Genomic DNA, 56,227 nt, shown 5'->3' with positions numbered 1-56,227 from the left:
AAGAGGTAGGGGAACCACGTGTGGTCGATCCGGCGGTGCAGGAACTCCTGCACGGCCTCGTCGATCTCACTGCAGATCCGCGACACCGTCGACCGGCTGATACCGGTGTCGTTGCCCAGCGCCCGGATCAGCTGGTCGACCTTGCGAGTGCTCACCCCGTCGATCCAGGCCTGGCAGATCACGGCGTAGAGCGCCTTGTCGACCCGGCGGCGCGGGTGCAGCAACGACGGGAAGAACGATCCCTCCCGCAGCTTCGGGATCGCCAAGTCCACCTCCCCGGCCGGGGTCGCGAGCGTCTTGGGGCGGGTGCCGTTCCGCCGAGTGGTGCGCTCCGGGGTGCGTTCGTGCGGCGCCGCGCCGATCTTCACCGTCGCTTCCGCGTCGATCAGGTCCTGCAAGCCGGCCTGCAGCATCCGGCGGAACACGTCCGAATGAGCGAGCTCCGGCTCGGCGAGGACTTCGGCAATCAGGGTCGTCAAGGCAGACTGGTTCTGGGTCATCGTGGGATCACTTCTTTGCTTCTTGGCGGAAACAACTGGTCTCCCACGATGGCCCTCCTACGTCAACGACGACGAGGACCCCGTGGGAAGTGACACCACGCTATGAGACGCACCCCAGGTCCAAAATGCCCGGAATTCCGCGGTTTTCGGCGAGCGGGATGCGGCTCACGCGGCCCGAATGAGGTTTCCGGTACCAAAGGTCGCAGGTTCGATTCCTGTCGGGGGCACCACCACTGGTAAGAGGGATCGTGGGTCATCAAGGCCCGCGGTCCTTCTGCTTTTCTGTGCAGCGCGGCTCCCCCGACCGGAACCGGACACTGCAGAACCGGCAACCCGCCCTCGCATCCGCACCGGATCCTGTCAAGACCTAGGTGACCGGTCCCGCGCGGAGGATCATCAGAGGTGGAGCTGATCGACGACCCCCCTCTTGCGCCCCCAGCGCTGGGTTTCGCCGGCATCTCCTCACGGAGGCCCACGATGGGCAAGCTGATCTACGAAGGGACCATCAAGGTCGACTTCGACGACCGGACACTCGCTCACCTGCAGCTCGTGATCGGCACGAAGCTGCGGCGGGGCGAGCCGTTCCACTTCACGTGGCGCGACGACGCCAGCATCGGCGATGGACGCACCACCATCTGGGTGCACCCGCGGTGTTCCCTCGTCTACAAGTTCTACGGCAGCCGCAAGCCTCAGCTGAACCCCGCCTGGATCGACGCGCTCGCGTACACGGCGAACTCATCGACCGGGCTGTACCTGGTGCCTGAGCCGGCGATGCCGGTCTCGCACGACCATGAGGAGCACGAAGTCGCCGAGTAGCAGCATGGCCGGATCCGCCACCGCGCTAGACCGATGCCGTGCGGTTGTCAAGCCGATGGGCCTGACACGGTCGACAGGGCTGGGATGGGGCAGACGACGACGGGAGTGGCGATGAAAAGGATCGACATCTACTACGGCGGAGACCACTACAGCGTGGGCGGGCGTCGCCTGGAAGACCTGCGCCAGGAGGTCGAGTCCGGTCTCGCCGGTGGCGTGCACTGGCTCGAGGTGAACGACGGCGAGGGCATGATGCGCACGGCTCACCTGCTCGTGACGCCGGGGGTTCCGCTGGCGATCGTGCCCATCCCCGACGAGTCGCCGCCGCGCGCCCCCGACGAGATCTGGTCGGAGGGCGGGCCGCCGGTTGCCGGATGACGGATGCTGCGCCTCAGGCGTCCGTCGAAGACTGCTGCCGGTTCGCCGGCTCGGCCTCGTCGGGGAGCGACGGAGTCGGGATGACGACGACGTCCTGCACCTTCCAGTCGAGATGCGCGACGGCGTCGCGTGCCTCCTCGATCTGCTCGACACGCACCTCGTCGGTGCGTGGGACCACGAAGACCTCGACGTGGAACACCTGGCCGATGTCGCGCATGCGCACCGCGGTCTCGCGGACCCACCCGAACTCTTCGACGCGGTCGGCGATGCGAGTGATGAGCGGATGCGGACGCGCGTCGTCTTCGGTGCGAGCGCGCTGATCGATGAGGTCGCGGATGGCGCCGCGGCTGTTGCGCCAGCCGTCCCACATGATGCCGAGCGAGATGAAAAGCGCCGCGGCGCCGTCGAGCCACCACAGGCCGATGCCGACGCCGAGTACGCCGACGATCGACGCCACGGTGGACGTCCAGTCGGCCTTGGCCATGTCGGCGTCGGCGTAGAGCACCTTGTTGTGCAGCTTCGGCGCCAGCTTCGCCTTCGCATGCCCGTAGAAGAACGGACCGATGACGATCACGCTCATCACCCCGACCATGAACCAGCCGAGCCAGATCGTCCGGCCGAACAGGTAGACCGTGCCGATCGAGGGGTGATCCGCGCGCACGAGCCCGCTGATCGCTTCATAGGCGAGGTTGCCTCCGACTGCGAGCAGCGCGACGCCCGCGACGAGGTGCCCCACCCCCATGACGCGATGATGCCCGAACGGGAAGGCCCGAGTGGGCGGACGCCGGATGAACAGCAACGCGATCAGGAACGAGATCTGCGGGATCAGCGACAGCATGTCCTCTATCCATGCGGTCTTCATCGCCTGCGAGCCACCGACGACGAGCGCGATCAGTCCGATCGTGACCAGCGTGTAGCCGATCGTGAACCACTCCCACCGGATCGCGCTGCGGAGGGCCTTCTGCTGGGCCGCAGGAAGGTCGGTGCGCCCCATCCTCTTCATCGCGCCAGCTCGCGGTCGAGGTAGCCCTCCAGGGCGGCCAGCCATTCGTTCTCGCCGAGCGGCGCGAGCAGCACGACCGGATCCCGGGCACCGGGGACGGAGTCGTACGACCGGGTCACCGCGACCCGGTCCGACCACGGGGTCGCGTCGGTCATGCCCCCGATCGCGAGGTCGATGTCACCGGTCTCGAGTCGGTCGACGAGGTCCTCCTCACTGCCGATGGTCCAGGTGACCTTGGCGTCGACCGACGCGGCGAAGTCGTCCACGAGCTCGGCGAGGGAGCCGCCGACCTTCGACCCGTCGATGGTCACGAGTTCCCCCGAGGCCGAGGCGCCGGCTCGCAGCTCACCGCCGCGCACCCGATCGAGTGTGCCCTGCGGATCGCTCGGCACTGTGATGCCGCAACCCGCGGCGCACAGCGCCAGCGCCAGCAGGGGCACGCTCCACACGCGTCGCCACCGGCTCATGTCCTGAGTCTCACGCCGGCGCCGGGACGTCGGGACCGCCTTGACCCTCCCTCATCGGACTGCTAGCGCAAGCCCCTCGCAGGCGATCGCCGGCGCCGCGGTGGGCGGCGCCGGCGATCGATGGGGTGTGGTTACGGCAGGACGATCTCGAAGTCCGGGTCGCCCTGGTCGAGCACGGCGAGGATCTGCTTCAGCACGTCGACGTCGCCGCGCACCTGGATGCCGTCCGAGTCGGTGTCGCCGCCGGCGAGCTGGATCAGACGCGGCTTCGACAGCGTCAGCTGCAGCGGCGTCGCCGGGTCGGCGTCACGCTCGACGTAGACCAGCACGCCGTTGCGCAGCGTCAGGTGGAAGCTGCGATCGAGGTCGCTGAGACTGACATCGAGCGACAAATCGAGATCCCACGCCTTCGGGCCGTTCACGCGGATGGCGACGGCGTCGAAGAGCTGCTCCGGCATGAGCTGGGCGATGATCAGCGGCGCGGCCGTCTGCGTGGGCGTGCCGAAGTTGCCCTCGCGCAGCTCGGTGGCACCCGACAGGAAGAAGTTGCGCCACGTGCCGTTCTCGGCGCCGTACGCCAGCTGCTCGAGCGTGTCGGCGTACAGCGCACGCGCTCCCGCATGGTCGGCGTCGGTGAAGACTGCGTGATCGAGCAGCGTGGCCGCCCAGCGGTAGTCTCCGGCGTCGAATGCTTCCTGCGCGAGCTCCACAACCCGGCCGATGCCGCCGATCGCCGAGACGTAGCGCTCGGCGAGCGCCTGCGGCGGGTGGGGCCACAGGCGTGCCGGGTTGCCGTCGAACCAGCCCATGTAGCGCTGGTAGATCGCCTTCACGTTGTGGCTGACCGAGCCGTAGTAGCCGTGGGTGCTCCACGACGCCTCGAGCGCGGGAGGCAGTTCGATCATCTCCGCGATCTCCGCGCCGTTGTAGCCCTGGTTGAGCAGCCGCAGCGTCTGGTCATGCAGGTAACCGTAGAGGTCGCGCTGGATCGCAAGGAACTCGTTGATCGCGTGGTTGCCCCAAGTCGGCCAGTGGTGCGAAGCGAATACCACCTCGACCTGGTCGCCGTAGCGGGCGATCGCCTCGGTCAGGTACTGCGACCAGACATGCGGATCCCGCACCAGGGCGCCGCGCAGGGTCAGCAGGTTGTGAAGGGTGTGGGTGGCGTTCTCGGCCATGCAAAGCGCCTTGGAGGCGGGCAGGTAGAAGTGCATCTCCGTGGGCGCTTCGGTGCCGGGCGCCATCTGGAATTCGAACGGCACCCCGTCGATCGTGTGCGTCTCCCCAGTCGCGGTGACCTCGAGCGTCGGCGGCAGGATCGTGGCCACCCCGATCGAGGTGGTCTGCCCGAGCCCCGCCCCGACCTGCCCCTGCGAACCCTTCGCAAGGGCGGCACCGTACATGTATCCCGCACGGCGGCCCATCGCGGTGCCCGCGTACACGTTCTCGGCCACCGCGTGCTCCAGGAACCCTTCCGGGGCGATGATCTGCACCGCGCCCGCGTCGACCTCGTCCTGTGTCACGATGCCGAGCACCCCACCGAAGTGGTCGATGTGGCTATGTGTGTGGATCACCGCACGGATGGGGCGGTCACCCCGGTGCTTCCGGTACAGCGCCATCGCGGCCGCCGCCGTCTCGACCGAAATCAGCGGATCCACGACGATCACACCGGTGTCGCCCTCGATGACGGACATGACTGACAGATCGAGCCCGCGCACCTGGTACAGCCCGGGCACCACCTCGAACAGCCCGTGCTTGGCCACCAGCTTCGACTGGCGCCACAGGCTCGGGTTCACCGAGTCGGGCGCGTCGCCCTCGACGAAGTCGTAGGTCGAGGCATCCCACACCACCTCGCCCTTGTCGTTGCGAATCTTCGGGTCGTCGAGCGTCGCGATGAACCCCCGATCCGCGGCGGCGAAGTCATCGACGTCGTCGAACGGCAGGGCGGCGAGCGCCGCCTCCTGAGCCTCGCGGATCGACGCTTCCGGTTCCCGCTGTTGCATTTCCTGTTCCCTTCGTCCCGGCCCCGGCGGCCGTGGTCTTCATTCCCGCGGCGCGGGTGCTTCGAGCGCCGCGACAGCCTCGCGGTTGGTCGCGAAGAACGTCTGGTCCGACAGCAGCCCGAGTTGCTCCAGGCGCGCTCGGGTCGGAGTCCTGACCCGGCTGAACGCCAGACTCACACCCTGCTGGTCGAGCCACTCCTCGAGCGACGCGAACGCCTCAGCACCGGTCACATCGATGTCGGTCACCGCCTCCATGTCGATGACGACGTGCTGCACAGGCTCGTCGGCGCCGGTCACCGCGCGCTTGACCGCCGCGGAGAAGACGGTGCCATTCGCGAAGAACAGCGGCGCCGCCATCCGTACGACCACGATGCCCGGCGCGGTCGTGGCGCCGGCGGCTGCGTCCTCGAGGAGCGACTGCTTCGCGTCGTTATCGGCGGCGAGCACGTCGATCGACGGATTCGCCGCGCGCTTGGCGAGGTTGATGAGGGCGAGCACGAAAGCCACGAGGATGCCGGGGATCGCACCGATGAACAGTGTCACGAGGAAGCACACCGCGCCGATGGCGAACTCGAAGCGGTCCTGGCGCCACAGCTGACGGAACTCACGGATGCCGAGCAGCGGCAGGATGGCGACGCCGACCACCGCGCCGATGGCGGGCGACGGGATGTCGGCGAGCAGCGCGGTGCCGAACAGCAGGAGCAGCAGGGTGCCCGCCGCCAGCACCAGCGACGGAAGCTGGGTGCGCGAGCCCGCCTGGTCCATCGCGGCGGTGCGCGACGTGGACGATCCCATCGAGAAGCTGCCCTGGGCACCGGCGGCGATGTTGCCGAGCCCGAAGGCGAGAAGGTCGCGGTTCGCATGGAACGGATAACCGTGCTTCTCACCGTACGAACGCGAGACGAGGAGGCCTTCCGCCGTGGTGACCAGGGTGAGCGCGATCGCCGACGGGATGAGCGCTCCCCACATCTGCCAGTCGATGACGGGCCACGTGAGTGTGGGCGGGCCGGCAGGAACCTCGCCCAGCACGTCGACACCCTGCCGATCGAGTCCCGTCAGGACGACGAGCAGGGTCGACAGGACGAGCACGACGAGCGCCCACGGGACGGCCTTCAGCAACCTCGCGCCGAGCAGCAGAACGGCGACGGACACCGCCGAGATCGCCAGCGACCACGCGTTGACCGTCTCGAGGTTCGACACGAGGCCGAACACCTTGTCGACGAACTCCCCTCCGGAGTCGATCTTCACGCCGAGCATCTTCGCGATCTGGCTGACCAGGATGTCGAGGGCGAGGCCCCCGACGAAGCCGATCAGGATCGGCTTGGAGAGGAAGTTCGCAAGGAAGCCGAGCTTGAAGACCGCCATCAGCACGAACATGACACCGCAGATGATCGCCTGGGCGAGGGCCAGCGTCGCGTAGTCCGCGCTGCCGGCGGTTGCGAGCCCCCCGATCGACGAGGCGACGAGGGCGGCGGCGGCGGCATCCGGCGACGCCACGACCTGCCGCGACGACACCACGAGCGCGTAGACGATCGTCGGCACGATGAGGGCGTACAAGCCCGCCGTCGCGGGCAACCCGGCGATCTGGGCGTACCCGATGTTGAGCGGGATGGCGATCGCGAGGAGCGTGACGCCCGCGGTGAGCTCGGTGCCGAGATTCCGCCGGGTCAGGCCGGCGAGGGGTCGCTGCATTCCTGCTCCTGGGATACGTGGGGACACAGACGTCTCCACCTTGGCACGAGTGAGCGGCGTCAGACGGGATCCCCAGGCACGAGCGGCGGCACGACGGCCTCGCTCGTGACCGTCGATGACCAGCCGTGCCGCGCCAGTCCCGCCGTGAGGGCGGCGACCACGCCGGAGGTCACCGTGAGACCGCGCGCGGGATCGTGCCAGAACTGGACGCGTCCGGTGATGCGCGTCTCCGACACGGCGGTGACCAGCACGCCGACCGCCGGCTCGGCGTGCACGCCCTCCGCGGCGGCCGCGGACTCGGCGAGCGCGCCGACTACCTCGTCGACCCCTGCACCGGACCGCTCCACACGCACCTGCACTTCGCTCCGCCTGCCGCCGTACCGCGAATTGTTGACGAGCGTCTCGGCGAGGAGCTTGGAGTTCGGCACGTGCGCGGTGCGCCCGTCGGGCGTGGTGAAGACCACCGCGCGCGAGTTGAGTTCGACGACGGTGCCGGTGATGGGCTTGCCGTCGGGCCCCTCGACGGTGATCTCCTCTCCGAGCACCACAGGCTTGCGCGTGGCGATGAGCACGCTCGCGGCGAAGTTGTCCGCGACGCCTCGGAGCACGAGCGCCGCGACGACGACCAGCACGATGACGACCGCCAGTACCGGCTGCACGTTGGCCCCGAGGAACGCCAGGGCGATCCCGAAGCCGACGAGCAGCAGCGTGTACTGCGCGAACCGCGCGGCGAAGCGTGTCGCCGCGGGAGTGGCCGTGGGCACATGTCCCATGAGGTCGGTGACGGCGCGCTTGGCGATACGGGAGGCGATCCACCCGGCGAGCAGGGCGACGATGGCCCACAGCACCTGCCACCACGTGATCGGCGTGCTCAGGAACTGGCTGAAATCCACGTCGTCAGACTACGAGCGTCCCGTCGGGGCCGAGCGCGCCTCGCCGGGGCTCCGGCTTCGGACGAGAGCCCCGACGATGCCGGGCGCAAAGCGATGATCCCCTCGGTGCCGAAGCGCCGGGGGGATCGTCAATGCGATGTTGGGTTTCTGTGTTCCGGGTCCTTTCGGGCCTTACGTTTCTGTTTTCTCTTCGCAAGATCGAATGTCCTCCTCCACGGCCCCGTCGTCAAGGGTTCACGCGAAAGTCATCTCGATGTCAGGTTGAGGGTTGGGATGCTGCGCCCCGGCGCAGTCGCCGGGACGCAGCATCCGCTCGATCACTGCGTGAAGCGCTCCTTGAACGCGTCCATGCTCTTGCCCGCACCGTGAGACTTGCCCGGGGAGCTCACGGCATTCACGGTCGACGTGTCGAACGCGAACGTCATCACGGCCGCGGCGACGGCATCCGCGTTCACGTCGAGCGCGAACGTGTTGATGTTGCCGACGAGGTCGTAGTCCTCGCGGAGGGCGTCGTACAGCGGCACGTCCTGGCCCACCCCGGTGAGGTTGTCACACGGCTGGTGGTAGCACGGGTCGTACGCCGCCCCTGGCACGCCGCCGTAGAGCGCCGCTTCGGCAGCCGTCTTCGGCACTTCTGCGCCCGTGAACAAGCCGCCCGCCGGGATGCCCACGGCGATGAATGGGCCGTAGTCCGAGCGCCCCGAGAACTCGCTGTCCTGCGACGGCAGACCACGACCGTCGTAGAACGCCTCGAAGACGTCCTCGATCTGAGCCGAGCCCTCCGGGATGAAGCCCGGCGCTGCCGTGCCGCCGGAGTTGTCGCCGTCGTAGATGCCGAACATGTAGTTCGGCGACCCGATCATGTCGAAGTTGAGGTAGAGCGCGATGTCTGCGATCTCCTCGTCCGACAGCGCTCCGACGTAGTGCTCCGAGCCGAGCAGACCCTCTTCCTCAGCACCCCACCACGCGAACCGCACCGTGTTGTTCGGCTTCGTCTTCTGCATCTGGATCGCCGTCTCCAAGAGCGCCGCGCTTCCCGAGCCGTTGTCGTTGATCCCCGCACCGTCCTGCACGCTGTCGAGGTGCGCCCCCGCCATGACGGTGTTGTCGTCGTTGCCGGTGGCCGTCTCGGCGAACACGTTCCAGGCGGTGCGGATGTCTTCCTCGTAGTCGACGGTCACCGTCACCGTCGCACCAGGAGTGCTCGCGAGGTCGACGCCCACGGAGTGCGTGACGAAGACCGCAGGGATGGTGAGCCCGGTCGCGTCGCCGATCATGTTGATCAGACTGTCGTCGCCGGTGTTGTTCCGGATGATGACGGCTTCCGCGCCGGCGGCCTGCGCGTTGAGCGCCTTCACGGCGAAGCCGCATCCACCGCGTTGGACGAGCACCACCGAGTCGGCCGGGAGGACGCCGAAGTCGGCGACCGTGCAGCCGCTGGTGTTGTCGGGCGACGGCAGGTCGACCAGCACGAGCGATCCCGTCGCCGTGCCCTCGGGGCTGCCGCTGTCGAATCTGTTGCGAAGGAAGTCCTCGCCGTCCTCGAACTCGGTGGTGACGCCGCCGGCGACGCGGATGAGTTCGGAGTTCTCCTCGAAGTACGGGAACTCGAAGTCCTGGACGGTCGGTGTGTAGCCGGCTGCCTCCAGCTCCGCGACGACGTACTCGACCGAGGCCTCATAGCCGGGCCGACCGGCTGCCCGGTCGCCGTACTGATCCGCGATGTCCTGGAACGCCTCGAGGTGTGACATCACCCCCTCGAGCGTCACGGCCTTCTCGATCTTCTTCACCGAGTTGTTGTTCGGCGCCGCGTACGCGGGACCGGCCAGTGCGACGGTGGACGTCATGGCGACCGCGGTGGCGATGGCCCAGGCGCGCCTGGTTCTCATGGGCATGGTCGTGCCTCTCCGCCGGCGACCCCTCTGGCGCCGGCTTCCTGCGGGGATGCTCACACACTCGCGAAAGGACGGCCAGTCCCGCGTCCGGCACTCTCATCGAGCTCTCATACTTGCCGGTCAGAGAACGGATGCTGCGACCCGGCGCGGATGCCAGGGTCGCAGCATCCGTTCCCCGAAGTCACTCGTGACCGACGAGCTTCAGCCCGACGACGCAGCCGACGAGGCCCAGGATGAGGAGCATCTTGACGAGCGAGAACGCCTCGTCGCCGGTGATCATCGCGTAGGCGACGGTCAGCGACGCGCCGATGCCGACCCACACCGCATACGCGGTGCCGGTGGAGATGTCGCGCATCGCCCAGGCGAGTCCGCCCATGCTGGCGACGAGCGCGACGCCGAAGATCACCGATGGCCAGAGCTTCGTGAAGCCTTCGGTCTTGCCGAGCGCGGTGGCCCAGACGGCCTCGAGGATGCCGGAAACGATGAGGATGACCCACGCCATGACTGTGCTCCTGGCCAGTCTTGTCGCGTACCGGGTACTGATCCGTCGTCCGGGGATCCGGTCGGGGATCCGCTCACCACCCTAGCCGCTTCCCCTGGGCACCCCCTGGGCAGAGTCGCCGTGCCGGATCAGACGAAGAAGAGCCAGTCGAGCATGCCGGGGTTGTGCGCGTGGACGAGCACGAGGAAGACGACGGCGTCGAACAGCAGATGCACGGTGACGACGTACGTGAGCGAGCGCGTCTTCATGAAGATGAAGCCCTGCAGCAGCGCGAACGGGATGGTGAGCAGCGGCCCCCACGCCTGGTAGCCGAGCTCCCAGAGGAACGACACGAACACGACGGATTGCAGGATGTTCGCCTGCCAGAACGGGAAGTGGCGCCGCAGCAGCGCGAGGCACGTGCAGATGAAGAAGAGCTCGTCCCAGATGCCGACGGCGCCGACGCCGACGAACAGGCGCGCGATGAGCTCGGGGGTGTCGACGACGGGCCAGTTGAGGTACACACCCGAGGTGATGAAGTAGAACGGCAGGATCAGCCAGCCCAGCAGCAGCACGGCGATGAGCCAGGTCCACTGGAACCGCGTCCACCGACCTCCGCCGCGCCACGGGAACCGGATCGCGCGGTCGCGGTACAGCCACCGCGAGATGACGTACGGCACCGCGACCGCGCCCCCGAGCGCGATCGCGAAGCGCAGGATCGCGAGGTTGTCGAGCTCCGCCTTCAGCGGGATCGCGCTCACGATGAGCAGGCCGACGGCGATGAGCGAGAGGTCGCGCACGAGCGAGGGAGGACGGATGCTGCCACCCGGCGCCGGCGGCCGGGCGGCAGCATCCGTCCGTTCCGTGAGCAGCGCCACCGCGAGACCCGCGGCCAGCAGCACCCACCCGAGCCACGGCACGCGCACGACGAAGAACGCCGGGGCCGCGAGGCAGACGAGCAGGGCGGGCGCGAGACCCCACGACCACGTGCGGACGGCCGGCGCGGGCGGGGCGTCGGGATGTGCGGGCATGCGCGGCGGCTCCGTTCGTGGTCGGGGTCGGGTCAGTGGTCGAGGGGGTGTTCGATCTCATCCTTCGGCATGCGGGCGACGACGTAGGCGACCGCGCCGAGGATCAGCGGGATCACGCCGGCCGCGATGAAGATCGCCTCGATCGGCACGACCTCGGCGAGCGGGCCGGCCAGGGCCATCGATAGCGGCATGAGCGCGAGCGAGACGAAGAAGTCGAGGCTCGAGATTCGGCCGAGCATGTGGCGGGGAACGCGGCGCTGCAGCAGCGTGCCCCAGATCACGTTGCCGTAGCTGAAGCCGAACCCGACGACGAACAGACAGAGCGCCATCAGCCAGTACTGGTGGGTGACGCCAACGATCGCGAAGGGCAGCGTGCTGACGCCCCACACGCCCATCATGACGGTGAGGTACCGGCGCGGCAGCTTCATCGACGACACCACGATCGACCCGAGCACCCCGCCGATGCCGTAGATCGCGAGGAGGAAGCCGAACAGGCGCGGGTCCTCGCCGACGCGGTCACGCGTGACGAAAGGCAGCAGCACCTCTTCAGGACCGACGAACACGAGCACCCATCCGGTCGCGAACAGAAGCGTCCACAGCAGCCACGGGGTGCGGATCGTGAAACCTACGGCCTCGCGCAGGTCGTGGAGCACGCCGCGCACGCCCTCGGGAGCCTCGTGCTGTTCGCCGGGAGCGGCTGGCGGCTCGGGGCGCACGAACAGCAGCAGCACGAACGCCAGCGCGTGCGCGGCGACGACGCCCCACGCCGCGTGCGCGGGTGCGAGCACGGCCGCGACGATCACACCCGCCGCCGCCGGGCCCGCGGCCTGCTGCAGCGCGGGCCTGATGGCGCCCTCGAGGCCGTTCGCGGCGAGCAGCTGCGCGGGCGGGAGGATGCGCGGCAGGATCGCGCTGTACGCCGGGAAGAAGAAGCCCGCGCCGGCACCCATCACGAACGCCACGATCGCGAGGTGCGGGATCGTCACGGCGCCGAACACGCCGGCGACGGCGACCGAGGTGATCGCGAGCAGATTGACGAGCTCGACGAGGCGCAGCAGCAGCCGTCGCGGCACGCGGTCGGCCGCGATGCCACCCGGGATCGCGCACACGAGAAGCCCCACCGCGTTCGCCGCGGCGACGGCGGAGAGCTCGACCGGTCCGCCGCCCGCGCCGATGACCGTGTAGACCATGACGACCGCCCACATGCCGGCGCCGAAGATCGACAGGACGACCGCGCCGAACAGCATGCGGAAGTCGCGGTGGCCGAGCGGCCGCACGAAGCGCCACGGGTCGCGGCTCGACCGCGGCACCTCGCGGGTCGCAGCAGCCTCGCCCTCCGGTTCGCGCGTGGGCTCGGGCGTCGGTCCCGGCACCGGGACCGGGCCGGTGAGGGGTCCGGTGGGTCCGCTCATGACCTCGCGACGCGGCGGTACGACAGATCGCGGATGTCGCGTCCCACGCGCGCGCCCTTGCGCTCGAACGCCGTGAGCACGCGGCCGTCGAAGCGCGGCGCCCACTCCCCCTCGAAGGTCCGCTCGAAGTCCGGCGCCGACGACATGACCTCGCGCATCTGCAGCGCGTAGTCCTCCCAGTCGGTCGCGAGCCGCAGCATCCCGCCGTCCTTCAACGCCCGCGCGGCGATCGCGCCGAAGCCCTCAGCGACGAGGCGTCGCTTGGTGTGCTTCTTCTTGTGCCACGGGTCGGGGAAGAAGATCCAGAGTTCATCGACGGATGCTGCGGGCAGCAGGTGCTGCAGCACCTCGGGCGCGTTCGCCTCGACGAGGCGCAGGTTGCGCGCGCCCGCCCGGTCGGCGTCGAGCATGGTGCGGGCGAGCCCTGCCCGGAAGACCTCGATCGCGAGGAAGTCGGTGTCGGGGCGCGAGGTGGCGGCGTGCACGATGGCATGCCCCTGGCCCGAGCCGATCTCGACGACGAGCGGCGCCTCGCGCCCCCACACCGTCGCGGGGTCGATCGCCGAGTCGGGGAGGATGCTCGTGGCCGCCCGGTCGCGCGGCACCTCGATGACGTACTGCGGGGCGAGCTCGCTCCAGGCCCGCTCCTGGGCGTCGGACATGCGTCCGCTCCGCCGTACGAACGACACCGGCTTCTCACGGAAGGTGCGGGGCTCGGGCGCAGGCGTGGCAGGGTTCGTCACCCCTCCAGGCTACCCAGGGCCGGGGACGCCGACCGGCTACTGCGGGACGGTGACGAAGTCGATGAGCTCCTCGACGCGGCCGAGGAACGCCGGCTCGAGGTCGCGGTAGGTCTTCACCGACGCGAGGATGCGCTGCCATGCCCGCGCGATGTCGGCCTGGTCGCGCGCGGGCCAGCCCAGCGCGCGGCACACGCCGACCTTGAACTCGATGCCGAGCGGCACCTCGGGCCAGCGCTCGATGCCGACGGCGCCCGGCGTGACGCACTGCCACACGTCGATCCAGGGGTGGCCGACGATGAGGACGTGCCTGCCGTGGCCGCCTCGCGCGATGGCGTCGGCGATGCGCGACTCCTTCGAACCGGGCACGAGGTGGTCCACGAGCACGCCGTAGCGGCGTTCGGCCGACGGGGGCTCCTCGTCGAGCGCGGCGTCGAGCAGGTCGATGCCCTGCAGATACTCGACGACGACACCCTCTTCGCGCAGGTCGTCGCCCCAGACCTTCTCGACGAGCTCGGCATCGTGCCGGCCCTCGACGAGGATACGGCTGGCGCGCGCGACGCGGGCACGGGAGTCGGCGGTCACGAACGAACCGGAGGCCGTGCGCTTCGGGCCGGTCGGCGCGGCCGCCGGCGCCGGCGGACCGAGCACGACGAGCTTGCCGTCGATGAGGAAGCCCGCGCCGAGCGGGAACAGGCGGCGGCGGCCGAGGCGGTCCTCGAGCTCCACCATGCCGCTCGACGCACCGACGACGGCGCCGCAGAAGCCGTCGTCGGCCACCTCGACGACGAGACCACGGGATGCTGCCACCCTCGGGAGCTCGCGCACCCCGTGGCCCTTCCAGCCTGTGGCCAGCACATCGGCGCCGTAGCGATCGTCCATGGTCCTCCTCCGGATCGGTAAGGCTACCCGTGGCGCACTCCCGCAGACCGGAGCGACCCGCGCCTGACGCGAGAGCGCCGGGCCGCAGCATCCGTCCTCCGTCCTCACTGCCGTTGATGGGGGGACGCGGAATCGGGGCCGGCCGTACGTTCTCGGCGAACACACATCGGGCGTCGGGGCCGTGGGCTATCGTCGTATCCCCGCGGCTGAATAGACTCGCGGAGGGGGAAACCCGAGTCCCAGAGGGGGGATCGATGCGACTGCGTTGGGCTGCAGCGCTGGCGTCCGCTGCGGTGGTCGCGGTCACGGCGATCGGCGGTGGGGCGGCGCTCGCGACTCCTCCGGTCACGCTCGGGTCCGGCTACGTGCTCGATGACGCGGACGTGCTGTCATCCGGGGAGGAATCCGACGCGCAGAACCGCCTCGAGCAGCTCAAGACCGACACGGGACTCGACCTGTGGGTCGTGTACGTCGACCAGTTCACCGACCCGTCCAGCGCCGAGGACTGGGCCAACCAGACGGCAGATGACAACGGGCTCGGGGTCAGCCAATACCTGCTCGCGATCGCCACCGAGGGACGCCAGTACTACCTCTCCGGCTACTCCGACGGCCCGCTCAGCCAGGACCAGCTCGCGACGATCGAGCAGGAGCAGATCCAGCCCGCTCTCGCCCAGGACGACTGGCTCGGCGCCGTCGACGCTGCGGCCGATGGCATGACCGACGCCGCCGGCGGCGGAAGCGGCACTCCGGGCGCCGACGCGGGCGGCAGCGGGTGGCTCACGTGGCTGCTCGTCATCGTCGTCGTCGGCGTCGGCATCGTGCTGCTGGTGATGTTCCTCCGCCGGCGCAAGAAGGGCGCGGTGACAGCCGGACCGGCCGGCCCGGCGCAGCCCAGCATCGAGGAGCTCGAGCGGCGCGCGTCGTCGCTCCTCGTCGAGACCGACGACGCCATCAAGACCAGCACGCAGGAGCTCGCCTTCGCGAAGGCACAGTTCGGGGATGCGGCGACCACCGAGTTCGAGGCGGCGCTCGCGACCGCGCAGCAGAGCCTCGACGAGGCGTTCGGGCTCAAGCAGAAGCTCGACGACCACATCGAGGACTCCGAACAGGACACGCGGGCGTGGAACGAGCGCATCATCGCGCTCTGCGAGGCGTCCAACGCGCTGCTCGATGAGAAGGCCGCCGCCTTCGACGAGCTGCGCAAGCTCGAGCAGAACGCCCCTGAGGCGCTCGCGCGCGTGCACGAAGCCAAAGCGAAGGCCGAGGCATCCCTCGACGAGGCGACCTCCCGGCTGCAGAGCCTGCAGACGGCGTACGCCCCCGAAGCGCTGGCGACGGTCGTCGACAACCCCGAGCAGGCCCGGCAGCGCCTCGCGTTCGCCGACGAGCAGCTCACCGCCGCGCAGTCCGCGATCGGCGCCGGCGACGGCGGCGAGGCCGCGGTCGGGATCCGGGCGGCCGAAGAGGCGGTCGGCCAGGCGACGCTCCTCGAGAACGCCATCGACAAGCTCCAGGCTGATCTCGCCGAGGGCGAGCGCAATGCCACGGCCCTCGTCGCCGAGCTCGAGTCCGACATCGCGGCGGCGTCGGCGCTGCCGGACGCAGACGGGCGGATCGCGGGCGTGATCGCGTCGACGCGCCAGCAGCTCGACGCCGCCCGCGGCCAGCTCACCGGCACCGCCAAGCGCCCGCTCGCGGCGCTGCAGAGCCTCGAAGCGGCCAACACGCAGATCGACACGCTCGTGCAGGGCGTACGAGACGCCGAGGCGCAGGCGCAGCGCGCGCGGCAGATGGTCGGCCAGGTCATGATGCAGGCGCAGGCGCAGGTGTCGGCCGCCGAGGATTACATCACCGCGCGCCGCGGCGCGGTCGGAGCGCAGGCGCGCACGCGCCTCGCCGAAGCCGGCGCCTCACTCGCCCGCGCGCAGGCGCTGCAGGCGAGCGACCCGCAGCAGGCGATGCAGCAGGCGCAGCGCGCCGACCAGCTCGCCGGGCAGGCGATCCAGCTCGCGCAGAACGACGTCGGCGCGTTCGACGGTGGGATGGGCGGCATGTTCGGCGGCGGCCAGCAGGGCGGCGGCGGAAGCGGCGGCATGCTCGGCGCCGTCCTCGGCGGCATCGTGCTCAACTCCGTGCTGGGGGGCGGGCGCTCCTCGGGCGGAATGGGCGGCGGCCTCGGCGGCATGCTGGGCGGCGGCGGAGGACGCTCGTCGGGCGGCATGCGACCCGGTAGCTTCGGAGGCGGCGGCACGCGCGCCCGTCGAGGAGGTGGCCGCTTCTGACCCGAACACGCGGAGCCGTCCGCGCAACGCCGGCCGCGGCATCCGTCTCCAGACCAGACTCATCGACCCAGAACTGAAGTCCGATAGGAAGGAAATCCGATGGCGAAGCAGTCCATCTTCGGTCGCATCTCGACCCTCATGAAGGCGAACATCAACGCGCTCCTCGACTCTGCCGAGGACCCGCAGAAGATGCTCGACCAGCTCGTGCGCGACTACACGAACTCGATCGCCGACGCCGAGTCGGCCATCGCCGAGACGATCGGCAACCTGCGCCTGCTCGAGCGCGACCACCAGGAGGACGTGCAGGCGGCCGCTGAGTGGGGCAACAAGGCGCTCGCCGCCAGCCGCAAGGCCGACGAGCTGCGCGGCGTCGGCAACACCACAGACGCCGACAAGTTCGACAACCTCGCCAAGATCGCGCTGCAGCGTCAGATCAGCGAGGAGAACGAGGCCAAGGCGATCGCGCCGACCATCGCCACGCAGAACGAGGTCGTCGACAAGCTCAAGGAGGGCCTCAATGGCATGAAGCAGAAGCTGGAGCAGCTGAAGGCCAAGCGCTCCGAGCTTCTCGCCCGCGCCAAGACCGCCGAAGCCCAGAACAAGGTCCACGACGCCGTCAAGTCGATCGACGTGCTCGACCCGACGAGCGAGCTCGGCCGCTTCGAAGACAAGGTCCGCCGCCAGGAGGCTCTCGCCGCCGGCAAGCAGGAGCTGGCCGCGTCGACACTCGACGCGCAGTTCAACGCCCTCGAGGACGTGGGCGAGCTGACCGAGGTCGAGGCCCGTCTCGCCGCGCTGAAGTCCGGCGCTCCGGTGCAGGCCGCGATCGAGAACTGAGCCCACCGCTCGCGTCTCGGGGCGCCGGGTCCTCACGGATCCGGCGCCCCTCGCGTCTGCCTCCAGCGAACGACGAGCGGGACGGATGCCGCGGCCCTCGGTCTGCGCGAAGATGAAGAGATGACGCGTTACCTCGTGGTCCCGCAGTGGCAGGGAAGCCCGTCCTCCCGCGCGATGCAGCTCATCGACGGCGCCCAGGCGATCGCGGGAGACCTTCCCCGGGCGTCCACCACCGTGCTCGACGTTCCCATGGAGGCGGGCGAGTCGCTCGGCACCGGCATCCACCGTCTGAGCGCGTTGCAGCGCGTGAACGGCCTGGTCGCACAGGCACTTGACGCACACGACGCCGCGGCGCCCGACGAGCCGGTGCTCACGATCGGCGGCGACTGCGGCGTCGCACTCGCACCGATCGCACATGCCGCGCGCCGCTCCCCCGGGCTCGCAGTCGTCTGGATCGACGCTCACCCCGACCTCAACTCACCGGACTCGTCGCCGTCGGGCGCGTTCGCGGGCATGGCGCTGCGCGCCGTGATCGGCGACGGCGACCCTGGTCTGGCGCTGCCCGCGGGCACGATCGCCGCCGAGCGCGTCGTCGTCGGCGGGGCACGCTCGTTCGACGATCCGGAACTCGAGCTGGTGTCCGAGCTCGGCATCGCGGCCCTGACCGTGGAGGCGCTGCGCGAAGCCGACGCCCTCGCCGAGGCGGTGCTCGCAACCGGCGCGGACGCGGTGTACATCCACATCGACATCGACGCGCTCGACCCGGCCGAGATCGCCGGCAACGCGCACCCCGAGCCGTTCGGTGTCACCGTGGCCGAGCTGACCGTCGCGGTCGCGCGCCTGCGCGAGCGCGTGCCCTTGGTCGGGGCATCCCTGGCCGGCTACTCCCCCGCATCGCTCGCAGCGGCCACCGACGATCTCGGCGCGATCCTGCGCGTGATCGGGGCGCTCGCGTGAGTCCCATCCCCACCCCGCCCGCGGGGTGGCGCGCCGCCGCCGAGCGCGCCGTGATCCGGGGGCGCCGCATCGACGCCGCGATCCCGTCGTTCCTGCTCGACTCGCCGATCAGCCGCGCGGGGTACTGGTACGGCTGTACCGTCGGATGGGTCTGGGGAACGCTCTGGAGCACCGGCCGCGTCGAGAGGCGTGAAGGTCTGTGGGTGTTCCGCGGGATGCCGCGCTGGACGTTCCCGCGCGGCGGGTCGTGCGTGGGCGGATGCTTCCTCACCGGCGACGGACGCATCACCGACGCTCTTCTGCGGCACGAGGCGGTGCACAAGCGCCAGTGGCAGCGCTACGGGCTGCTCATGCCCGTGCTCTATCTGCTGGCCGGTCGCAATCCGCTGCGCAACCGGTTCGAGATCGAGGCGGGCCTGGAGGACGGCAACTACGTGCCGCGCGGCGCGGCCTGATCGCACGGGCCCAGACCCAGGGCCACCGCCGCGTCAGCGCGCGGGTGTCAGGCCGTACTGCGCGGGGGTGTGGATCGCATCCGTGCGGATGCCGAGCTCGACCAGGTGGTCGACGATGTCGGCCGTGCCGAGATAGCCGCCCAGCAGGTGGATGCGGGTCTCGTCGCCCTCGGTGCACAGCATCTCGTCGGCCCACGCGGTCACGGCGCGCGTCAGCGCCTCGCCCGACGCGCAGCCACGGCCGGTGCCGGGGGCACCCGAGCGCTGCGAGCGGTCGAGCCACGTGACGCTCATACGGCTCGGCGCGGTGATCTCGGCCAGCCACGAGGCGTCCGGGATCTCGATGAAGACCCGGCCCGTCGAGCAGATCGGCAGGGTCGCGAGCACGGCCTCGAGCTCGGCCAGCGACGTTTCGTCGGCCGTGATCAGGTGCTGGACGCGCGTGTGACGCGACGCACGGCACGCCGACGCGTTGTGCGCGGCGCTCTGAGGCTGGATGTTCTGGACCATGACCCCTCCACTATAACCGCTGATGAAGGGTTGCCTTACCTCATTTCCGATTATGAAACGGATGCCGCGTCCCTACGCGTCGCGCCGCAGCAGGACGCGGCGCAATTCGGCGATCTCGTCGTCCGCCAGGCCGTGCGCGCGCAGGTATTCCTCGGCCGACCCGTACCGCCGGGCGACGTCGTCGAGCAGGGCGCGCATGACGGGCGCCGGGGACCGCGTGGCGAGATCCTCGAGGTGAACGGCGCCGGGGTGCATCGCGCGCAACATCTCGACGATCTTGCGATTGCGCTGCGGCGGGAGCAGGCCCTCGGTGCGCGCATAGTCGGCGACCACGGCGTCGGCGTCGACACCGGCCGCGGCGAGGGTGAGCGCGATCGTCACTCCTGTGCGGTCCTTGCCGACGGTGCAGTGCACCAGCACCGGCTGGTCGGCGAGGATGCCGCGGACGACCGCCGCGACTCCCTCGCACGAGTCGTCGACGAGCCGGCGGTACATCTCGTCGAGGCTGATGTCGTCGCGGAAGAACGACTCGACCGACCCGAGGAAGAGCGGCACCCGCTGCGTCACGACGTCGAGCCCCGCGATGCGGCTCGGCTCGCGCGCGACCTCGTCGTCGGCACGGAGGTCGATGATGCGCCGGAGGTGGAGGTCCGCGAGGGCCTGCGTGCCGGCGGCATCGAGCCGGGCGAGGTTGCCCGAGCGGTACAGCACGCCGTAACGCGTCGACGCGTCGCCCGCGCGGAGCCCGCCGACGTCGCGCAGGTTGACGGCCCCCGGTACGACAGGATCGACCGGTGCCGGATCGAGAGGAGGTGTGGGGATGGTCACCAGGCGGCGCCCGCGGCGGCGTCCTTGTCTTCGCCGACGAGGTCGTCGCGGGGAGGCGTGCTGTACCGGCCCGCGATGGCGATCCGGTTGAACGCGTTGATCGACACCAGGATCCAGCTGAGGGCGACGTACTCCTTCTCGCTCAGCACCCCGCCGATGCGGTTGTAGACGTCGTCGGGTATTCCGTCCTCGTGGATGTAGACGTACGACTCGGCGAGCTCGAGGCCGGCGCGCTCCCGGTCGGAGAAGACGCCGGACTCGCGCCACACCGGCAGCTGCGCGATGTCGTCGGCGGTGATGCCGGCGGCGAGCGCCCGCTCGACGTGCACCCGCACGCAGTACGCGCAGCCGTTGAGCTGCGAGGCATGGATCTGCACGAGTTCCTTGAGCCGGTCGTCGATACCGTTCTCGGCGGCGATGCCGCCCACGGTCTTCGAGAAGGCCGAGAGCGCCTGATAGGCGGGTCGCGCCGCTCGCGAGAGGTGCACGCGGTGTTCTGCCGTCATGACGCCAGACTACCCAGGGCGCGCTCGCGCGGGGCCGGGCGTCGCCGGGGTGAGGCATGATGAGCGGGTGAGCGACCCCATCGACGAGTTCTCGTTCCTCCCCGAGCAGGCCGACGAGGCCGGCATCGAGGCTCCTGTCCCCCGCGGCGAGAGGCTGTCGCTGTCACTCGCCGATGGACGCACCCTGAGCGCGCTGCGTTACTCTCCGGCGGACTCCCCCGACGCCGCGCCCGTGGTGACGTTCCTCCACGGCGCGGGCCTCAACGCCCACACGTGGGACACCACGATCCTCGCGCTCGGGCTTCCGGCGCTCGCGATCGACCTTCCCGGCCACGGCGACTCGTCGTGGCGCGACGACGCCGCCTACGTCGCACGCGCGCTCGCACCCGACGTCGCGGCGGGCATCGACGCGTGGACGGACGCCCCGCAGCTGCTCGTCGGACAGTCGCTCGGCGGACTGACGGCCGCGGCCGTGGCGACCTCCCGACCGGACCTCGTGCGCGAGCTCGTCGTCATCGACATCACGCCGGGCCTCGACCCGAACGCCGGGGCGAAGCAGATCCGCGACTTCTTCGCCGGCCCGATCGATTGGGCGTCGCGCGACGAGCTCGTCGACCGTGCGCTCGCCTTCGGACTCGGCGGCGGCACGCGACGCAAGGCCGAGCGCGGCGTCTTCTTCAACTCCCGCATCCGCCCCGACGGCCGCGTCGAGTGGAAGCACCACTTCGCGCGTCTGGCGAACGCGGCATCGGCCTCGCCCGAGGCTGCGGCGAGCGCGGCCGCGCAGCAGGACGCCGTCGCCGCGGTGCTCGGCGAGTCCGGCTGGGAGGATCTCGCGGCCGTGGCCGCCCCGACGACGCTCCTGCGCGGCGAGCGCGGCTACGTCACGGACGAAGACGCCGCCGAGTTCGCACGACGCGTGCCCGCAGCATCCGTCGCCGTCGTCCCGGCGGGGCACAACGTGCAGGAGGAGATTCCGCGGGAACTGGGGGCGCGCCTGCGCGGGATGGCCTCCGCCGGCTGACCGCGGCGGCGCCGGTCGGGAAGCATTAACGCTTCTGTTGCGTTCCGGGTACCGGGTTGCCGCACGCCTCGGCGATATCCCTAGGCTGAGAGGCACACCGGCTCTCACCCCCTGGCAGCCGAAGCTCGCACAGCACACGGGACCGTCCCCGAAAGGACCTTCATGCTCCGTCGCACCGCCCTCGCCGCAGCGTCGCTGCTGGCCGCCGGTCTGCTCGTCCTCACCGCCTGCAGCGGTGGGAGCGGCGCCACCGCGCCCACGTCGCCCGGCGAGCCCGACCCCGACGCGTCGGTCGCGGTCCGGCTGGTGCTCGAGCCCGGCAACCTCGACATCCGCGAGACCGCGGGATCCGCGCTGGACCAGATCCTCGTCGACAACATCTACCAGGGCCTCGTCGCGCGCACACCCGAGCAGGACATCGTCCCGGCACTCGCGAGCGACTGGACCGTCTCGCCCGACGGCCTCACGTACACTTTCACGCTCCGCGAGGACGTCACGTTCCACGACGGCCAGGCGCTGACTCCCCAGGACGTCGTCTGGTCGCTCACCACACGGCGCGACACCCCGGCGTGGCGCGACTCGGCGCGACTGGCGAACGTCACGTCGATCGCCGCGGAGGGGCAGGACATCACGCTGACGCTCAGCCAGCCCGACTCGAGCCTGCTGTGGAATCTCACCGGCCGCGCCGGCATCGTCCTCAAAGAGGGCGACACCGTCGACTACAAGACCGCGGCCAACGGCACCGGACCCTTCGTGCTGGAGGAGTGGCGCGAGGGCGACAGCATCACGTTCGCGCGCAACGACGCCTACTGGGGCGAGGCGTCCGGCGCCGCCGAGGTCGTGTTCGAGTACATCCCCGACAACCAGGCCGCGCTCAATGCGGCGCTCGCGGGCGAGGTCGACGTGCTGACGGGGTTCGACGCCAACCTCAAGGAACAGGTGGAGGCGAACGGCGACTTCGCGCTCGTGCTGGGGCAGTCCACCGACAAGGGCACGCTCGCGTTCAACCAGACCTCCGGTCCGCTCGCCGACAAGCGGGTGCGCCAGGCGATCCGCGAGGCGATCGACCACGACGCCATCATCGAGGCGCTCGCGTCGGGGCAGACGCAGTACGGGCCGATCCCCGAACTCGACCCGGGCTACGAGGACCTGTCGGACGTCGCGCCGCACGACCCGGAGGCCGCCCGAGAACTCCTCAAGGAGGCCGGCTTCGAGGACGACCTCGAGCTCACGCTGACGATCCCGAGCTTCTACTCGACGACGATCCCGCAGATCCTCGTGTCGGACCTCGACGAGGTCGGCATCACGCTGGACGTGGACTCCGTCGACTTCACCACGTGGCTCACCGACGTCTACACGAACCAGGACTACGACCTGAGTTTCGTGCTGCACACCGAGGCCCGTGACTTCGAGAACTGGGCGAACCCCGACTACTACTTCACGTACGACAACCCCGAGGTGCAGGAGCTGTACGCCCAGTCGCTCGCGGCCACGGACGAGTCCGAAGCCGCGGATCTGCTGAAGCAGGCGGCCCGCATCGTCTCCGAGGACGCCGGCGCAGACTGGCTCTACAACGGCGCCTCCGTCGTCGCCGTCGGCACGAACATCGCCGGCATGCCCTCGATCAACGTGAACGAGCGCCTGAACATCGCCGAGATCACCAAGAGCAACGGGTGATCCGGTACACGCTGACCCGATTCGCCCTGCTCCTCGTCGGGCTCCTCGTCGCCAGCGTGCTGATTTTCGTCACCCTCCGGGTGCTGCCGGGTGACATCGCCCACCTCATCGCGGGCGTGGGATCCACCCCCGAGCAGCAGGACGCCATCCGGGAGCGGCTGGGACTGGACCGCCCGCTCCCGGAGCAGTACCTCACGTGGATCGGCGGGCTGTTCCGTGGCGACCTCGGCACGTCCCTCCTGACGGGCACGAGCGTCGTGGACGAGCTCGCCCAGAAGGCGGAGGTGACCGTGCCCCTCGGCATCCTGTCCCTCCTCATCGCCGTCGTGATCAGCGTGCCGCTCGGCGTGCTCTCGGCCATGCGGCGCGGGCGCGCCTCGGGCACGGGACTCAGTGTGGGCGCGCAGACCCTCGCCGCGGTGCCGGTGGTGTGGGCGGGCATGATGCTCGTCGTCGTCTTCGCGGTGTGGCTCGGGTGGCTGCCCGCGCAGGGCTTCCCGCGGTCGGGGTGGAGCGACCCGTGGGCGGCACTGCGGTCGCTCATCCTCCCCGCCCTCACGATCGGCATCGTCGAGGGCGCCATGCTGCTGCGGTTCGTACGCAGTGCGACGCTGCAGGCCGTCGGGCAGGACTACGTGCGCACCGCAGCCGCGAAGGGCCTCACCCGCGATCAGGCGCTCATCCGCCACGGCCTCCCCGTCGTCGGGCTCTCGGTGATCACGGTGCTCGGTCTGCAGGTGGCCGGCATCATCGTGGGCGCCGTCGTCATCGAGCAGCTGTTCTCCCTCCCCGGCATCGGCCGCATGCTCGTGGCCGACGTCGCCGCGCGCGACCTGCCGAAGGTGCAGGGCGAGCTCCTCGCCCTCACCGGATTCGTGCTCGTCGTCGGCTTCGTCGTCGACCTCGTGCATCGTGTCATCGACCCCCGACAGCGGGAGGCGTCATGAGCGCACGCCGATCGCGGTGGGCATGGCTCGGGCGCCTCTGGGCGCTCTCGACCGGGCGCTTCGGGCTCATCGTCGTCGCCGTCGTCGTGCTCACGGCGATCGTCGCGCGGTTCTGGACGCCGTTCGACCCGCAGAGAGTCGACATCGCGAACCGCTGGGCGCTGCCGGGCTGGCCGCACCTGCTCGGCACCGACGGTTCGGGCCGCGACATCCTGAGTCTGCTGATGGCCGGCGCTCGAACCACAGTGTTCGTCGCGGTCGGCGCCGGGATCGTCGCGACCGTGATCGGCATCTCGCTCGCGGCGCTCGGCGCTCTCACTGCACGCTGGGTGCGCGAGTCGATGGCGGTGTTCATCGACATCCTCATCGCGTTCCCGGTGCTGATCATCGCGATGATGATCTCGGCGGTGTGGGGCGGGTCGCTCTGGGTCGTGATCTGGGCGGTCGGCATCGGGTTCGGCGTGAACATCGCCCGGGTCACGCGGCCGGAGCTCCGCCGCGTGCTGCACAGCGACTTCGTGCTCGCCGGACGCGCGTCCGGCCTCACGCCGGCGCAGAACCTCTGGCGCCACCTCCTCCCCAACGTCGCGCCGGTGTTCATCGTGCAGCTGTCGTGGGGCATGGCGGTCGCGGTGCTCGCCGAAGCGGGCTTGTCGTACCTCGGGTTCGGCGCACCGGTGACCGAGCCGTCGTGGGGCCTGCTCCTCGCACAGCTGCAGCAGTTCATCGCCGTGCACCCGCTGTCGGTGGTGTGGCCGGGCCTCGCGATCACGATCACCGTTCTCGGCCTCAACCTGCTGGGCGACGGCCTGCGCGAGGCGACCGACCCGACGCTCTCGCGGAGCCCCTTCGCGACCCGTCGCGCGCGACTTCACATCCCGGAGGTGGTCTCGTGAGTCTCGAGGTGCAGGACCTCACCGTCGACATCGGCGGCCGCCGGGTCGTCGATGGCATCTGGTTCTCGGTGCCCGACGGCGCCCGCGTCGGTCTCATCGGCGAGTCGGGTTCGGGCAAGTCGCTGACGGCGCTGGCGATCCTCGGCCTCCTGCCTGACGGCGCGACGGCATCGGGCAGCGTGCGGTGGAACGGCCGCGAGATCCTGGGGCTTCCCGACCGCGAGCTCGCGGAGCTCCGCGGCGACGAGATCGGAATCGTGTTCCAGGAGCCGCGCACCGCGCTCAACCCGATCCGCACCGTCGGTCGTCAGATCGCCGAGTCGATCCGCATCCACGAGGGGCTGTCGAAACGGGATGCTGCCGCCCGCGCCGTCGCCGAGGCATCCCGTGTCGCCCTCCCCGACCCGGAGCGCATCGTGGCGCGCTACCCCCACCAGTTGTCGGGCGGTCAGCGCCAGCGGGTCGCGATCGCGATGGCGCTCGCGTGCCGGCCGCGGCTGCTGATCGCCGACGAGCCGACCACCGCACTGGATGTGACCATCCAGGCCGAGATCCTGGAGCTCCTGCTGTCGCTCACGCGCGACGACGGCATGTCCCTCGTCTTCATCACGCACGACCTCGCGGTGCTGTCGCAGATCGCCACGCACGCAGTGGTGCTCGAGCACGGACGCGTGGTGGAGGAGGCACCCGTGTCGCAGCTGCTCTCGGCTCCGGCATCCGTCGTCACCCAGGAGCTGCTGCGCGACGCGACAGCGACGCTGTGGCGGCCGGAGGGTCGCGGTTCCGCGCCGGGGGTCTGGGGCGAAGCCCCAGAGGGGCCTGCGCGATGACAGTGCTGATCCGCGGCCGAGGGCTGACGCGCCGCTACCCCACCCCGAAGACGCACCTGTTCGAGAAGCAGGCGTTCGCGACGGGACTCGAGGACGCCGACATCGACGTGCGCGAGCGATCGGCGGTCGGTCTCATCGGCGAGTCGGGCTCCGGCAAGTCGACGCTCGTCCGCCTGCTGCTGGCGCTCGACACGCCGTCCGCGGGCACCGTGGAGTTCGACGGGCAGCCGGTCGACGCGAGCGCCTCGGCGCGGTCGCTGCACTGGCTGCGCCGGCAGACGGGGATCGTGTTCCAGGACCCCTACGCGTCGCTCGATCCACGCATGAGCGTCGGCCGCATCGTCGGCGAGCCGCTGTGGGCGCTCGGGATCGGGGGCGACCGTCGTGCACGTGTGCGCGAGGTGCTGGAGGACGTCGGGCTCGAGGCCGGCATGGCCGACCGCTTCCCGCACGAGTTCTCGGGCGGTCAGCGGCAGCGCATCGCCCTCGCCCGCGCGATCGTGCACCGCCCGCGCCTGCTCGTCGGCGACGAACCGCTGTCGGCACTCGACGTCACGGTCCGCGCGCAGATCCTCGAGCTGCTCGGCGAACTGCGAGTGCGCGACGGGCTGACGCTCCTGCTGGTGTCGCACGACATCGGCGTCGTCCAGAACCTGTGCGACGAGGTCGTCGTCATGAAGGACGGGCGCATCGTCGAGGAGGGCCCGACCGAGAAGGTGCTTCTGCAGCCCCAGGTCGCGTACACACGGCGGCTGCTCGCGTCGATTCCCGTGATCGAGAACGGCAGGTAGTCGCGGAGCCGGCCGAATTCCTCCTTCCCGCCGGCTCTGGCGACTCGCCACAAGACGACCTGACTGCCGCGCGACTTGGCGACTCGCCATCAGACGCGGGCGGCCACCATCCGGCGACTCGCCAAGTAAGGCGAGCGGAGCCACCGTCCTTTGGCGACTCGCCAAGAGTGACGGATGAGAGGGGGCGAGCCGGGCGCTGACTCGCCGGGGCGAGGATCGGCGACGTCGGCGGGCGCGGATAGGTTCGGAGCATGAGCCCCGGAATCGTCCCCCCGTACCTGCTCGCCCGCATCGCCGCCGTGCAGGAGGAGAACTGGGCTCGGGCGGCCGATGCTGCGCACCGCACCCTCGCCGCGCCGCGGGACTATCGTCCGGTGCGCTCGCGCCTGCGCCTGTCGATCCAGGAGCCGGGCACGCTCGTCGCCGAGGCGACGCCCGCGCCCGATCGGGAGATCTCGGATGCGAAGCACCGCGAAGTGCTCCCGGGCACCCGGGTGCGCGGGGAGGACGCCCCCGCGACCGGAGACGCGTCCGTCGACGAGGCGTACGACGGCCTCGGCGCGACGTACGACTTCTGGTGGGACGCGTACGCTCGCGACAGCATCGACGGCTCGGGCAGCTCGCTGCTGGCGACCGTGCACTACGGCCGCGACTACGACAACGCGTTCTGGAACGGCGAGCGCATGGTGTTCGGCGACGGTGACGACGAGGTGTTCCGCGGCTTCACGCGATCGCTCAGCGTCATCGCCCACGAACTCGCCCACGGTGTGATCGAGGACGAGGGCGGCCTCGTGTACCGGGGTCAGTCCGGCGCGATCAACGAATCGATCGCCGATGTCTTCGGCGCCCTCGCCGAGCAGCACCGCGAGGGGCAGACGGTCGACGAGGCGACGTGGCTCATCGGCGAAGGGATCTTCACGGATGCCGTGGAGGGCGTCGCCCTGCGGTCTCTCAAGGCGCCCGGCACCGCGTACGACGACGACGTGCTCGGCAAGGACCCGCAGCCGGCGCACATGCGCGACTATGTCGAGACCCGCGACGACAACGGCGGCGTGCACATCAACTCGGGCATCCCCAATCACGCGTTCTACCTCACGGCGAAGGCCCTCGGGGGCCGGGCGTGGGAGCGCGCCGGGCTCATCTGGTACCGCGCACTCACATCGGGGACCCTCCCCTCCACCGCGGACTTCACCATGTTCGCCCGCGCCACCCTCGCCGCAGCGGCCGCGGAGTACGGTGAGGAGTCGGAGGAGGTCGACGCCGTCCGCATCGGGTGGACGGGCGTCGGCGTGATCCCGGATGACCGCGAACCCGAGTCCTGACCCGACCGCATCGTCCGCCGCGCCGCCGGCGGTCGAGGTCGATGTCGCGCGCAGCGGCGGCATCGCCGGCATCACGCGGCGCTGGTCGGCGCAGCCGCCCGACGCGGAGGCCCCCGAGTGGATCACGCTCATCGACCGCTGCCCGTGGAGCGAGGCGCCCAGCACCACGGGTGAGCTGGCCGACGATGATCCCGCCGCCGCTGCGCCGCGCCCGGCGGCGCGACGCAGCGATCCGATGCCCGACGGCTTCGTGTGGTTCATCCGCGCGACATGGTCGGGCGCGGACGCGCGCGAGGCCGAACTGCCCGACGATGAGGTGGTGGGCGCCTGGCGCGAGCTGGTCGATGCCGTCCGCGACTGGAGCCGCCAGAGCTCCGGCCCCGGCCGGCCCGGCCGCTGAGGGTCAGCGCGCGAAGAGGCCCTTCTTCTTCGCAGGCTTGAGGGCCTTCTGCATGTAGATCGTGCCGAGCCAGCGGCCGAACTTGAAGCCCACCCGGCCCATACGGCCGACCTCAACGAATCCCAGCTTCTCGTGCAGGGCGACGGAGCCTTCGGCGCCCTTGTCGCTGATCACCGCGACCATCTGGCGGATGCCCGCGGCCTCGCACGCCTCGATGAGCGCTTCGAGCAGTGCCCGGCCGAGCCCCTTCCCGGTCGCGGCCTGGCCGAGGTAGATCGAGTTCTCGACCGAGAACCGGTACGCGGACTTGCTCGACATGGGCTGCACGAGGGCGTACCCGAGGATCTGCCCCGACGGTGACTCGGCCACGAGGAAGGGCAGCCCCTGCTTCGCGAGCCCGTCCCGCTTCTTGCGCCACTGGGCGACCGACCAGATGTCCTCATCGAAGGTCACGACCGAGTTGGTGACGTAGTAGTTGTAGATCTCGCGGATGTCGGGGATGTCCTCGTCCTCGACGGGACGGATCGTGAACGAGAACGGGCGCTCAGGCTCGGGCTGCCGCTGCAGGTGACGCGGCAGCTTGCGGCGGTCCTTCTCGTATTCCTCTTCGAGCATGAGCTCCTCCTCGATGTCTGCGATCGACCGGGGGCCCTATACGGGCAGCCGCCAGTCGACGGGGTCGGCGCCCTGCTGGGCGAGCAGCTCGTTGGCCCGGGAGAACGGCCGCGAGCCGAAGAACCCGCGACTCGCCGACAGCGGCGACGGATGCGGCGATTCGATGATCGGCGTGGTGCCCAGAAGCGGGCGCAGGTTCGCGGCATCCCGCCCCCAGAGGATCGCCACGAGCGGACGGTCGCGCGCGACGAGCGTGCGGATGGCGTGCTCGGTCACCTTCTCCCAGCCCCAGCCGCGATGGGATGCCGGCGCTCCCGGCGCGACAGTGAGCACGCGGTTGAGCAGCATGACGCCCTGGTCGCTCCACGCCGACAGGTCTCCGTGGGGAGCGCGCGGGATGCCGAGGTCGGATTCGAGCTCCTGGTAGATGTTGCCGAGGCTGCGCGGCAGCGGCCGCACGTGCGCGTCGACCGCGAACGACAGCCCGATCGGATGCCCCGGCGTGGGGTACGGGTCCTGCCCGACGATGAGCACCTTGACATCGGGCAGCGGGCGCTGGAACGCGCGCAGCACACGGTCGCCGGCCGGAAGATAGTGGCGGCCGGCGGCGACCTCGGCGCGGAGCCGCTCGCCCAGCGCCGCGATGTCGGGGGCCACCGGGGCAAGCTCCGTCGACCACCCGGGGTCGATGAGTCCCGCGTCGGCCAGCTCGGGCAGCGTCATCGCCATGTCAGGCACGTTCCACCGTCGTCGTCATGACGAGCTCGAGCCCGCCGTCCACCGCGGTCGCCTCGAAAGCCACCGTGGCCGCGGCGAGATCGGCGAGCGAGGCGACGTGCGTGCCGCCGCACGGGATCCGCGCCTCGGCGCCCGGCAGCTCGCACACCCACGCACGGCGGTCGGCGAGCGCGTCGCCGTCGCGCTCGACGCGCACGGATCCGCCGGAGGCGATCCACTCGACGAGCTGCGCGTCCACTCGGGCCGCGAGACCATCGAGGTCGTCGAGAGCGTCGGGGTCGAATCCCTTGCGCCGGAGCGACTTGCCGATGCGGTACACATCGCGCGAGGCGTCCGGCAGGATGCGCGACTCCTGGATCGCGAGCGCGTCGAACGCCGGAGCGCCGAGCGCGTCGGTCGGCGCGTCTTTGCGCCAGGCACCGGCCAGTGCCGCGTCGAGGGCGAGCGAGGCCAGGTGGCACGCGGTGTGACCGGCCGACAGAGCGGCGCGGTACGCAGCATCCACCGTCACCTCCACCGTGTCGCCCGCGGCAACCGGGGCGCCGGCGTCGACGAGGTGCGCGACGACGAAGGTCCACCCCTCGCTGCCGGTGCGCACCGGGACATCGGGGCCCAACAGCAGGCCGTCGCCCTGCGTCGCGCCGACGACGGCGTCGACCACCGCGAGTTCGGCGTCGCCGACCCGCAGTGTGCCGCGGTCGGCGGGCTGGTCGGGCCACGCGGTGTCGACGGGGTGGAAGGCGGTCTCGTTGAGCACGACGGCCGTCCTCCCGTCGCCGGCATCGGCCACGTGGACGGCGGTGCCATGGGAGGAGACGGCACCGGACGGGTAGCTGACGACGGTCCCGTCGGTGAGGGTCACAGCTCCTCCGTGCCGCGCGGGCGCAGCGGGCCGCGCGCGAGGAGGAACTGCGCCGACTGCGCGACCGGGCGCATCGTGATGAGGTCGAGGTTGACGTGCCCGGGCGCGTTGAGCGCGTACGCGATGACGTCGGCGACGTCGTCGGCCGTGAGCGGGTTCTCGACGCCGTCGTACACCCGCTCGGCCGCCGCGCTGTCGCCGCCGAGACGGTTGAGGGTGAACTCGGGCGTGTGCACCATGCCCGGTGCGACCTCGATCACGCGGATCGGCTCGCCGTTGAGCTCGAGGCGCAGAGCATGCGCGATCATCGCCTCGCCCGCTTTGGCGGCGTTGTAGCCCGCGCCTCCGGCATACGCGGACTGCGCGGCGGTCGAGGTGACGAAGAGGGTGTCGGCGTGACCGTCGGATGCGGCGGCCCGGCGCAGCTGCGGCAGCAGCGCCGAGACCAGCCGCTGTGCAGACAGGACGTTGACGTCGAACATCCACTGCCAGTCCTCGACGCGGCCGTCCTCGACGCGATCGGTGCCGCGTGCGCCGCCCGCGACGTGGACCAGAGCATGGACCGGGCCGGAATCGGCCAGGAAGTTGGCGAGCGCCGCGACGTCGGCATCCGTCGTCAGGTCCGCGGCGAACGCGACCGCGCCGGTCTCGGCCTCGAGCGCGGCGAGGCGATCGGCGCGCCGCGCAACCCCGACGACGTCCCATCCGCTCGCGCGGAGCGCGCGCACCGCCGCCTCGCCGATCCCCGAGCTCGCCCCCGTCACCACTGCACGTCTGTTCGCCATACCCACAACGCTACCCACGTCCCGCCCGGCGGCACTCCTCGACCGCCAATCCGGCGCCGAAGCGCGTTACGTCACATTTCCCCCACGTTGTTGACAACACCCGCTTCTCCGTACTCTCGAATCCGGCTGGGGGGCACGCTCCCGGCACCCGATCCCGCAGGAGCAGGCCATGTCCGCAGCCGAGAACTGGCGTTTCGAGACCAAGCAGATCCACTCGGGGGCTCAGCCCGACCCGGTGACCAAGGCTCGCGCCACGCCGATCTACCAGACCACGTCGTACGTCTTCGACAACGCCGACCACGCGGCGAACCTCTTCGCTCTCGCCGAGTTCGGCAACATCTACACCCGCATCCAGAACCCGACGCAGGCCGTCGTCGAGGAGCGCCTCGCCGCGCTCGAGGGGGGCACCGGCGCCCTGCTGCTCGCGTCCGGTCAGGCCGCGGCGACGTTCGCGGTGCTCAACATCGCCGAGGCGGGCGACCACATCGTGTCGTCGAGCTCGATCTACGGCGGCACCTACAACCTCTTCAAGTACACGCTCGCCAAGCTCGGCATCGAGACGACGTTCGTCGAGAACCAGGACGACCTGGAGGAGTGGCGCCGCGCGGTGCGCCCGAACACGAAGCTGTTCTTCGCCGAGACCATCGGAAACCCGAAGATCAACGTGCTCGACATCCGCGGCGTCGCCGACGTCGCCCACGAGAACGGCGTGCCGCTCATCGTCGACAACACGATCGCGACCCCGTACCTCATCAAGCCGTTCGAGCACGGCGCCGACATCGTCGTCCACTCGGCGACGAAGTTCCTCGGCGGCCACGGCACGACCATCGGCGGCGTGATCGTCGACGGCGGCACGTTCGAGTGGTCGAAGAACGTCGACAAGTTCCCGGGCCTCACCGTCCCGGACCCCTCGTACCACGGCGCCTCGTACACGGCCGCGGTCGGCGACGGCCTCGCCTACATCATCAAGGCGCGCGTGCAGCTGCTGCGCGACCTCGGCTCGGCCATCTCGCCGAACAGCGCGTGGCTGCTCATCCAGGGCATCGAGACGCTGTCGCTGCGCGTCGAGCGCCACGTGCAGAACGCGCAGGAGATCGCCGAGTGGCTCGAGAACCACTCCGACGTCGCCTCGGTCAACTACTCGGGTCTGCCGACCTCGCCGTGGTACGCGGCTGCGAACTCCTACGCCCCGAAGGGCGTCGGCGCGGTGCTGTCGTTCGAGCTCAAGGGCGGCGTCGAGGCAGGCCGCGAGTTCGTCAATTCGCTGACGCTCTTCAGCCACCTCGCCAACATCGGCGACGTGCGCTCGCTCGTCATCCACCCCGCGTCGACCACGCACTCGCAGCTCACCCCTGAGCAGCAGCTCACGACCGGTGTCACGCCGGGTCTCGTGCGTCTCTCGGTGGGCCTCGAGAACATCGACGACCTCAAGGCCGACCTCGAGCAGGCGCTCGCGGCGGCCCGCCGGGTGTCGGAGGCCGCTCGCGCCTGATCCCCCTCCTCGGGACATGGATGCCGTGTACCCGCGCACTGCGCGGGTACACGGCATCCGTCATTCCTGGTCGGTGTCGGGCTCGTCCGCCTCGAAGTCGGCCGCGAGTTCCTCGGCGGTGAGCTGCGCCCCCGGCACGGGGCGCGGGAGCGTCGGCGCGGCATCGTCGGTGTGCCAGGGCTCGCCCGCGTCCTCTGCGCCATCGGCCTCGTCGAAGATGACGTCGGTATCGTGATCGAGGTCGTGCTCCTGCGGCGGCATCGCCGGGCGGGGCTCGTGGGCGGGCATGAAGGGCTCAGCGGTGGACATGCCGCGCATTCTGCCATGTGCGGTGTAACAGACGGCGTCAGCAGGCATGCGCAGGCGAGAATGGACGGATGGACTGGCAGACCTCCGAAGACACGGTGCCGAGCGCGCCCGTGACGGAGGCTGACGCCCGCCTGCTGCTCGGCCGCCCTCCGGCGACCGGCGCATGGCGCGACGGCGACCCGCTGGGCGAGCGCCACTTCGCGGCGTTCGGGGCGTTCCGCACCGAGGGCGGCCGCGAGCTGCCCGCCTACCGCCTCGCGTACGAGACCTGGGGCGAGCTCAACTCCGCCCGCGACAACGCCGTGCTCGTGCCGCACGCACTGACCGGAGACAGCCACGTGCGCGGGCCGGCCGGGGCGGGCCACCCGACATCGGGCTGGTGGGACGACATCGTCGGACCCGGCGCGCCGATCGACACCGACCGCTGGTTCGTCGTGGCGCCGAACATGCTCGGCGGCTGCCAGGGGTCGACGGGTCCGGCGTCGATCGGGCCCGACGGCTACGAGTGGGCCTCACGTTTCCCGTACCTCACCATCCGCGACCAGGTCGCCGCGCAGGTGCGCCTGGCCGACGCGCTCGGCATCGACGTCTGGGCGGCCGTCGTGGGCGGATCGATGGGTGGCATGCACGCTCTCGAATGGGCGATCTCGCGCCCCGAGCGCGTGGAGCGGGTCGCCGTCCTCTCGGCGCCGCCGGTCAACACCGCCGACCAGATCGCCCTAAACTCGGTGCAGCTCGAAGCGATCCGCATCGACCCGCGGTTCCAGGGCGGCGAGTACTACGACGCCGGCGACGGCGACGGCCCCAACCGCGGGCTCGCGCTCGCGCGCCGCATGGCCCTGCTCAACTACCGCTCCCCCACCGAGCTCAACCAGCGCTTCCAGCGCACGTGGCAGTCGGGCGTGAGCCCGCTCGGGCACGGCGGACGATTCGCCGTCGAGTCCTACCTCGACTTCCACGGCAACAAGTTCACGCGGCGCTTCGATGCGAACTCGTACATCACGCTCGTCGAGGCGATGAACTCGCACGACGTCGGCCGCGATCGCGGCGGCGTCGAGGACGCCCTCGCCCTCGTCACCGCCAAGGCCCTCGTCCTCGGCATCGACAGCGACAGGCTCTTCCCCATCGACGGGCAGCACCGCATCGCGCGCGGCATCCGCAACACTCTCGACGGCGACCGCGCCGTCGTGCTCTCGAGCGACTTCGGCCACGACGGGTTCCTCATCGAGACGACGGCCGTCGGCGCGCACCTGCGGCGGCTCCTCGAGGCCTGAGCCGACATCTCGCGGTATCACCGTTCCGAGAGCGGTGCTCTCTCACTGGGCAGAGTCCCAAGGAGGGAACCATGAGCACTGATACCCAGCCGGGCGCCGAGTCGCCCGCAGACGCGTTCGTCGCACAGCCCTTCCTGCGCGAGCAGCTCGGCCTGAACGGAGACCACGCCCGCGCAGCGGTCGACGGCGCGGACGGCTTCCGCGACGGCGCCGACGGCGATGGGCGCGGACGCCTCCCCGTCGACATCCGGGCCTCGCTCGAACAGGTCAGACCCGATCGAGGGAGGTTCCATGGCGCGAAGTTCTCGCTCGGGTACTTCCCCGCGCGCGAGGTGTTCGCGATGGACGCCGACAAGTTCGGCTACCTCACGAAACCGAAGGTGCGGTCGAAGAGCCGGCTCCCGCTGGACGCGAACTCCCGCGCGCTGCTCGAGAAGCTCGGGCATCTGATGGGCAACAGCGGCCGCGAGACGGCGCCCGACTCGACGACGCCTTCGGGCTACACCTACGTCGGGCAGTTCGTCGACCACGACATCACCCTCGACGTGTCGTCGGCGCTGGATTCGCCGACGCTCGTCGACGCGCACGTCATCAACAACATGCGCTCGCCGCTGCTCGATCTCGACAGCGTGTACGGCCGGGGACCCGCGGTGGACGCATTCCTCTACGCCGCTCCCGCGCCGGGCGAGCCCGCCTCGGCGTTCCGCATGCTGCTGGGCACCAACCTTCCGAGCGGCCTCGGCGGCGCGGGCGGGCCGGCCGGTGCGGCCGGGATGGTCGCGCACACCGACTTCGACGTGCCGCGCACCTCGGCGCTCACCGCGATCATCGGCGACCCGCGCAACAACGAGAACCTGATCGTGTCGCAGCTGCATCACACGATGCTGCGGTTCCACAACGCGATCGTGGACACGCTGGTCGCGTCGGGGTTCGCCGGTGACATCTTCGTCGAGGCCAAGCGGCAGGCGACCCTGCACTACCAGTGGGCGGTCGTGCACGACTTCCTCCCGCGCATCTGCGGACAGGCCGCCGTCGACGACGCCCTCGCGGCCGCGCCGGGCTTCCCGCCGCCGGGAAGCCCGTTCACGATGCCCGTCGAGTTCTCGGTCGCCGCGTACCGCTTCGGCCACAGCGTGATTCGCGACGAGTACTGGCTGAACTTCGAGCTGCGCAACAAGCCGATGTCGGACGTCTTCGCGTTCATCCACGAACCGCACCTGCCGGTGCGCTCGAACTGGGTCGTCGACTTCAACGCGTTCTTCGAGACCGGCATCCCGGTGCCCGTATTCAACAGCGCACGCAAGATCGACAGTGTGCTGGCGAGCGCCCTCGAGGACCTCGACGGCAACGGCATCCCGAACGAGCTGATGGGCGTGCTCGCGGTGCGCAACCTGCTCCGCGGACTCGTCCTGGGCCTGCCGAGCGGGCAGGCGACGGCCGCGGCGCTCGGCGTGCCCGTGCTCTCGACCGCCGACCTGACGGCCGGCCTTCCGGCGGACGAGGTCGCCGTCCTGCAGGAGCAGGGCGGACTGCTCCTGAAGAAGACGCCACTGTGGTACTACGTGCTGCGCGAGGCGATGGTGGCCGCGAACGGCGAGCATCTCGGACCGCTCGGCGCGAAGATCGTGGCCGACACGTTCGCACGGATGCTGCGGCGCGACGCCCTGTCGCTGCTGAACGTCCCGTTCGCGCCGACGCTGGGAGCGGCGCCCGGCACGTTCACGTTCGCGGACCTGGTCCGCGTCGCGAAGGTGATCGGAATCTGAACGCGCGTCAGCCCGTGCGCTGATAGCGCCACGGGAGGGCGCCGATCTCGAGGCGATGACGGGACCCGGATGCTGCAGCCGCAGCATCCGGGTCCCACTCCTCATCGCCCTGCCAGAGCAGCAGTGGGCCTTCGCCACCGCGGCGGGCGACCGTCTCGAAGCGCTGGACACCGCCGAGACGCGCAGCCCCGAGCACCGACTCGGTGTCGGGGTGCTCGGCCAGACCGTGGAGCGTCACCCAGGTCGGCGGGTACAGCGTGAATCCGCCCCGCCCGTGCCGGGCGAGAGCGTCGGCGGGACGCAGCCACTCGGCGGCGACGGCCTCGTCGGCCGACAGCGTCAGGGCGCCCGCATCCGCCGGAGTCACGAAGAACCAGGTGCGGATGCGCAGCGCGAGGCCGGGCGGCGGGTCCCAGCACGACAGCGTCACGAGCGCATCGGCGTCGAGCGCGAGCCCGGTCTCTTCGTGCGTCTCACGCGCGCCGGCGCGGCGGGCGACGGCTTCCTCGGGCTCCGCGTCCGCGCCGCGGTCGGCGTCTTCGAGCTTGCCTCCGGGGAACACCCACGCACCCGCGAACGATCCGCGATCCGGCCGCTCGATCAGGAGCACCTCGAGACCGTCGGCGTCGTCGCGCAGCAGCACGACCGTCGCGGCGACGGGGACGGCGGGGTCCGTGGCGTCCTCAGGGCGGCGCGTCCGCGCGCCGCCGATCGAGTCGCTCAGCGCCCGCAGTGCACGGTCGGTCGGCGTCGCATCCGGCATCCGCACACTCTATCCAGCGCGCGAGACGACGCCGCGCGTCAGACCGCGACCGCGACCCGGCGCCGCTCGAGGAGGAGGCTGGCCGACGCGAGCACCAGCCCGGCGAGGGCGAGCCCGACGCCGACCCACGCGGGTGCCCCGAAGCCCCAGCCGGCGGCGATGACGACGCCGCCGAGGAAGGCGCCGAGACTGTTGCCGATGTTGAGGGCCGAGTGGTTCAGCGCCGCGGCGATCGACTGGTTGTCCTGCGCGACATCCATCAGCCGCGTCTGGATCGTGGGGCTGAGGGCCGACGCGACGAAGCCGACCGCGAACACGAAGAACGCGAGCGCCCAGATCCACTGGGCGGTCACCGCGAGCAGCGCGAGAACCGCCGCGAGTCCCACGAGGCCCCCGATCAGCGTGCGCTTGAGGTCGACGTCGGCGAGGTGGCCGCCGACGAGGTTGCCGATGGTCATTCCGAGGCCGATGAGCACGAGCACGATCGGCACGGCCCACTCCGGGGACCCGGCCACCTCGGTCACCAGCGGCGCGACGTAGCTGTACACCGCGAAGAACCCGCCGAAGCCGATCGCACCGACGCCCAGCGCCAGCCACACCTGCCCGATGCGGAACACCTTGAGCTCGGCGCGCAGCGTGCGAGACGGATCGCCCGGATGCTCCGGCACGAAGAACGCGATGAGCACGGTCGCCGCGGCGAAGATGCCCGCCACGACCATGAACGCCGCACGCCACCCGAGCTGCTGACCGAGGTAGGTGCCGAGCGGCACGCCGACGACATTCGCGACGGTGAGGCCGGTCAGCACGAACGCGACGCCCTTCGCCCGCTTGCCCGGTCCGAGCACGTCGGCGGCGACGAGCGCGCCGATGCCGAAGTACGCGCCGTGCGGGAGGCCCGCCAGGAACCGGGATGCCGCGACCCATTCGAATGTCGGGGCGAGGAACGTGAGCGTGTTGAAGACCGTGAGCGCGAGGGCCAGACCGATCATCACGCGGTGGCGCGGGTACTTCGCGACGGCGCCCGCGATCGTCGGCGCACCGACGACGACGCCGAGCGCGTACAGCGAGATGAGCCAGCCGGCCTGGTAGATCGCATCCTCCTGGCGGAGCTGCCAGAGGGACGGAAGCAGGTCGGAGCCGATGTTCGGCAGCAGGCCCATGACGACGAACTCGGTCATGCCGATGCCGAAGCTGCCGACGGCGAGGGAAAGGAGCGCCCACATCGCCGCCCCCCTCGTGAGATTCGAGGAGGTCACCGGCTCATGCTAGCGGCCGGTCGGAGGTCGTGTCGAATCGATTCGGCCGTGGTGACGCCGAACGTAACGAGCACAGCGGCGCTCGTCAGTCGGCGTCGCCCGCCTGGCGGTCGATCGCGGCCTCGAGGCGATCGATCTTGCCGTCGAGCTCGCCCGAGAAGCCCGGCCGGATGTCGGCCTTGAGCACGAGCGAGACCCGTGAGCCGTAGGGTGCGACGGCGTCCGTCGCGCGCTTGACGACGTCGAAGACCTCGTCCCACTCCCCCTCGATCTCGGTGAACATCGATGTGGTGCGGTGCGGCAGACCGCTCTCGCGCACGACACGCACCGCGGCCGCCACGGCGTCGTGCACCGAGCCGTCGGCGCGGCCGGTGCCGCTGGGGGCGACGGAGAAGGCGACGAGCATGGGGACCTCCGGCTCTGTGAGGAACGACGGGCGACGGATGCTGCGCCCCGACGTCTACTCTGACACGCGCAGCCGCGCCGACTGGCGCACCGGCACCCGCGCCAGACGCACCACGACCCACACGAACAGCGCCACCAGCAGCACGTTGCGCAGCACGAGGAGCCAGACGGCGGCGGGCCAGAGCGTCAGAAGCCAGTCGTACGCGAACGGGAAGAGCCACTGCGTGAGGGCGAGGATCACCACGGTGAGCACCGCAGGGCGCACCCATCGGCGCCGATCGATCGCGAGGCCGACCACGACGGGGGCGATCAGCCACGTCATGTACTGCGGCGATCCCACCTTGTTGAGCACGATGAAGCCGAGCACCAGCGCCAGCGCCAGCGGCGGGAACAGCGCGACGAAGGACGCGCCTCGCCAGGCCTGGACGGCGCCGATCGCCGCGATCGCCAGCATCCCGAGCATGAGGACCGGAGTCATCAGCATGATGACGGTGTCGACCGACGGGCCGGTGACCTGGAACGTGATCAGGTCCGGGTCGTAGAAGATCCGCGCACCGGGCACCCCCGCCAGGGCGAGCAGCAGATACGCGCTGCTCACCGGCGCCTCGACCTGCAGGCCGCGCGAGGTCTGGTCGCCCACGAAGCCGAGCAGGTGCGGGCCGCCGCCGGCGAGCAGGACGACCGCCACGACGATCGCCGAGACGGCCGCCGCCGCGCCGACGACCGCGAGCCTGCGGCGCACCGCGATCACGGCGGCGGCGAGCAGTGCCGCCGGCCACACCTTGATCCACGTGGCGACGGCCAGGAGCACGGAGCCGAGCCACGGGCGCCCGACGAGCCACAGCGAGCCGGCCACAGTCAGGGGCACGGTGACGCCGTCGAGCCGGAACATGCCCACGCCGCCGAGCGCCAGGATCGCCGCCAGCCAGAACCACGCGGCGATCATGCGGCCGCGCGAACGCCCCCGCCCGACGAGCACGGCGAAGGCAGCGGCGTCGAGGGCCGTCACGAGCAGCCCCCACCCGAGGGTGTAGTCCACGACCCCGCGGAGCGCCCCGACGAGGACGATCGGCACCTGTGCCAGCGGCGGGTAGATCCAGTCGTCGGTGATGCCGGGGAGCATGTCACCGCTGAGCGTGAGCCCGGCCCACCAGCGATACAGCTGGTCGACGTCCCACGAGCCGGCATGGTCGTCGACGAACCCGAGCCAGATCACCACCGCGTGGACGAGGACGAACGCGATCCACACCCACGTCCGCCGCAACACCCCTTCATCCTAAGGACGCGGCGGACCGCCGACCGTCAGGAGTGCGCGAGCGCCTCGGCGACGGCGCGCGGCAGCGCGTCCGCGACGTCCAGCGCCGTGATCGGTCCCTCACCGAACGCCGGGGCACTGGGCAGCGCCGCGTTGCTCGCACCGAGGGCGGCGATCGCGCCCGCCCGCCCGTGCAGCCACGCGGCGGCGGCTGCGAGGGCGGCGAGGGACGCGGCATCCGTGTGCCCGTTCTGTGCCACCGCACCCGCGACGAGGGCGCCGATGATGCCGGCGAGCACGTCGCCCGTTCCGGCGGTGGCGAGCCAGGGCGTGCCCGCGTCGACCGTTGCCGCCCACCCGTCCGGGGCGACGACCACGGTGACGGCGCCCTTGAGCAGCACGACGGCGCCGGTGGCCTCGGCTGTCTCGCGAGCGGCGGCGACGCGGTCGGACGGTGTGTGCCCGAGGCCGAGCGCCGAGCGCAGCCGCGCGTGCTCGCGGTCGTGCGGCGTGAGGATCCGCGGGGCGGTGGCCTCCGCCGCGAGGTCGAGGGCGCCCGCGTCGACGACGACGGGGTCGGTGTCGGACAGCAGCGCCCGCAGGGCCGCGGTGTCGGACGGCGTGCGGGCCGAGGCATCCGTTCCCGATCCGATCACCCACGCCTGCACGCGCCCGTCGACCGTCACCGTCTCGGGCCTGCGTGCCAGGATCAGGTCGGTCGGACGGCCGGGTCCGAGGTAGCGCACCATGCCGAGGCCGGTGCGCCAGGCCGCCTCGACACCGAGGACCGCGGCTCCCGGATAGGCATCGGAGCCCGTCCGCACGCCCAGCACGCCTCGGGAATACTTGTCGTCGGCGGCGGTTGGCCTCCGCAGGGCGCGCGCGGCATCGGCGCGCGTCCACGTCCTCACCATGCGGCCACAGTACCGCGCACCCGATCCGATCCGGAGACCCGATGACCCGCCTCTTCACCCCTCTCACCCTGCGCGACGTGACGGTGCGCAACCGCCTGTGGGTCTCGCCGATGTGCCAGTACAGCGCCGTCGACGGGGTGCCGCAGGAGTGGCACCACACGCACCTCGCACAGTTCGCGTCGGGCGGTGCGGGGATGGTCGTCGCCGAGGCGACGGCGGTGTCGCCGGAGGGACGGATCTCCCCCGAGGACACCGGCCTGTGGAACGACGAACAGCAGAGCGCGTGGGCGCCGATCGTGGCCGCGATCCGCAGCCGGGGCGCCGTTGCGGGCGTGCAGCTCGCCCACGCGGGACGCAAGGCATCGACGTGGTCGCCGTTCTCGGGCCGCCGTGGATCGGTCGCCGCCGACGAGGGCGGCTGGACCACCGTCGCCCCATCGGCGGTCGCGTTCGACGGCTACGCCGAGCCCGTCGCGCTCGACCGCGCCGGCATCGACCGCATCGTGGCCGACTTCGCGGCGGCCGCGCGCCGCGCCGTCGAGGCCGGCTTCCAGGTGCTCGAACTCCACGGCGCCCACGGATACCTGCTGCATCAGTTCCTGTCGCCGCTGTCGAACCTGCGCGACGACGAGTACGGCGGCTCGCTCGAGAACCGCGCACGACTGCTGCTGCGCGTGCTGGACGCCGTGACGGAAGCCGCACCCGGCGTTCCCGTCATCGTGCGGTTCTCGGCCACCGATTGGGCCGACGGCGGCTGGAACCCCGACGAGACCGCGACGGTCGCCCGCTGGGCGGCGGAGCGCGGTGCCGACTTCTTCGACATCTCGAGCGGCGGCCTCGTCGCCCACCAGAAGCTCACGACGGGGCCGGGTTACCAGGTCGCGCTCGCGGCACGCGTGCGGGGCGAGGCCGGCGTACCGGTCAACGCCGTCGGCATGATCGACGACGCCGCGCACGCCGAGCGCGTGCTCGAGGCCGGCGAAGCCGACGCGGTCATGGCCGGCCGCGAGTGGCTGCGCGACCCGCATTACGGCCTGCGCGCCGCGGTCGAGCTCGGGGCCGACATCGACTACTGGCCCGCGCAGTACCTCCGCGCCCGCCTCTGACCCGAGAAGCAGTGAGCGGATGCTGCGGCCCGGGGCCGCAGCATCCGCTCACCTCATCCGTCAGAAGAGGCGACGACGCGTGGCGTCCTGCACCTCGCCGATGAGCTCCTCGATGATGTCTTCGAGGAACAGCACCGCGGTGACCTCACCGGCGTCGTTGCGCACCTGCGCGAGGTGGCGGCCGGCGCGACGCATCACCGCGAGCGCGTCCTCCAGATCAGTCGACTCGAGCACCGGCACCATGTGGTGGATGCGCTTCGTCGCGATCGGGAGCGCGACGTCGGTCGCGGCATCCGGTCCCTCCGCTGCCCGGAGGATGTCCTTCAGGTGGACGTAGCCGAGCGGCAGGCCCGCCTCGTCGACGATCACGTAGCGCGAGAAGCCGTGCTTGGCGACCGCGCGCTCGATCTCGTCGGGCGTCGTGATCTCGGGGAGCGTCACGAGCTGCGACAGCGGCACGGCGATGTCGGCCGCCTTCTTGTCGGTGAACTCGACGGCCGCGGCCACCGTGCCCGATGCGTCGTGGAGCACGCCCTCGATGCGGGACTGATTGACGATCGTCGCGACCTCTTCGAGCGTGAAGGTCGAGGCGGCCTCGTCCTTCGGCTCGACGCCGAACAGGCGCACGATGTGGTTCGCCGTCCAGTTGAGGCTCACGATCACCGGGTGGAACACCTTCGACACCCACACCAGCGGCGTCGCGAGCATGAGCACGGCGCGGTCCGGCACCGAGAACGCGAGGTTCTTCGGCACCATCTCGCCGAACACGACGTGCAGGTACGACACCAGGATCAGCGCCACCGCGAAGGCGACGCCGTCGACGACGGCCTCCGACCAGCCGGTGAGCCCCAGCGGCTCGGCCAGCAGGTGGTGGATGGCGGGCTCCGACACATTCAGGATCAGGAGCGAGCAGATCGTGATGCCCAGCTGGCTGGTGGCCAGCATGAGCGTCGCGTGCTCCATCGCGTACAGCGCGGTCTTGGCCGCACGCGAACCCCGCTCGGCGAGCGGCTCGATCTGCGAGCGGCGGGCCGAGATGACGGCGAACTCGGCGCCGACGAAGAAGGCGTTGGCGATGAGGAGCACCACCAGCCAGGCGATTCCTGCCCAGTCGTTCATCGGCGATCACCCCCCTCAGTCGCGTCCGAATGGGGCATCGGCGTGGGCGTGAACCTCACGCGGTCGACGCGGCGGCCCTCCATGCGCTGCACCTCGATGGTGCCGTCCTCGATCTCGACGCTGTCGCCGGCGACGGGGATGCGCTCGAGCACGCTCATGATGTAGCCGCCGACGGTGTCGTAGACGTCGCCCTCCGGGATGCGGATGCCGGTGCGGTCGCGCACCTCGTCGGGCCTGAGCTCGCCCGGGAAGATGATGCTGTCCTCGAGCCGCACGATGCCGGCGCGGCGGCGGTCGTGCTCGTCGAGCACCTCGCCGACGATCTCCTCGACGAGGTCCTCGAGGGTGACGACGCCGGCGGTGCCGCCGTACTCGTCGACGACGACGGCCATCTGGTACCCGCGGGCGCGCAGCTCCGAGACGAGCACGTCGAGGTGGACCGCCTCCGGGAAGCGCAGCGGCTCGGTGGCGAGAGCGGCAGCCGGGACATCCGCCCGGCGCTCGCGCGGAACCCCGACGGCGGCCTTGAGGTGCACGATGCCGGTGATGTCGTCCATGTCCTCGCCGTACACCGGGAACCGGCTGTGACCGGTGCGGCGGGCGAGCTGGATGACATCCTCGGCCGAGTCGTCGGCGGCGAGCGCGTGAATGCTCGGGCGCGGCGTCATGACGTCGGCCGCCGAGAGCCGCGCGAAGGTGAGACTGCGGTCGAGGAGCGACGCGGTGTCCTCCTCGAGCACGCCGGCGCTCGCCGAACGGCGGACGAGGCTGGACAGCTCCTCGGCCGTGCGGGCGCCCGACAGCTCCTCCTTGGGCTCGATGCCGACGGAGCGCAGCACGCCGTTGGCGCTGCCGTTGAGCACGACGATCGCCGGGCGGAACACCGTCGTGAACGCGACCTGGAAGGGCATGACGAGCTTGGCGGTCTGACGCGGCACGGCGAGCGCGAAGTTCTTCGGCACGAGCTCGCCGATGATCATCGAGAAGATCGTCGCGATCGAGACGCCGATGATCGCCGACAGCGGCCGCGAGATGCCGCTCGGGATGCCCCACGCGTCGAACACCGGAGCGAGCAGGTTCGAGATCGCCGGCTCCATCGTGTAACCGGTGAGGAGGGTCGTCAGCGTGATGCCCAGCTGCGCGCTGGAGAGGTGCGTCGAGGTGATGCGCAGCGCGCTGATCGTCAGCGCGAGCCGGCTCTCGCCGGCGGCCTGACGGGATTCGAGGTCTGCCCGGTCGAGGTTCACGAGCGCGAACTCGCTGGCGACGAACAGACCGGTGCCGATTGTGAGAAGAAGCCCCACGCCCAACATGACGTAATCCATCACGCACTCCCCCTTTGATGCAACCGGCGGTCAGGCCCATTCATCGGGGTGGAGGGTCGGTGGGGCGAGGGTCTACAAGGAGGAGGGTCGTCCATCGTGCCGACAAGTCTACGGCAGGCATCTCCGCACGATCCTGGGGATGGGTGCCACCATGGCGCTATGGCACTGGACAGGATAAGCCTCGTCATTCCGCCGGTCGGACTGTGGCGCGAACAGCAGCGGTGGTACCGGTGGGCGGAGCAGGTCGGCTACGACGTCGTCTACACCTACGACCACCTCACGCACGCGACGGCGCCCGGCCTGTGGCTGAGCGAGGCCTTCACCACGCTCACCGCGGCGGCGGCCGTGACCGAGCGCATCCGCCTCGGCACGCTCGTGGCGTCGGCCGTTTTTCGTACGCCGGTCACGCTCGCGCGCGTCGCGATGACCGTGCAGGACATCTCCGGCGGCCGTCTCGTCCTCGGACTCGGCATGGGTGCGCCGACGTGCGCGCTGGCCCACCACGGCACCCGCGAGAGCCCTGCCGAGATGTCGGGGCGCTTCGCAGACGTGGTGAGGGGCTACCGGGCGGTGCTCGACGGTGCGACCGAGTGGGAGGGGCGCACGACGTCGTTCCGCGGTCTGGAGACGCTGCCCGCACCCGGCGGGGTCGCCCGCCCGGAGCTGCTGCTCGCGGCCCACGGACCCCGCGCGCTCGCGCTCGCCGCCGCGTACGCCGACACCTGGAACACCTACGGTGGACCCGGGTCGACACAGCTCGACGCCGATGAGTACTGGGCGCTGCTCGACCAGCAGACGCGCGGCTTCGACGAGGCGTGCCGGAGCGTGGACCGCGATCCGGCGTCGGTGCGCCGGTCATTGCTGCTCGGTTTCGGACGTGTGCGCCCCACGACGAGCGTCGACGACTACCTCACCGCCGCCGAGCACGCCGCCGCACTCGGATTCACGGAGCTCGTCGTGTACGCGCCCGAGTCACCGGCGGGCATGGGCTCCGACCCCGCCGTCCACGAGAAGGCCCTCGCCCGCTTGCGCTGACGAAGCCTTCGGATTCACGGATGCTGCGGCCCGCAGCATCCGTTATCCTCCTCACCAGCTGACGGGCAGGGCCTTGCCCTCTTCGTAACCGGCCGCCGACTGCAGGCCGACGCGGGCGCGGTCGTGGAACTCGGGGACCGTCGACGCGCCAGCGTATGTGAAGGAGGACCGCACGCCCGACGTGATCATGTCGAGCAGGTCCTCGAGGCCCGGACGGAGCGGGTCGAGGTAGATCTTCGACGACGAGATGCCCTCGGCGAACAGCTCCTTGCGGGCCAGCTCGTAGGGGTCGAGACGCCCGAAGCGCTCGTGCACGGCCTTGGTCGAGGCCATGCCCCACGATTCCTTGTAGGCGCGGCCGGCATCGTCGACCTGCAGCTCGCCCGGCGCCTCGATGGTGCCGGCGAACCACGAGCCGATCATGACGGATGCGGCGCCCGCCGCGAGCGCGAGCGCGACGTCGCGCGGGTAGCGGACGCCGCCGTCGGCCCACACATGCGCGCCCATGATGCGCGCGGCCTCGGCCGTCTCGAGCACCGCGGAGAACTGCGGGCGACCGACTGCCGTCATCATGCGCGTCGTGCACATGGCGCCGGGGCCGACGCCGACCTTGAGGATCGTGGCGCCGGCGGTGACGAGGTCGTGCACGCCCTCGGCGCTCACGATGTTGCCCGCCGCGATCGGGATGCCGAGGTCGAGGTCGGCGACCGAGCGGAGCGCGCGGAGCATGCCTTCCTGGTGGCCGTGAGCGGTGTCGACGACGAGCACGTCGACACCCGCGCCGGCGAGCGCCTTCGCCTTCGACGCGACGTCGCCGTTGATGCCGACGGCGGCGGCGACGATGAGCCGGCCGGACGCGTCGACGGCGGGACGGTACAGCGTCGAGCGCAGCGCGCTGCGGCGGGAGAGGGTGCCGACGAGGTGACCGTGGTGGAGCACGCAGACGGTCTCGGCCTCGGCGGCGACGATCACGTCGAACGCGTGGCGGGCGCTTTCGATGTCGTCGGCATCGACGGATGCTGCGCGCCCGCGCGCGAGGTCCCCCAGGCGTGCGTCGGGCAGGGCGGTGCCCAGGCGGGTCGCCGGGACGATGCCGAGGATGTCGTCGGCATCGACGCGGCCGGCGGTGCCTGCTGCCGGATGGGCATCAGCGACGACGATGCCGTGGCCCTCGGTGGCCGGGAGGAGCCGTGCCGCGTCGGCGACGGTCGCGTCCGGCGGCAGCACGAGCGGGGTGTCCCACGCGACAGGCTGCGCCTTGACCCAGCGGATCGCGGCATCGAGCTCTTGCAGCGGCATGTCCTGAGGGAGGACTCCGAGGCCGCCGCGCCGGGCCAGGGTGGCCGCGAGCCGCGCACCCGTGACGGAGTTCATGTTCGCCGAGACGAGCGGGAGGGTGGCCGTCGTGCCGTCGCCTGGGGCGAGATCGACATCGAGGCGGCTCGTGATCGCCGAGCGGCGCGGGACGAGGAAGACGTCAGAGTAAGTCAGGTCGACGTCGGGTGTTTCGCCGTAGAACTCCATGACCGCCAAGGTTAGTGACAGTTCCTGTGCGGATAATCCTGCGGGTTCTTTCAGGTTCGCGGCCACCGGGGCCGGAACGGCCCGCGCAGAAGGGGCTAGGCTTAACCGTCGTGTGTGAGGCCTTTCGGCGCCCCGCGCGCATCCCAGAACTTCACCGATGAAAGCAGGCGATTCAGCGTGTCGAGCCAGGTGACGGGCGTCGGGGTTTCGAACGAGGGAGAGTTCGGAGCCAACGAGTGGCTCGTCGAGGAGCTGTACGAACAGTTCAAGATCGACCGGAACTCCGTAGACAAGGCGTGGTGGCCCGTTCTCGAGGCCTACCACCCCGCCGACGGAGCAGCACCGACCCAGGCAGCCCCCGCGGCGCCCCCGGCCCCGGCGACCGCGACTCCGGCGACGACCCAGCGCGCGGCATCCGAGCCGCGCCCGGTCACGGCGCCCATCCCGGTGATCGGCGCACAGCCGGTGGCACGCACCACCGCGCGCCCCGCCGCTCCGCAGCCGATCCCGGCGCAGGCACCGAAGGCCGAGCCCTCGGCCGCCGACGGCGAGGCCGACGCCGACGTCGTCACGACGCTCCGCGGCATGCCGAAGACGCTTGCGGCCAACATGGACGAGTCGCTGACGGTCCCGACGGCGACCAGCGTCCGCACGGTGCCGGCGAAGCTGATGATCGACAATCGCATCGTCATCAACAACCACATGTCGCGCACCCGCGGCGGCAAGGTGAGCTTCACGCACCTCATCGGCTGGGCGATCATCCAGGCACTCAAGGAGTTTCCGAGCCAGAACGTGTTCTACGCCGAGATCGACGGCAAGCCGTCGCTCGTGGCACCGGCGCACATCAACCTGGGCATCGCGATCGACCTGCCGAAGCCCGACGGCACCCGCGCCCTTCTCGTGCCGAGCATCAAGCGCGCGGAGCAGCTCACGTTCAACGAATACCTCACGACATACGAAGACCTCGTGACCCGTGCGCGAGGCAACAAGCTGACCGCGGCCGACTTCCAGGGCACCACGATCTCGTTGACCAACCCCGGCGGCATCGGCACCGTCCACTCGGTGCCGCGTCTCATGAAGGGACAGGGCTGCATCGTCGGCGCCGGCGCCCTCGAGTACCCGGCCGAGTTCCAGGGCGCGAGCGAGAAGACGCTCAACGAGCTCGCGATCGGCAAGACCATCACGCTGACGAGCACGTACGACCACCGCGTCATCCAGGGCGCCGGGTCGGGCGAGTTCCTCAAGAAGGTGCACGAGCTGCTCATCGGCCAGCGCAGCTTCTACGAGGACATCTTCGCCGCGCTGCGCATCCCCTACGCACCGATCCACTGGGCGGCCGACATCAACGTCGACCTCGCCGAGCGGGTCGACAAGACCGCGCGCGTGCAGGAGCTCATCAACTCGTTCCGGGTCCGCGGTCACCTCATGGCCGACATCGACCCGCTCCAGTACCAGCAGCGCACGCACCCCGACCTCGAGATCGAGCAGCACGGCCTCACGTTCTGGGACCTCGACCGCGAGTTCGTCACCGGCGGCTTCGGCGGCAAGCGCCAGATGAAGCTGCGCGACATCCTCGGCGTGCTGCGCGACTCCTACTGCCGCACGATCGGCATCGAGTACATGCACATCCAGGACCCGACGCAGCGCGCGTGGTTCCAGGAGAACGTCGAGGTCAAGTACCAGAAGCCCGGCCACGACGAGCAGCTGCGCATCCTCGACAAGCTGAACCAGGCCGAGGCGTTCGAGACGTTCCTGCAGACGAAGTACGTCGGCCAGAAGCGCTTCAGCCTCGAGGGTGGCGAGTCGCTGATCCCGCTCCTCGACGAGATCCTCCAGGGCGCGGCCGGGGCAGGCCTCGACGGCGCCGCGATCGGCATGGCGCACCGCGGCCGCCTCAACGTGCTGACGAACATCGCCGGTAAGACGTACGGCCAGGTGTTCCGCGAGTTCGAGGGGTCGGTCGCGATCGGCTCGAAGAGCGGCTCGGGCGACGTCAAGTACCACCTCGGAACCGAGGGCACGTTCGTCGCCGACAACGAGTCCGAGCTGCCCGTCTACCTCGCCGCGAACCCGTCGCATCTCGAGACCGTCGACGGCGTGCTCGAGGGCATCGTCCGCGCGAAGCAGGATCGCAAGCCGATCGGCACCTTCACGTGGCTGCCCATCCTCGTCCACGGCGACGCGGCCTTCGCCGGCCAGGGCGTCGTCGTCGAGACGCTGCAGATGTCGCAACTGCGCGGCTACCGCACCGGCGGCACCGTGCACGTGGTCGTCAACAACCAGGTGGGCTTCACCACGACGCCCACCGACGCGCGCAGTTCCGTGTACGCCACGGATGTCGCCAAGACGATCCAGGCGCCGATCTTCCATGTGAACGGCGACGACCCCGAGGCCGTCACCCGCGTCGCGCAGCTGGCCTTCGCCTACCGCGAGCGGTTCCACCGCGATGTCGTGGTCGACCTCGTCTGCTACCGCCGCCGCGGTCACAACGAGGGCGACGACCCGTCGATGACGCAGCCCCTGATGACGAACCTCATCGAGGCGAAGCGCTCCGTCCGGCGCCTCTACACCGAGGCTCTCGTCGGTCGCGGCGACATCACCGAGGAAGAGTACGACAAGGCGAAGCAAGACTTCCAGAACCGCCTCGAAATCGCGTTCGCCGAGACGCACGCCGCCGAGACGGGCTCCTCGCCCATCCTCGTGCCCGACGCGGGCGCCCAGCCGGCCGCCGGCGAGCCGGCGACGACAGGTGTGTCGCGCGAGATCGTCTCCCTCATCGGCGACACGTTCGTCAACAAGCCGAACGGTTTCACGGTCCACGCCAAGCTGCAGCAGCTGCTCGACAAGCGCCTCGACATGAGCCGCAACGGCTCGATCGACTGGGGCTTCGGCGAACTGCTGGCGTTCGGCTCGCTGCTGCTCGAGAAGACCAACGTCCGCCTGGCCGGGCAGGATGCGCGGCGCGGCACCTTCGTGCAGCGCCACGCGGTGCTGCACGACCGCGCGAACGGCCAGGAGTGGATCCCGCTCACGAACCTCAGCGAGGACCAGGGACGCTTCTACGTCTACGACTCGCTGCTGAGCGAGTACGCGGCGATGGCGTTCGAATACGGCTACTCGGTCGAGCGCGCCGACTCCCTCGTGCTGTGGGAGGCCCAGTTCGGCGACTTCGCGAACGGCGCCCAGTCGGTCATCGACGAGTACATCTCGGCCGCCGACCAGAAGTGGGGCCAGCAGTCGAGTGTGGTGCTGCTGCTTCCCCACGGCTACGAGGGTCAGGGGCCCGACCACTCGTCGGCCCGCATCGAGCGGTACCTCCAGATGTGCGCGCAGGACAACATGACCGTCGCGCGCCCGTCGACCCCCGCGTCGTACTTCCACCTGCTGCGCCGCCAGGCGTACGCGCGTCCGCGCCGGCCGCTGGTCGTCTTCACGCCGAAGGCGATGCTGCGTCTGCGCGGCGCGACGAGCCCGGTCGAGGACTTCCTCACCGGCCGCTTCGAGCCGGTGATCGACGACGACCGGAGCATCGACAAGCCGGCCGTCAAGCGCGTGCTGCTGCACGCCGGCAAGATCCACTGGGACCTGCGCGCCGAGCTCGACAAGAACCCGAACCCCGAGATCGCCCTGGTGCGCCTGGAGCAGTACTACCCGGCCCCGATCGACGAGCTCAACGCCGTCATCGACTCGTACCCGAACGCCGAGCTGGTGTGGGTGCAGGACGAGCCCGAGAACCAGGGCGCCTGGCCCTTCATCGCGCTCGAGGTCGTCAAGAACCTCAACGGTCGCACCATCAGCCGCGTCTCGCGCGCATCGGCGGCCTCGACCGCCACCGGTTCACCGAAGGTGCACGCCGCCGAGCAGGCCGCGATCATGCAGCAGGCGCTCACGCTGTAGGCGGAGCGTCTCGCCCGTTCGGCCCTGGGGACTCAGCTGTGCGCTGAGGAATCCAGGGCCGAACGGCGTTCGGCCGGAGTCGTCGTCGTCTTCACCTCGACGAGGGACCCGGGGTCTTCGCCCGGCTCGGCCGCGGGCCGCGACGAGCGCCGCAGCCGCTTCCAGACCGTCACGAGGACCGCGGCGAGCGCGAGCACCGCCGCGGGGAGCAGATTCGCTCCGGCCAGGACCAGCAGTCCGATCGACAGCACGGCGGCGACCACCGCCATGAACCAGCCCGCCGTGAAGCGCGGCAGGATCAGCGTTGCGGCGATCATGCCCGCGGCGTAGATCGACACCATGTTGCTGGTGTGGATGAGGATGAACGTCTGCAGGTCGCCGCCGGTCGCGAGCGCGATCGTGCAGTAGACCATCGCGAGGACGAATGTCAGCAGCAGGGCGCGTCTCGGCACTCCGCCCGCCTCGGCGCCCGGCGCGAGCGCGCGGGGCAGATCGCCCGACGACGCGAGCGAGGCGCCCAGCTTGCCGAACGCGGCCAGATAGGCGTTCATCACGCCGAGCACGACGATCGCCGCGACGGCGCCGATGGCCGTCGGCCCGAACCCGGGAGCCACCGCCTCGGCGAGCGAGAGCAGCGGAACCGCGCCGGCGCCGGCCTCCTCGCCCAGGACGCCGACGGTGACGACCTGCAGGAGCAGGTAGGCGAGCCCGGTCACGACGAGCGCGATGGCGGTGGCGATCGGGATGCTGCGGCGCGGGTCGCGGAACTCCCCCGAGATGTGCGTGCCGACCTCCCAGCCGGCGAACGCCCACACGAAGAGGCTGATCGCGGTGCCGACGCCCGCCCATCCGTGCGGCAGGAACGGCGTGAAGCTCGCCGCCTGGACCGCGGGGAACGCCGTGGCCACGACGAAGACGACGATGCCGACGAGGAGCCCGGTCAGCACGAACTGCACCCAGCCGGCCACCCGGACGCCGAGCATGTTGACGGCGAACGGCGGGATGAGGATCGCGAACACGAGGATCGGCACGGCGACGCGATCGATGTGCAGGATCGCCGTCAGGTATTCGGCGCCGAGGACGGCGAGCACGGGGAACCCGGCGGCTACGCCGAAGTAGAACCAGTACCCGGTCGCGCGGGCGGCGGTGCGGCCGAGCGCGCGGCGCACATAGCTGGCGACGCCGCCGGGGTCGGGGTAGCGCGCGGCGAGCGCGGCGAAGGTGCCCGCGAGCGGCACCGCGAGCACGATCACCGCGAGCACCGACACGATCGACGCAGGGCCTGCCACGTCGGCCGCGAGGCCGGGGAGCACGAGGAGCCCGGTACCCAGCACGGACGCGATGTAGAGCGCCGTCCCCTGGACGACGCCGAGTGCGCCGTGCGTTGCGCTCTGAGTCACTGATCCAGTCTGCCCAGCGCGTCCGACACCTGGCCGCGCCTGCGCCGCCGTCCAGGAGCGGATTCCTGCCAACCCTCGGCGGCTGCGCCCCTCACTCCTCGATCGGGTCGACGCCGGCGCGCGCGAACGCGGCGGTGGCAGCATCCGTCGACTCTTCGCGGTCGGTGTCGACGAGGCCGAGGCGCGTGCGCCGGTCGAGGAGGTCGGCGATGCTCAGGGCGCCCTCGATGCGCACGCCCCACTCGAGTTCCTGGGCCGTCACGCCGCACGCGCCGGACGGCCCCGTCGGGAGGGCGGCCGCGTACGGGGCTTCGGCGCCGAACCGGCGCACCAGGCGCGGGGCCGCGACGATCTCGCCGAGGCGGTGCCGAGGCCAGGCGCCGACGAGCGGGATCGCGCGGGTGGGCGACGGGCGGGACGCGAACCCGGGGTCGCGCCGGATGACGGCGTCGACGGCGTCTTCGGCCATCCGCCGGTAGGTCGTGAGCTTGCCGCCGACGATGCTGAGCGCACCGCTCGCGGACTCGATGATCGCGTGGCGGCGGGACAGGTCGCTGGTGTCGTGGCCGTCGGCGCCGGCGAGGAGCGGGCGGAGACCCGCGAAGGTCGAGAGCACGTCGGTGCGCGCGAGGGGCTCCTCCAGCACCGTGTTGACGGTGTCGAGGAGCATGTCGATCTCTGCCTCGGTCGCGTGCGCCACGTCGGGGATCGGCCCGTCGGCGGGCACATCCGTCAGGCCGATATACGTGCGGCCGTGCTGCGCGGGCAGCGTGAACACGAAGCGGCTCGACGAACCGGGGATCGGCACGGTGAGCGACACATCCGAGCCGCCGAGACGTGCCGTCGACACCACGAGGTGCGTGCCGCGGCTCGGCCGCAGCCGGACGTCGTGGTCGAGCTCGCCCGCCCACACGCCGGTCGCGCTGACGACGGCGCGCGCGTGCACCGGGAACGTCGCCCCGGTCACGACGTCGCGCAGGGTCGCCTCGCGCCCGGTGACCGCGACAGCTTCGACACGGGTGAGGACGGATGCCCCGTACCCGGCGGCCGTCCGCGCGACGGCGACGACGAGCCGCGCGTCGTCGATGAGCTGCCCGTCCCACCCGCGCACGCCGCCGCGAAGACCTTCGGCGCGAACGGCGGGCGCGAGGGCGAGCGTCGCGTCGCGGCCGATCGCTGCGGGCGCCCGCAGCAGGGAGCCGGACGTTCCGACCGCACGGCGCAGGCCGTCGCCGAGTTCGTACCCCATGCCGATGTACGCCCCGCGTGCGATGTGCCCGGGCTCGTGCAGCGGCACGACCTGCGCGAGCGCGCGCGTGAGGTGCGGCGCGATGCGGGTGAGGAGGAGGTGGCGCTCGGTCGCGCTCTCGTGCGCGATCCCGATCTGTCCCGACGCGAGGTACCGCAGCCCGCCGTGCACGAGCTTGGAGCTGAAGCGGCTCGTGCCGTGCGCGAGGTCGTGCCGCTCGACCAGCACGGTGCGCAGGCCCCTTGCCGCGGCATCCAACGCGATCCCGGCTCCGGTGATGCCGCCGCCGATGACGAGCACATCGATCTCGCGCTCGTCGGCGAGGACGTCGAGCTCGCGCGCGCGGCGGGCGGCCGAGAGAGCCGACGGGCGGGGTGTGCGCCCGACGATCCGCGTGGTCATCGCCGCTCCTCGCCGTTGGGCGCGAGGTAGCCCTGCAGCGCGTGCGCGAGTTCGGCGCGCCAGGCGCTTTCGGGCAGCCACTCGGCGACGAGCGGCGCGGACTGCACCGCGGACTGCGCGATGAGCAGCACCATCGCGGCGAGCTGAGCTGGCTGGCCCGCGCGCACGAACCCGGCGCGCTGCCCCGTCGCGATGCGCCGGGCGGTCTCGGCGTGGATCGCGCGCTGGCTCGTGCCCAGCCGATCGAGGATGTACCGGGCGAAGAGTTCGGGATCGGTGTCGCGCAGGCGGTCGACGAGGGGCAGGCGACGCACGCGGTCGGCGGTCTCAACCAGCAGCGTCACGAGCTCGTCGAGGTCGGCTGACTCCCCCGCTTCGGCGGGAAGCGCCGCGACGAGCTCGCGGGTGACGAGGGCGGCGAACACCGCCTGCGCGTCGGGCCAATAGCGGTAGAGCGTCTGGCGGGCGATGCCGCAGCGACGGGCGATGTCGGACGCCGTCGTGCGGCGGATGCCGTGCGCCAGCACTTCGGCGAGCGCGGCGTCGAGGATCGCGGTCTCTGTGTCGGGCACTCCGTCGGCCATGTGACAACCATACAGAATGTGTCATACTGTCGCCATGGCTGCGACGGTGCCCACCGACTCCCCGAGCGACCCCGCGAACCCGGCGCGTCCGCTCGCCCTCCCGGCGCCCCGCCCGCGTGGCGACTGGGACGCCTGGGGATCCGAGCCCGCCCGCCTGCCGGCCGCCGCGAAGGCGATCGTCGCGACGCTGCTGCCGGGAAAGGCGCATCCCGTGCCGCATCGCCCCTCGCCCGTCCTCACGCCTTCGCTGCTCCCCGACGACGACCTCGCCGCGCTGGCCGGGATCGTCGGCATCGATGCGGCGACCCGCGGCGACGCGGTGCGCATGCTGCACCTCGGCGGCAAGAGCACGCCCGACCTGTTGCGTCGCCGCCTCGACGATCCGCAGGCCGCGCCCGACGCGGTGGTCTCCCCCGCGACCCACGACGAGGTCGCCGCGGCGCTCCGCCTCTGCGCGGACCGCGGCATCGCGGTCGTGCCGTTCGGCGGCGGCACGTCGGTGGTGGGCGGCGTCGACCCGGTGCGCGGCACGCACCGGGCCGTGATCGCCCTCGACCTCAGCCGCACCGCGGCGCTCCTCGCCCTCGACGAGGTGTCGCTGCTCGCGACGTTCGGCGCCGGCACGACCGGTCCGCAGGCGGAGGAGCTGCTCGCCGACCGCGGATACACGCTCGGCCACTTTCCGCAGAGCTTCCGCTACGCGTCCCTCGGGGGATACGCCGCGACCCGCTCCAGCGGGCAGGCGTCCCGCGGCTACGGCCGCTTCGACGACCTCGTGCACGCGCTCCGCGTCGCCACCCCCGCGGGTGACCTCGACCTCGGCCGCGCCCCCGCGAGCGCCGCCGGTCCTGACTTGCGCGAGCTGTTCCTCGGTTCCGAGGGCGCGTTCGGCGTCCTCACCGAGGTCACGGTGCGCATCCGCCCGATCCCGGCCGCGACCGCGTACCGCGCGTGGTCGTTCCCCGACTTCGCCGCGGGGGCGTCGGCGTTCCGCGAAGCCACGCAGCGCGGCATCCGTCCCACAGTCCTGCGTTTGAGCGACGAGACCGAGACACGCGTGAACGCCGCGATGGGCGGACACCTCACCCGCATGCGCGGGAGCCTGGCCGTCGCCACCTTCGAGGGAGCGACGCCCGCCGAGACCGAGGCGACGCGCCACGCGCTGGACGCGGTCTTCCGCGCGCACGGCGCGACGTCGCGCGGCGAGGACCCCGCACGCTCGTGGGAGCGCGGCCGCTTCGCCTCTCCGGCCCTGCGCGACACCCTCATGGACCTCGGCGTCCTCGCCGAGACCCTCGAGACCGCGACGACCTGGTCTCACCTTCCTGCCCTCAAGACCGCCGTCACCGCCGCGCTCACCGAGAGCCTCACGGCCTCCGGAACCAAGCCGATCGTGCTGTGCCACATCTCGCACGTGTACCCGGCGGGCGCCTCGCTCTACTTCACCGTGGTCGCCGCGCTCACCGAGGATCCCGAGGCCCAGTGGATGAGGGCGAAGGATGCCGCGTCCCGCGCGATCGGCGACGCACACGGCACGATCACCCACCATCACGCCGTGGGGCGCGATCACCGTCCGTATCTCGAGGCCGAGATCGGCCCGCTCGGCGTGGAGGTGCTGCGCGCCGTGAAGGGCGTGCTCGATCCTCGCGGCATCATGAATCCCGGCGCATTGGTCGCGCCCGCTGCGGACGCGGCCGAAG

Annotated in this window: 52 protein-coding genes and 1 riboswitch (2 of these 53 running past the window's edge); of the genes, 21 read left to right on the top strand and 31 right to left on the bottom strand. The window is 70.9% G+C overall.

The genetic code is table 11. The features are described from left to right. Window positions 1-500: the 5' end (the start) of an IS256 family transposase gene (locus ACVN90_RS05770; RefSeq protein ID WP_475098597.1), read on the bottom strand. 769 nt of this gene lie to the left of the window's left edge; the window shows 500 of its 1,269 coding nt (coding positions 1-500); the start codon lies at window positions 498-500; its stop codon lies beyond the left edge, outside the window. A gap of 477 nt (window positions 501-977) precedes the next feature. On the opposite strand from ACVN90_RS05770, the gene ACVN90_RS05765 reads away from it, so the two are divergent. Together ACVN90_RS05765 and ACVN90_RS05760 are read left to right on the top strand one after the other, a co-directional pair. After that, the gene (locus ACVN90_RS05765) at window positions 978-1,316 is read left to right on the top strand and encodes a DUF7882 family protein (protein WP_475101202.1); all 339 of its coding nucleotides are present in this window, start codon (window positions 978-980) and stop codon (window positions 1,314-1,316) included. 111 nt (window positions 1,317-1,427) lie between these two features. Continuing rightward, entirely contained in the window at window positions 1,428-1,691 is a 264-nt protein-coding gene (locus ACVN90_RS05760; RefSeq protein ID WP_475101201.1) for a hypothetical protein, read from the top strand. 13 nt (window positions 1,692-1,704) lie between these two features. Here the strand turns inward: ACVN90_RS05760 and ACVN90_RS05755 are convergent, their stop codons facing one another. The 11 genes from ACVN90_RS05755 to ACVN90_RS05705 form a co-directional block, all read right to left on the bottom strand. Further along, on the bottom strand, window positions 1,705-2,694 hold the full coding sequence (locus ACVN90_RS05755; RefSeq protein ID WP_475101200.1) for a cation diffusion facilitator family transporter: 990 nt from the start codon (window positions 2,692-2,694) through the stop codon (window positions 1,705-1,707). Continuing rightward, window positions 2,691-3,161, bottom strand: coding sequence for a hypothetical protein (locus tag ACVN90_RS05750; protein ID WP_475101199.1), 471 nt, complete (start codon window positions 3,159-3,161; stop codon window positions 2,691-2,693). The genes ACVN90_RS05755 and ACVN90_RS05750 overlap by 4 nt, the downstream gene beginning before the upstream one ends. A gap of 131 nt (window positions 3,162-3,292) precedes the next feature. Then, on the bottom strand, window positions 3,293-5,164 hold the full coding sequence (locus ACVN90_RS05745) for an alkyl/aryl-sulfatase (RefSeq protein ID WP_475101198.1): 1,872 nt from the start codon (window positions 5,162-5,164) through the stop codon (window positions 3,293-3,295). Between the two features lie 39 nt (window positions 5,165-5,203). Further along, entirely contained in the window at window positions 5,204-6,856 is a 1,653-nt protein-coding gene (locus tag ACVN90_RS05740) for a SulP family inorganic anion transporter (RefSeq protein WP_475101197.1), read from the bottom strand. A 59-nt stretch (window positions 6,857-6,915) separates the two neighbouring features. Beyond that, entirely contained in the window at window positions 6,916-7,749 is an 834-nt protein-coding gene (locus ACVN90_RS05735) for a mechanosensitive ion channel domain-containing protein (RefSeq protein ID WP_475101196.1), read from the bottom strand. 317 nt (window positions 7,750-8,066) lie between these two features. Then, window positions 8,067-9,638, bottom strand: coding sequence for a M20/M25/M40 family metallo-hydrolase (locus ACVN90_RS05730; RefSeq protein WP_475101195.1), 1,572 nt, complete (start codon window positions 9,636-9,638; stop codon window positions 8,067-8,069). A 187-nt stretch (window positions 9,639-9,825) separates the two neighbouring features. Next, window positions 9,826-10,146: a DMT family transporter gene (locus tag ACVN90_RS05725; RefSeq protein WP_116193957.1), complete on the bottom strand. Its 321-nt coding sequence runs from the start codon at window positions 10,144-10,146 to the stop codon at window positions 9,826-9,828. A gap of 9 nt (window positions 10,147-10,155) precedes the next feature. After that, a riboswitch (guanidine-III (ykkC-III) riboswitch) is annotated at window positions 10,156-10,221 on the bottom strand. Between the two features lie 53 nt (window positions 10,222-10,274). Continuing rightward, window positions 10,275-11,156: a CPBP family glutamic-type intramembrane protease gene (locus tag ACVN90_RS05720; RefSeq protein ID WP_475101194.1), complete on the bottom strand. Its 882-nt coding sequence runs from the start codon at window positions 11,154-11,156 to the stop codon at window positions 10,275-10,277. Window positions 11,157-11,188: 32 nt separating this feature from the next. After that, the gene (locus ACVN90_RS05715) at window positions 11,189-12,568 is read right to left on the bottom strand and encodes an MFS transporter (protein ID WP_475101193.1); all 1,380 of its coding nucleotides are present in this window, start codon (window positions 12,566-12,568) and stop codon (window positions 11,189-11,191) included. Beyond that, window positions 12,565-13,230, bottom strand: a complete 666-nt coding sequence (gene trmB, locus ACVN90_RS05710; protein ID WP_475102069.1) for a tRNA (guanosine(46)-N7)-methyltransferase TrmB — start codon at window positions 13,228-13,230, stop codon at window positions 12,565-12,567. The genes ACVN90_RS05715 and trmB overlap by 4 nt, the downstream gene beginning before the upstream one ends. Window positions 13,231-13,347: 117 nt before the next feature. After that, on the bottom strand, window positions 13,348-14,190 hold the full coding sequence (locus tag ACVN90_RS05705) for a DUF3097 family protein (protein WP_475101192.1): 843 nt from the start codon (window positions 14,188-14,190) through the stop codon (window positions 13,348-13,350). A gap of 254 nt (window positions 14,191-14,444) precedes the next feature. Between ACVN90_RS05705 and ACVN90_RS05700 the strand changes: the two genes are divergently transcribed. From ACVN90_RS05700 to ACVN90_RS05685, 4 genes are all read left to right on the top strand, one after another. Beyond that, a complete protein-coding gene (locus ACVN90_RS05700) occupies window positions 14,445-16,472 on the top strand; it encodes a TPM domain-containing protein (RefSeq protein ID WP_475101191.1) in 2,028 nt (675 codons plus the stop codon). Window positions 16,473-16,571: 99 nt separating this feature from the next. Then, window positions 16,572-17,309 (top strand): PspA/IM30 family protein, encoded by a 738-nt coding sequence (locus ACVN90_RS05695; RefSeq protein WP_116193962.1) that lies wholly within the window; start codon window positions 16,572-16,574, stop codon window positions 17,307-17,309. Window positions 17,310-17,429: 120 nt separating this feature from the next. Continuing rightward, window positions 17,430-18,266: an arginase family protein gene (locus tag ACVN90_RS05690; RefSeq protein ID WP_475101190.1), complete on the top strand. Its 837-nt coding sequence runs from the start codon at window positions 17,430-17,432 to the stop codon at window positions 18,264-18,266. After that, window positions 18,263-18,721, top strand: a complete 459-nt coding sequence (locus tag ACVN90_RS05685; protein ID WP_475101189.1) for a Fe-S oxidoreductase — start codon at window positions 18,263-18,265, stop codon at window positions 18,719-18,721. The genes ACVN90_RS05690 and ACVN90_RS05685 overlap by 4 nt, the downstream gene beginning before the upstream one ends. Before the next feature lie 33 nt (window positions 18,722-18,754). Here the strand turns inward: ACVN90_RS05685 and ACVN90_RS05680 are convergent, their stop codons facing one another. The 3 genes from ACVN90_RS05680 to ACVN90_RS05670 all read right to left on the bottom strand — a co-directional run bounded on the left by ACVN90_RS05680 (window position 18,755) and on the right by ACVN90_RS05670 (window position 20,565). Beyond that, window positions 18,755-19,231 carry an SIP domain-containing protein gene (locus ACVN90_RS05680; RefSeq protein ID WP_475101188.1) on the bottom strand — a complete coding sequence of 159 codons (477 nt, stop codon included), beginning with the start codon at window positions 19,229-19,231 and terminating at the stop codon, window positions 18,755-18,757. A gap of 72 nt (window positions 19,232-19,303) precedes the next feature. Then, window positions 19,304-20,059 (bottom strand): tyrosine-protein phosphatase, encoded by a 756-nt coding sequence (locus tag ACVN90_RS05675; RefSeq protein WP_475101187.1) that lies wholly within the window; start codon window positions 20,057-20,059, stop codon window positions 19,304-19,306. Then, window positions 20,056-20,565, bottom strand: coding sequence for a carboxymuconolactone decarboxylase family protein (locus ACVN90_RS05670; RefSeq protein ID WP_475101186.1), 510 nt, complete (start codon window positions 20,563-20,565; stop codon window positions 20,056-20,058). Before ACVN90_RS05670 ends, ACVN90_RS05675 begins: the two co-directional genes overlap by 4 nt. 67 nt (window positions 20,566-20,632) lie before the next feature. Here ACVN90_RS05670 and ACVN90_RS05665 point away from each other — a divergent pair, with 67 nt between their 5' ends. From ACVN90_RS05665 to ACVN90_RS05630, 8 genes are all read left to right on the top strand, one after another. Beyond that, window positions 20,633-21,589 carry an alpha/beta fold hydrolase gene (locus ACVN90_RS05665; protein WP_475101185.1) on the top strand — a complete coding sequence of 319 codons (957 nt, stop codon included), beginning with the start codon at window positions 20,633-20,635 and terminating at the stop codon, window positions 21,587-21,589. A gap of 162 nt (window positions 21,590-21,751) precedes the next feature. Continuing rightward, a complete protein-coding gene (locus tag ACVN90_RS05660; RefSeq protein WP_475101184.1) occupies window positions 21,752-23,266 on the top strand; it encodes an ABC transporter substrate-binding protein in 1,515 nt (504 codons plus the stop codon). Further along, a complete protein-coding gene (locus tag ACVN90_RS05655; protein ID WP_475101183.1) occupies window positions 23,263-24,213 on the top strand; it encodes an ABC transporter permease in 951 nt (316 codons plus the stop codon). Before ACVN90_RS05660 ends, ACVN90_RS05655 begins: the two co-directional genes overlap by 4 nt. After that, window positions 24,210-25,109 carry an ABC transporter permease gene (locus tag ACVN90_RS05650; protein ID WP_475101182.1) on the top strand — a complete coding sequence of 300 codons (900 nt, stop codon included), beginning with the start codon at window positions 24,210-24,212 and terminating at the stop codon, window positions 25,107-25,109. The genes ACVN90_RS05655 and ACVN90_RS05650 overlap by 4 nt, the downstream gene beginning before the upstream one ends. Further along, the gene (locus tag ACVN90_RS05645; protein ID WP_475101181.1) at window positions 25,106-25,939 is read left to right on the top strand and encodes an ATP-binding cassette domain-containing protein; all 834 of its coding nucleotides are present in this window, start codon (window positions 25,106-25,108) and stop codon (window positions 25,937-25,939) included. The genes ACVN90_RS05650 and ACVN90_RS05645 overlap by 4 nt, the downstream gene beginning before the upstream one ends. Beyond that, window positions 25,936-26,730 carry an ABC transporter ATP-binding protein gene (locus tag ACVN90_RS05640; RefSeq protein ID WP_475101180.1) on the top strand — a complete coding sequence of 265 codons (795 nt, stop codon included), beginning with the start codon at window positions 25,936-25,938 and terminating at the stop codon, window positions 26,728-26,730. Before ACVN90_RS05645 ends, ACVN90_RS05640 begins: the two co-directional genes overlap by 4 nt. A 251-nt stretch (window positions 26,731-26,981) precedes the next feature. Beyond that, window positions 26,982-28,052 (top strand): M4 family metallopeptidase, encoded by a 1,071-nt coding sequence (locus ACVN90_RS05635; protein ID WP_475101179.1) that lies wholly within the window; start codon window positions 26,982-26,984, stop codon window positions 28,050-28,052. After that, entirely contained in the window at window positions 28,030-28,452 is a 423-nt protein-coding gene (locus tag ACVN90_RS05630) for a hypothetical protein (RefSeq protein ID WP_475101178.1), read from the top strand. Before ACVN90_RS05635 ends, ACVN90_RS05630 begins: the two co-directional genes overlap by 23 nt. Before the next feature lie 3 nt (window positions 28,453-28,455). Here the strand turns inward: ACVN90_RS05630 and ACVN90_RS05625 are convergent, their stop codons facing one another. From ACVN90_RS05625 to ACVN90_RS05610, 4 genes are read right to left on the bottom strand one after another with little or no spacing between them, the layout of a single operon-like run. Next, window positions 28,456-29,067, bottom strand: a complete 612-nt coding sequence (locus tag ACVN90_RS05625) for an N-acetyltransferase family protein (protein ID WP_475101177.1) — start codon at window positions 29,065-29,067, stop codon at window positions 28,456-28,458. A 36-nt stretch (window positions 29,068-29,103) separates the two neighbouring features. After that, the gene (locus ACVN90_RS05620; RefSeq protein ID WP_475101176.1) at window positions 29,104-29,796 is read right to left on the bottom strand and encodes a uracil-DNA glycosylase; all 693 of its coding nucleotides are present in this window, start codon (window positions 29,794-29,796) and stop codon (window positions 29,104-29,106) included. Window position 29,797: 1 nt separating this feature from the next. Then, window positions 29,798-30,667 carry an alanyl-tRNA editing protein gene (locus ACVN90_RS05615; protein ID WP_475101175.1) on the bottom strand — a complete coding sequence of 290 codons (870 nt, stop codon included), beginning with the start codon at window positions 30,665-30,667 and terminating at the stop codon, window positions 29,798-29,800. Continuing rightward, window positions 30,664-31,452, bottom strand: coding sequence for an SDR family oxidoreductase (locus ACVN90_RS05610; RefSeq protein WP_475101174.1), 789 nt, complete (start codon window positions 31,450-31,452; stop codon window positions 30,664-30,666). The genes ACVN90_RS05615 and ACVN90_RS05610 overlap by 4 nt, the downstream gene beginning before the upstream one ends. Before the next feature lie 169 nt (window positions 31,453-31,621). Between ACVN90_RS05610 and ACVN90_RS05605 the strand changes: the two genes are divergently transcribed. Then, window positions 31,622-32,944, top strand: coding sequence for a bifunctional o-acetylhomoserine/o-acetylserine sulfhydrylase (locus ACVN90_RS05605; protein ID WP_475101173.1), 1,323 nt, complete (start codon window positions 31,622-31,624; stop codon window positions 32,942-32,944). Window positions 32,945-33,004: 60 nt separating this feature from the next. On the opposite strand, the gene ACVN90_RS05600 is transcribed toward ACVN90_RS05605, so the two are convergent. Beyond that, a complete protein-coding gene (locus ACVN90_RS05600; protein ID WP_475101172.1) occupies window positions 33,005-33,253 on the bottom strand; it encodes a hypothetical protein in 249 nt (82 codons plus the stop codon). A 68-nt stretch (window positions 33,254-33,321) separates the two neighbouring features. Here ACVN90_RS05600 and metX point away from each other — a divergent pair, with 68 nt between their 5' ends. Both metX and ACVN90_RS05590 read left to right on the top strand, forming a co-directional pair. After that, window positions 33,322-34,527 (top strand): homoserine O-acetyltransferase MetX, encoded by a 1,206-nt coding sequence (metX, locus tag ACVN90_RS05595; RefSeq protein ID WP_475101171.1) that lies wholly within the window; start codon window positions 33,322-33,324, stop codon window positions 34,525-34,527. 71 nt (window positions 34,528-34,598) lie between these two features. After that, window positions 34,599-36,293 (top strand): peroxidase family protein, encoded by a 1,695-nt coding sequence (locus tag ACVN90_RS05590; RefSeq protein ID WP_475101170.1) that lies wholly within the window; start codon window positions 34,599-34,601, stop codon window positions 36,291-36,293. 7 nt (window positions 36,294-36,300) lie between these two features. On the opposite strand, the gene ACVN90_RS05585 is transcribed toward ACVN90_RS05590, so the two are convergent. From ACVN90_RS05585 to ACVN90_RS05565, 5 genes are all read right to left on the bottom strand, one after another. Then, window positions 36,301-37,056 (bottom strand): NUDIX hydrolase, encoded by a 756-nt coding sequence (locus tag ACVN90_RS05585; protein ID WP_475101169.1) that lies wholly within the window; start codon window positions 37,054-37,056, stop codon window positions 36,301-36,303. 38 nt (window positions 37,057-37,094) lie between these two features. Continuing rightward, entirely contained in the window at window positions 37,095-38,279 is a 1,185-nt protein-coding gene (locus ACVN90_RS05580) for an MFS transporter (protein ID WP_475102068.1), read from the bottom strand. Between the two features lie 118 nt (window positions 38,280-38,397). Then, the gene (locus ACVN90_RS05575; RefSeq protein ID WP_475101168.1) at window positions 38,398-38,718 is read right to left on the bottom strand and encodes a thiamine-binding protein; all 321 of its coding nucleotides are present in this window, start codon (window positions 38,716-38,718) and stop codon (window positions 38,398-38,400) included. Between the two features lie 54 nt (window positions 38,719-38,772). Then, window positions 38,773-39,984 carry a glycosyltransferase 87 family protein gene (locus ACVN90_RS05570; RefSeq protein ID WP_475101167.1) on the bottom strand — a complete coding sequence of 404 codons (1,212 nt, stop codon included), beginning with the start codon at window positions 39,982-39,984 and terminating at the stop codon, window positions 38,773-38,775. A gap of 35 nt (window positions 39,985-40,019) precedes the next feature. Next, window positions 40,020-40,886: an ADP-dependent NAD(P)H-hydrate dehydratase gene (locus tag ACVN90_RS05565; RefSeq protein ID WP_475101166.1), complete on the bottom strand. Its 867-nt coding sequence runs from the start codon at window positions 40,884-40,886 to the stop codon at window positions 40,020-40,022. A gap of 41 nt (window positions 40,887-40,927) precedes the next feature. On the opposite strand from ACVN90_RS05565, the gene ACVN90_RS05560 reads away from it, so the two are divergent. Beyond that, on the top strand, window positions 40,928-41,992 hold the full coding sequence (locus tag ACVN90_RS05560; RefSeq protein WP_475101165.1) for an NADH:flavin oxidoreductase/NADH oxidase: 1,065 nt from the start codon (window positions 40,928-40,930) through the stop codon (window positions 41,990-41,992). Between the two features lie 60 nt (window positions 41,993-42,052). Here ACVN90_RS05560 and ACVN90_RS05555 read toward each other — a convergent pair whose 3' ends face one another. Both ACVN90_RS05555 and ACVN90_RS05550 read right to left on the bottom strand, forming a co-directional pair. Further along, window positions 42,053-43,111: a hemolysin family protein gene (locus ACVN90_RS05555; RefSeq protein WP_475101164.1), complete on the bottom strand. Its 1,059-nt coding sequence runs from the start codon at window positions 43,109-43,111 to the stop codon at window positions 42,053-42,055. Further along, window positions 43,108-44,436 carry a hemolysin family protein gene (locus ACVN90_RS05550; RefSeq protein ID WP_475101163.1) on the bottom strand — a complete coding sequence of 443 codons (1,329 nt, stop codon included), beginning with the start codon at window positions 44,434-44,436 and terminating at the stop codon, window positions 43,108-43,110. Before ACVN90_RS05550 ends, ACVN90_RS05555 begins: the two co-directional genes overlap by 4 nt. Before the next feature lie 159 nt (window positions 44,437-44,595). On the opposite strand from ACVN90_RS05550, the gene ACVN90_RS05545 reads away from it, so the two are divergent. Further along, complete coding sequence (locus ACVN90_RS05545; RefSeq protein WP_475101162.1) at window positions 44,596-45,471, top strand: LLM class flavin-dependent oxidoreductase; 876 nt, start codon at window positions 44,596-44,598, stop codon at window positions 45,469-45,471. A gap of 51 nt (window positions 45,472-45,522) precedes the next feature. Here ACVN90_RS05545 and guaB1 read toward each other — a convergent pair whose 3' ends face one another. After that, on the bottom strand, window positions 45,523-46,995 hold the full coding sequence (guaB1, locus tag ACVN90_RS05540; RefSeq protein WP_475101161.1) for a GMP reductase: 1,473 nt from the start codon (window positions 46,993-46,995) through the stop codon (window positions 45,523-45,525). A gap of 177 nt (window positions 46,996-47,172) precedes the next feature. Between guaB1 and ACVN90_RS05535 the strand changes: the two genes are divergently transcribed. Next, window positions 47,173-50,892, top strand: a complete 3,720-nt coding sequence (locus tag ACVN90_RS05535; protein ID WP_475101160.1) for a multifunctional oxoglutarate decarboxylase/oxoglutarate dehydrogenase thiamine pyrophosphate-binding subunit/dihydrolipoyllysine-residue succinyltransferase subunit — start codon at window positions 47,173-47,175, stop codon at window positions 50,890-50,892. Between the two features lie 32 nt (window positions 50,893-50,924). Here the strand turns inward: ACVN90_RS05535 and ACVN90_RS05530 are convergent, their stop codons facing one another. The 3 genes from ACVN90_RS05530 to ACVN90_RS05520 form a co-directional block, all read right to left on the bottom strand. Further along, complete coding sequence (locus ACVN90_RS05530; RefSeq protein ID WP_475101159.1) at window positions 50,925-52,292, bottom strand: APC family permease; 1,368 nt, start codon at window positions 52,290-52,292, stop codon at window positions 50,925-50,927. A 91-nt stretch (window positions 52,293-52,383) separates the two neighbouring features. After that, window positions 52,384-53,943 (bottom strand): glycerol-3-phosphate dehydrogenase/oxidase, encoded by a 1,560-nt coding sequence (locus tag ACVN90_RS05525; RefSeq protein WP_475101158.1) that lies wholly within the window; start codon window positions 53,941-53,943, stop codon window positions 52,384-52,386. Further along, entirely contained in the window at window positions 53,940-54,527 is a 588-nt protein-coding gene (locus ACVN90_RS05520; RefSeq protein WP_475101157.1) for a TetR/AcrR family transcriptional regulator, read from the bottom strand. The genes ACVN90_RS05525 and ACVN90_RS05520 overlap by 4 nt, the downstream gene beginning before the upstream one ends. A 34-nt stretch (window positions 54,528-54,561) precedes the next feature. Between ACVN90_RS05520 and ACVN90_RS05515 the strand changes: the two genes are divergently transcribed. Next, window positions 54,562-56,227: the 5' portion of an FAD-binding oxidoreductase gene (locus ACVN90_RS05515; RefSeq protein WP_475101156.1), read on the top strand. Its footprint extends 17 nt past the window's final position; 1,666 of the gene's 1,683 nt are visible here — the first part of the coding sequence; the start codon lies at window positions 54,562-54,564; its stop codon lies off the right edge, out of view.

Source organism: Microbacterium sp. F01 (genome assembly GCF_056156365.1).
The sequence above is the reverse complement of the archived record's forward strand: the minus strand, read 5'-3'. Positions and strand labels throughout refer to the sequence as shown.

Excerpts from the sequence above, each read along its gene's own strand:
- ACVN90_RS05765 (WP_475101202.1), top strand. The coding sequence starts at position 978 with ATGGGCAAGCTGATCTACGAAGGGACCATCAAGGTCGACTTCGACGAC.
- ACVN90_RS05760 (WP_475101201.1), top strand. The coding sequence starts at position 1,428 with ATGAAAAGGATCGACATCTACTACGGCGGAGACCACTACAGCGTGGGC.
- ACVN90_RS05755 (WP_475101200.1), bottom strand. The coding sequence starts at position 2,694 with ATGAAGAGGATGGGGCGCACCGACCTTCCTGCGGCCCAGCAGAAGGCC.
- ACVN90_RS05750 (WP_475101199.1), bottom strand. The coding sequence starts at position 3,161 with ATGAGCCGGTGGCGACGCGTGTGGAGCGTGCCCCTGCTGGCGCTGGCG.
- ACVN90_RS05745 (WP_475101198.1), bottom strand. The coding sequence starts at position 5,164 with ATGCAACAGCGGGAACCGGAAGCGTCGATCCGCGAGGCTCAGGAGGCG.
- ACVN90_RS05740 (WP_475101197.1), bottom strand. The coding sequence starts at position 6,856 with ATGCAGCGACCCCTCGCCGGCCTGACCCGGCGGAATCTCGGCACCGAG.
- ACVN90_RS05730 (WP_475101195.1), bottom strand. The coding sequence starts at position 9,638 with ATGAGAACCAGGCGCGCCTGGGCCATCGCCACCGCGGTCGCCATGACG.
- ACVN90_RS05725 (WP_116193957.1), bottom strand. The coding sequence starts at position 10,146 with ATGGCGTGGGTCATCCTCATCGTTTCCGGCATCCTCGAGGCCGTCTGG.
- ACVN90_RS05720 (WP_475101194.1), bottom strand. The coding sequence starts at position 11,156 with ATGCCCGCACATCCCGACGCCCCGCCCGCGCCGGCCGTCCGCACGTGG.
- ACVN90_RS05715 (WP_475101193.1), bottom strand. The coding sequence starts at position 12,568 with ATGAGCGGACCCACCGGACCCCTCACCGGCCCGGTCCCGGTGCCGGGA.
- trmB (WP_475102069.1), bottom strand. The coding sequence starts at position 13,230 with ATGTCCGACGCCCAGGAGCGGGCCTGGAGCGAGCTCGCCCCGCAGTAC.
- ACVN90_RS05705 (WP_475101192.1), bottom strand. The coding sequence starts at position 14,190 with ATGGACGATCGCTACGGCGCCGATGTGCTGGCCACAGGCTGGAAGGGC.
- ACVN90_RS05700 (WP_475101191.1), top strand. The coding sequence starts at position 14,445 with ATGCGACTGCGTTGGGCTGCAGCGCTGGCGTCCGCTGCGGTGGTCGCG.
- ACVN90_RS05695 (WP_116193962.1), top strand. The coding sequence starts at position 16,572 with ATGGCGAAGCAGTCCATCTTCGGTCGCATCTCGACCCTCATGAAGGCG.
- ACVN90_RS05690 (WP_475101190.1), top strand. The coding sequence starts at position 17,430 with ATGACGCGTTACCTCGTGGTCCCGCAGTGGCAGGGAAGCCCGTCCTCC.
- ACVN90_RS05680 (WP_475101188.1), bottom strand. The coding sequence starts at position 19,231 with ATGGTCCAGAACATCCAGCCTCAGAGCGCCGCGCACAACGCGTCGGCG.
- ACVN90_RS05670 (WP_475101186.1), bottom strand. The coding sequence starts at position 20,565 with ATGACGGCAGAACACCGCGTGCACCTCTCGCGAGCGGCGCGACCCGCC.
- ACVN90_RS05660 (WP_475101184.1), top strand. The coding sequence starts at position 21,752 with ATGCTCCGTCGCACCGCCCTCGCCGCAGCGTCGCTGCTGGCCGCCGGT.
- ACVN90_RS05650 (WP_475101182.1), top strand. The coding sequence starts at position 24,210 with ATGAGCGCACGCCGATCGCGGTGGGCATGGCTCGGGCGCCTCTGGGCG.
- ACVN90_RS05640 (WP_475101180.1), top strand. The coding sequence starts at position 25,936 with ATGACAGTGCTGATCCGCGGCCGAGGGCTGACGCGCCGCTACCCCACC.
- ACVN90_RS05635 (WP_475101179.1), top strand. The coding sequence starts at position 26,982 with ATGAGCCCCGGAATCGTCCCCCCGTACCTGCTCGCCCGCATCGCCGCC.
- ACVN90_RS05630 (WP_475101178.1), top strand. The coding sequence starts at position 28,030 with ATGACCGCGAACCCGAGTCCTGACCCGACCGCATCGTCCGCCGCGCCG.
- ACVN90_RS05625 (WP_475101177.1), bottom strand. The coding sequence starts at position 29,067 with ATGCTCGAAGAGGAATACGAGAAGGACCGCCGCAAGCTGCCGCGTCAC.
- ACVN90_RS05620 (WP_475101176.1), bottom strand. The coding sequence starts at position 29,796 with ATGGCGATGACGCTGCCCGAGCTGGCCGACGCGGGACTCATCGACCCC.
- ACVN90_RS05610 (WP_475101174.1), bottom strand. The coding sequence starts at position 31,452 with ATGGCGAACAGACGTGCAGTGGTGACGGGGGCGAGCTCGGGGATCGGC.
- ACVN90_RS05605 (WP_475101173.1), top strand. The coding sequence starts at position 31,622 with ATGTCCGCAGCCGAGAACTGGCGTTTCGAGACCAAGCAGATCCACTCG.
- ACVN90_RS05600 (WP_475101172.1), bottom strand. The coding sequence starts at position 33,253 with ATGTCCACCGCTGAGCCCTTCATGCCCGCCCACGAGCCCCGCCCGGCG.
- metX (WP_475101171.1), top strand. The coding sequence starts at position 33,322 with ATGGACTGGCAGACCTCCGAAGACACGGTGCCGAGCGCGCCCGTGACG.
- ACVN90_RS05590 (WP_475101170.1), top strand. The coding sequence starts at position 34,599 with ATGAGCACTGATACCCAGCCGGGCGCCGAGTCGCCCGCAGACGCGTTC.
- ACVN90_RS05585 (WP_475101169.1), bottom strand. The coding sequence starts at position 37,056 with ATGCCGGATGCGACGCCGACCGACCGTGCACTGCGGGCGCTGAGCGAC.
- ACVN90_RS05580 (WP_475102068.1), bottom strand. The coding sequence starts at position 38,279 with ATGTGGGCGCTCCTTTCCCTCGCCGTCGGCAGCTTCGGCATCGGCATG.
- ACVN90_RS05575 (WP_475101168.1), bottom strand. The coding sequence starts at position 38,718 with ATGCTCGTCGCCTTCTCCGTCGCCCCCAGCGGCACCGGCCGCGCCGAC.
- ACVN90_RS05565 (WP_475101166.1), bottom strand. The coding sequence starts at position 40,886 with ATGGTGAGGACGTGGACGCGCGCCGATGCCGCGCGCGCCCTGCGGAGG.
- ACVN90_RS05560 (WP_475101165.1), top strand. The coding sequence starts at position 40,928 with ATGACCCGCCTCTTCACCCCTCTCACCCTGCGCGACGTGACGGTGCGC.
- ACVN90_RS05555 (WP_475101164.1), bottom strand. The coding sequence starts at position 43,111 with ATGAACGACTGGGCAGGAATCGCCTGGCTGGTGGTGCTCCTCATCGCC.
- ACVN90_RS05550 (WP_475101163.1), bottom strand. The coding sequence starts at position 44,436 with ATGGATTACGTCATGTTGGGCGTGGGGCTTCTTCTCACAATCGGCACC.
- ACVN90_RS05545 (WP_475101162.1), top strand. The coding sequence starts at position 44,596 with ATGGCACTGGACAGGATAAGCCTCGTCATTCCGCCGGTCGGACTGTGG.
- guaB1 (WP_475101161.1), bottom strand. The coding sequence starts at position 46,995 with ATGGAGTTCTACGGCGAAACACCCGACGTCGACCTGACTTACTCTGAC.
- ACVN90_RS05525 (WP_475101158.1), bottom strand. The coding sequence starts at position 53,943 with ATGACCACGCGGATCGTCGGGCGCACACCCCGCCCGTCGGCTCTCTCG.
- ACVN90_RS05520 (WP_475101157.1), bottom strand. The coding sequence starts at position 54,527 with ATGGCCGACGGAGTGCCCGACACAGAGACCGCGATCCTCGACGCCGCG.